We start from the raw sequence: 56,048 nt of genomic DNA on the forward strand, positions 1-56,048 counted from the left end.
AACACGTGGGGCGTGCCTTGCGGGTCGGTCGCCTGGAAATAGGCGATGTGGCCACTGGTGTGACCCGGCACATCGAGCACGCTCAATTCGAGCGCCGGCGCCGCAATCGACACGTGATCGCCATTTTTCAGACGGTGTGTGAGATGCTCGATCGCTTCACTGGCGGGGCCGTAGACCGGTACGGCCTGGCCGTTCAGCAGATCGGCCACCCCGCCGACGTGGTCTTGATGATGGTGCGTGAGTAAAATAGCGCTCAGCCGCCAACCCCGTTTCGCCAGATAGGCTTTTACGGGGGCGGCCTCACCCGGATCGACGACCGCCGCGTGGTGTCCGTCGGAAACGACCCAGATGTAATTGTCATCAAACGCCGGGACCGGTACGTACTCGAGCGCATTCATAGGCGACGCATTCTTTGATATGACTGACCGAGCGATTATAGACTGGCCCGCCTGGACCGACTCGCCACCTGGCCGATACGTACTCGAGTGGGAGCAAACCCAACTCGACCGCGTGGTGTCGGACGTGTTCGGTTACCATGCGCTGCAACTCGGCCTGCCGCAACTCGACGCCTTGCGCGAGAACCGCATGCCGTGCCGCGGGCTCGTGCTCGACGCGGCGAGCGGAGCGAGCGCGCCGTATGCGTATCCGCGCGGCGCCGGGCGTGCGGCCAATGGCAATCGCACCGGTCTGAACAACGGCGCCGCACAGAGCGGCCTCGCGGGCCTGCCGGCGCCGGCCGGACGCAGCGCCGTCTGGTGCGACCTGCTGGACCTGCCGTTCGAGGCGCAAAGCGTCGATCTGATCGTCATGCCGCACACGCTGGAATTCACGAGCGACCCGCACCGTCTGTTGCGCGAAGCCGAGCGCGTGTTGATGCCTGAAGGCCAGTTGATCATTCTCGGCTTCAATTCGCTGTCGCTGTGGGGCGCGCGGCAATCGGTCGGCAAGATGACCGGCCGGCCGTTCGTGCCGGCCGCCGTCGACCTGATCGCCTTCACGCGCCTGAAAGACTGGATCAAGCTGCTGGGCTTCGACCTTGAACGCGGGCGCTTCGGCTGCTATCGTCCGCCGCTTGGCAGCGAACAATGGCTCGCCCGTTACGGTTTCATGGAAGCCGCCGGCGACCGCTGGTGGCCGATTTTCGGCGCCACCTACATGATCAAGGCGATCAAGCGCGTGCGCGGCATGCGTCTCGTCGGCCCGCTGAAAGTGAAGAAACCCGTCCTCGCCGCGGGCCTCGCGCCCGCCGCCACACCGAATACACGCAACCACACTCAATGACTTCCGATCTCATCGACATCTATACCGACGGCGCCTGCAAGGGCAACCCCGGCCCCGGCGGCTGGGGCGCGCTGCTGCGCTTCGGCGACCAGGAAAAAGAACTGTTCGGCGGCGAAGCCAATACCACCAACAACCGCATGGAACTGATGGGCGTGATCGCCGCGCTCGAAGCGCTGAAGCGTCCCTGCAAAGCGGTCGTGCACACCGACTCGCAGTACGTGCAGAAAGGCATCAGCGAATGGATCCACGGCTGGAAGAAGAAAGGCTGGATCACCGCCGCCAAGCAGCCGGTCAAGAACGCCGACTTGTGGAAGCGGCTCGACGCGCTCGTCGCGCAACACGAAATCGAGTGGCGCTGGGTGCGCGGGCACAACGGCCACCCGGAAAACGAGCGCGCCGATCAGCTGGCCAATCGCGGCGTCGCGTCACTCGCGCAGATGTAAGTCCTGCTGCGACGACGCGCGCGATCCACTACGTGCGCACTCTTTTTTGCTGCAACTATCTTCAAGCAGGCTAATCCGACATGCGTCAACTCATCCTCGATACCGAAACCACCGGCCTGAATGCCCGCACCGGCGACCGGATCCTTGAACTCGGTTGCGTCGAAATGGTGAACCGCCGGCTGACGGGCAACAATCTGCACTTCTATATCAACCCGGAACGCGATAGCGATCCGGGCGCGCTGGCCGTGCACGGACTGACCACCGAGTTCCTGAGCGACAAGCCGAAGTTCGCCGAGATCGCCGATCAGTTTCGCGACTTCATCCAGGACGCGGAACTGATCATCCACAACGCGCCGTTCGATATCGGCTTTCTCGATGCCGAGTTCGCCTTGCTGGGTTTGCCGCCGGTGAAAACCTACTGCGGCGAAATCATCGACACGCTGGCGCGCGCCAAGCAGATGTTCCCCGGCAAGCGCAATTCGCTCGACGCGCTGTGCGACCGCTTCGGCATCAGCAACGCGCACCGTACGTTGCACGGTGCCCTGCTCGACTCGGAACTGCTCGCCGAAGTCTATCTGGCGATGACGCGCGGCCAGGAAAGCCTTGTCATCGACATGCTCGGCGAGTCGCACGTTGGCGGCGACGCGCATGCGCCGCGCGTCGCGCTCAGTTCGCTCGATCTGATCGTGATCACCGCCAGCGACGACGAGCTCGCCGCGCACCAGGCCGTACTCGACGGCCTCGACAAGGCGATCAAGGGCACGAGCGTGTGGCGCCTCGAACCGGCGCCGGCTGCGGATGAGCAAACCGCTTAAAAAGTACTGGACGAGGCCGGAAATCCCTGACATAATTCGGCTCTCTTCGGGTGGTTAGCTCAGCGGTAGAGCACTGCCTTCACACGGCAGGGGTCACTGGTTCGATCCCAGTACTACCCACCAGAATTTTGGTGTGTCGATCACCGAAGACTAAAGGGCTCACGTAGAAATGCGTGAGCCCTTTTTCATTTCGTGTTTGACTCATAGATCGGCCGGTGAAAACCGTACGGAATGCCAGGCAGATTCCGGCGCTCAACGTTCGGACTGGTCGTCAACTCCGGATCTTCGTACGTTTGCGGACGCCTGATACTGCTGATATAGTTGGCACTCGGGCATTCACCCCGTCCATTTCTCCACCTCATTCGACCATAGGGAGGCGCCACATGTTTGCAATGCGTATCGCCGTCCCCGGCATGGTCTCGCGAGCGTTTTCGCGATCTTAGTCTGTCCGATTAAGTCGCCGAGTTAAATCGCCGCATCGCCGTTCACGTGGTGTCGCCTGAAAGGCACTCCGCGCAATTCCCAGACAGTCCGCAGTTCAATCGCCTATGCATTCCGGCGCGGTTTGACTGTCTCGTCCTTTCGCTTCTGACTGGAACCTCGCTGCGCTCGTGCGCCACGGGGGCGTGACAAATGACCAGAAAAAACTCGACTTTCGCGGACAAGCCTTCAAGGATGTCCTCGGCTTTACCTTCCATCACTGGGCGCAGCAGCCCTGGCGCATCGTCGTCACTACAGCGCTGGTGCTGCTCTCGGCACTGGCCGACGTACTCACGCCAATGTTCGCCGGACGTCTCGTCGACGCCATCGCGTCCGGCGCGGCGAGCAACGCCGTCGCCTGGCATGCCGCGATCACGGCCTTCTGCGTGCTGGGTGCGCTCGGTCTCGGCGCCACCTTGCTGCGGCAAGGCGTGTACTTCAACATCATCCGGCTCACGCTCAAGATGATGAGTGAGATCGCGGCCAACGCGTTTCATCGCGTGCAACGCTTTTCGACCGATTGGCACGCCAACAGCTTCGCCGGCTCCACAGTGCGCAAAATCACGCGCGGCATGTGGGCGCTCGACCTGCTCAACGACACGCTGCTCATCGCGCTGTTGCCGTCGCTCGTCATGCTGGTCGGCGCGACTGTCCTGCTCGGTTGGCGCTGGCCGATGATGGGCGCGGTCGTCGGCATCGGCTCGCTCGTCTATATCGCGGTGACGGTGGCCATGTCGCTCGGTTTCGTCGCGCCGGCCGCGCGTCTCGCGAATGCGTGGGACACGCGCATGGGCGGTGCGCTCGCCGACGCGGTCAGCTGTAACGGCGTGGTCAAGGCGTTCGGCGCGGAAGAGCGCGAAGAAGCGCTGCTCGCGCGCGTGATCGGCAAGTGGCGGCACCGCACGCGCCGCACATGGATGCGCGGCACGATCAACGGCGGCGTCCAGGGCGGCATGCTGGTAGCGATCCAGGCCGCGATTCTCGGCGCGGCGCTGCTGTTGTGGGCGCGCGGCGAGGCAAGCGTCGGCGACATCACGTTCGCGCTCACCATGTTCTTCATGCTGCAAGGCTATCTGCGCGACGTGGGCATGCACATCCGCAACCTGCAACGCTCGGTCAACGACATGGAGGAACTGGTGTCGCAGGAAAGCCAGCCGCTCGGTATCGAGGACCGCCCCGGCGCGGGTCCGATCACGATCGGCAAAGGCGAGATCCGTTTCGAGCACGTCACGTTCCACTACGGCACGAACGGCAAGCCGCTTTACGACAACTTCTCCGTGCGCATCGCGCCGGGCGAGCGCGTCGGATTGGTCGGGCATTCGGGGTCGGGGAAGACTACGTTCATCAAGCTGATCCAGCGGCTCTATGACATTTCGGAAGGCCGGATCACGATCGACGGTCAGGACATCGCCCAAGTGCGGCAAGCGTCGCTGCGCAGCCAGATCGCGATCGTTCAGCAGGAACCGGTGCTGTTTCACCGCTCGCTCGCCGAGAACATCGCTTATGCGCGGCCCGGTGCGAGCCGCGCCGAGATCGAGCGGGCCGCGAAGCTCGCGAGCGCGCACGGCTTCATCGCAGCGCTGCCCAATGGTTATGACACGCTGGTCGGTGAACGCGGCGTCAAGCTTTCGGGCGGCGAACGTCAGCGCGTCGCGATCGCGCGGGCGTTCCTCGCCGACGCGCCGATCCTGATTCTGGACGAAGCGACGTCGAGCCTCGACAGCGAAAGCGAGGTGCTGATCCAGCAGGCCATGGAGCGGCTCATGATGGGCCGCACCACGCTGGTGGTGGCGCACCGCCTTTCCACTGTGCGCTCGCTGGACCGGCTGCTGGTGCTGGACAAGGGCAAAGTGATCGAGGAAGGCAGCCACGACGCGCTGATCAGACTCGAGAACGGCCTGTACCGGCGGTTGTTCGAGCGGCAGGCGCTGGAGCTGATCAAGGGTCTGGGCGAGCCGGAATTCACGACTCGGACCGCGCGGCCGCACGCGAACCGGACGGACGATTCCAGCCTGCTGGTTGGGAAGTAGATTGAACTGGGCGTGTGGGACGTCGACTGAAAACCGCAGATAGGGCGGCGCTTTCGGATGACGTTCCACCGCCCGTTTATTTTGGGCGCGACTGAGCGTTAGTCGGGCACGCTCGCATGATCTGGAAATCGCCGCGCCGGTAGGCGGCGACGCTCCCCACTATCAACCTACCGCGTTTTTTTCGCAGGCGGAATAACGCCCGCGTAAGCGCCGCTCCGCTCGCACCGGCTACGTGAGCGCCCACACCGCCGTCACACCACACCCGCCGGCAATCCCACGCCACGCGCCATGCCCGTCGCGGCAAACACCATCAGCACCAGCAAGATCGTCTGGATCACACTGTAGCGGGCATAAGTGCGCGCCTTGCGCAAATCCGGCGCGACGCCTTTTCTGACCGCCGCGCGCCATCGCATCAACGCGAGCATCGACGGGACTTCGAGAATGAGAATGATGACGAGCAGCGTCATCTTGATGTGGAAGAGCGGCTCGTGGAGATAGTAGTCGGCGCCCTTTTCGTAACCGCCGAAAACGCGCATCAACCCGGTGACGAGCAGCACCAGCGCTGAAATGCCCCAGCGTGAATCGGCGCGGAAGAGCGAGCGCAGCGCGGCGGGTACGGTGGCACGGCGCAGCGCCCAGGTGCGCCGCAGAATCGACGCGAGCGCGAAGCCATAAGCAAGCAGATGGATAGCGGCAAGCAACCAGCGAACCAGCATGGCGACTCCTGCAAAGGACGCAATACGATCGTTGTAGGTCTCACTCGCCCGCGCTGAAGCGCCGGGCGCCATGACTTCATTATCGACTACGGCTCAATCTACAACGCCTGCTTCGGCCACGGGGTGTGGCCGACTGCACAAACCGGCAGATTCAGACCTGCTGCAAGGATGTGTCAAGCGCGCGGGCGGCGACGCGGTCGCCTTCGGTCGTCAGCGCGGTGCGGAATACGGTTTGCCGGTTGTGCCCCGCGGCGGCCGGCGAATCCCACAGTAATTCGATCTTCGGGCGACGGCCAAAGGCGCCGTGCGCCAGCGACGGCGCAGCCGCCGCCCCCAGCGACGCACCTGATCCACCCGGCTCTCCAACACCGCCGAACGCGACAGCGGGAGTGGGGGTCGGCGTCGGCGTAGTTCGTGCCTCCTGCCCCGCCGCCCAGCGCACGGACAATTCGCGCGCGTCGTACTGCCCCACCTTGCGGCGCTCGGCCCACACGATCACCGTCCGAGTGGCCGGATCGAGCGCGACCGCATAGCGGCCGATCGCGAAACGGCGCGCGGCAATATTGGTTCGCCACAGCGCGCGCGGCCGGCAGATCCACAGCACGGCCGCGTACAGCGCGGGCGCGGCCAGCAACCAGCCGTTGGAGGCCGCCACCGCATTGGCGGCACGCCGCCAGCCGGCGCTCGCGGCAAACGCGCCGACCGACCAGACCGCAAACAGGAACCCGAGAAAAGCGAACAGACGCAGCGCCTGCCGCAGCCATTGCGGCAGCGGATGAAACGGACGCTCGGCCACGGCGCGCGCGCCCGGCAGGAAGATCAGCAGGAACAGGAAGACGAGGTTGATGCACGCCCACGGCGACGACAGCATGGCCAGCAGCGACGCGCCCGCATCCAGGTCCGCCATCGAAAAAAGCCAGCGAGCGAGGATCACGAGACCGATGGCGCGCAACGCGAAAATCGTTCCGGCGCCGGGCGCCGCGTTCGCACGCGTCTCTTTCGTTCTCGCCAAGGCATCCTCCTGTCGTCGGCGGCGCCGCAGCCAAATTTGCGGCAGGGCCATTATAGGGATATTACGGAGCGTGGCTCATTCTTACGGGCCGGAAACCCGCACTTTCGTCCGTTGATTGGGGAAAACGCGGCGCGCCTGCAACAACGCCCCGTGGGCAAGTGCCTCACGGGGCGTTGCTGGCGGCCTTCGGAGCGCCTGACGCGCTCTTCGAGCCGGTGCGACATTCTTATCTGTCGCGCATTAGCTGGCGTTGACTTCGCGCAGCACCGTGCGGTGCTTCTGACGCAGCAGTTCTTCGTAAGTGGCGACGTAGTTCTTCGCCATGACCTTCGACGAGAAGCGCGACTCGAACGCCTTGCGCACACCGGCGCGCGACAGCGTGTGCAGACGCTTGACTGCAGCGACGGCGCTGATTTCGTCTTCGACGACGAAGCCCGACACGCCGTTTTCGATCACTTCCGGCACCGAACCGCGGTTGAACGCGATCGCCGGCGTACCGCACGCCATCGCTTCGATCATGACCAGACCGAAGGGCTCCGGCCAGTCGATCGGGAACACCAGTGCATGCGCGTTGCCGAGGAACTCACGCTTTTCGGCTTCGCCGATTTCGCCGATGTACTCGACATGCGGGAGCGCCATCAGCGGCTTGATCACTTCTTCGTAATAGGCGCGGTCGGCCTTGTCGATCTTGGCGGCGACCTTGAGCTTCATGCCTGCCTGGCCGGCGATACGGATCGCGCGGTCGAGGCCCTTCTCCGGCGACACACGGCCGAGGAAAGCGAGATAGCCCGGCTCGACGTTGGGGATCGGCGTGAGCACGTTTTCCGGCAGACCGTGATAAACGGTTTGCAGCCAGTTTGCCTGCGGCAGCGGAATGCGCTGGTTGTCCGAAATCGACACCACCGGCACGTCGCTGAACGTATTGAAGACCGGCTGCAGTTCCGGCAGATCGAGACGGCCGTGCAGCGTGGTCAGGAACGGCACCGGCTGACGGGCGAACAGCGAGAACGGATAGTAGTCGATGTGGAAATGCAGCACGTCGAATTCGTCCGCGCGGCGGCGCACTTCTTCGAGCAGCAGCATGTGCGGCGCCATCACGTCGCGAATCGTCGGGTCGAGGCGCAGCGCCTGCGGCCAGAAAGCTTCGAGTTTCGCCGAGGTTACCGAATCGCCGCTCGCGAAGAGCGTGACGTCGTGACCTTGCTCGACCAGAGCTTCGGTCAGATAGGACACCACGCGTTCCGTACCGCCATACAGCTTGGGAGGAACCGCCTCGTGCAACGGAGCGATTTGAGCGATTCGCATAATGGAAAACTCCTCGTAAAAAATCAGGCAAAGATACTGCGTTTGGTAAAAGCGACTCGCTTGCTCGCCAGGGCAGTCTGGCCGGATTTGCCGGCGCGGGCCTGATTCTTTCGAGAAATCCTGCGATGGATCGCTTAGGTAGTGAGCCCAGACCCGTGGTCAGTGTCTGCGCATGTGCCGGTAAACGCACACATGACACCTACGTTGACAAACTGTCAGAAAATTCGGTGGGCCTACAGAGCATGCATTATCAATGCCGGGATTCACGCTGCACCACAACATTTCAAAGTCTTTACGTTGTTACAAACGCGAAACACTTTGCAAACCCTTGTTTTCTAAGACAGTTCTACAGTGGCAACTGGCTTGCGGCAAGGACCGCCGAGGTGGTCCCGTAAGCACTTGCGTCAACTTTGCCGGCAAGCGTTGAAGAAATGCCGCACCGCGGTTGAATGCAATTTGTAATTATATCCCGAAATTTTTCGCGGTCCCGCGCGAACCCTGACCACATAGGCGGGTCGGGTAGCGCTGGGTCGCGAACATCTATCGCGAAATCAATCGCGCCAAGGCCCGGATACACAGGGCGCAATCGCTTTTGCATGTTTACAATGCGAAGCATCGGCTTCGCGGCGAACCTTTTCCATGTGGCCCACGCTTTGCATGCACAACCCGAATCACATCAACCTCACGATCAATTGGAACATTTAACCATCGCCCAGCGTAATGCCGAGAACGCAAAGCTCGCGAGCTATGCGCACCGGCCGCTTGCGTTCCTTTTCCGCTTCATCCGCCGCCATCCGCTCGCGCATGCGGTCGTGCTGTGCAGCGTGTTCGCGGCCGTGGGCTGTGCGCTCGCTTCGCAGTACGCGATCAAACATCTGATCGACGTGCTCGGCGAAGGCCGGCACCATCCCGGCCCGCTGTGGGGCGCGTTCGCCATCCTGGTCGGCCTGATCGCCGCCGACAACCTGCTGTGGCGGGTCGGCGGCTGGGTCGCCGCGCATACGTTCGTCGCCGTGACCGGCGACCTGCGGCGCGACCTGTTCCAGTATCTGAGCGGACACTCGCCCACCTACTACTCCGAAAAGCAGCCGGGCATGCTCGCCAGCCGGATCACGGCGACCTCGAACGCGGTCTACACGGCTGAGAACACTACTGCGTGGAACGTGCTGCCGCCGTGTATCGCGGTGCTCGGCGCGATCGTCATGATCATCGCGGTGAATCCGTTGATGGCCTGTGGTCTGATGCTGTGCTCGGCCATTCTGTCGGTCGTGCTGTATAAGCTGGCCGGGCGGGGCTCCGCGCGCCATCACCATTTCGCCACCAAGGCGGCGTCGGTGGACGGCGAGCTGGTCGACGTGATCAGCAACATGGGCCTCGTGCGCGCTTTCGGCATGACGTTTCGCGAACAGCAGCGCTTCGGCGCAACGGTCAAGGCCGAGATGGACGCGCGCCAGCAGAGCTTGCTGTATCTGGAAAAGCTGCGTCTGCTGCATGCGGTGATCACCGCGCTGCTGTCGGCGGGCTTGCTGGGATGGGCGCTGTGGCTGTGGGATCAAGGCAAGGCGACTTCGGGCGACATCGTGCTCGTCAGCTCGCTCGGCTTCACGATTCTGCACGGCACGCGCGATCTGGCCGTGGCGCTCGTCGACGTCACGCAGCACGTGGCGCGTCTTGCTGAAGCCGTACGCACGCTGCTCGAGCCGCACGGCATGCCGGACCGCGACGGCGCGACCGAACTCGTTCCGCAAGGCGGCCGCGTCGATTTCGAAGGTGTGACGTTCGCCTATCCGCGCCGCCGTCCGATCCTCGACCACTTCGATCTGCATATCGAACCCGGCCAGCGCGTCGGTCTGATCGGCAAGTCGGGCGCGGGCAAGTCCACTGTTCTGGCGCTGCTGCAGCGTTTCTATGAAACGCAGGGCGGCGCGATCAAGATCGACGGCCAGGACATTGCCACGATCACGCAAGACAGCCTGCGCCATGCAATCGCGCTGGTGCCGCAGGACATCTCGCTGTTCCACCGCACGGTGTACGAGAACATCGCCTACGGGCGCCCGGAGGCGAGCCGTGACGAAGTGCTCGCGGCTGCGCGCGAGGCGCGCTGCTCGGACTTCATCGAGGCGATGCCGGAAGGCTACGACACGATCGTCGGCGACCGCGGCGTAAAGCTGTCGGGCGGCCAGCGTCAGCGGATCGCGATTGCTCGCGCGATCCTCAAGAACGCGCCGATCCTGCTGCTCGACGAAGCCACTTCGGCGCTCGACAGCGCGTCGGAAGAAGCGATCCAGAAAGCGCTCGACCGGCTGATGGTCGGCCGCACCGTGGTCGCGATCGCGCACCGTCTGTCGACGCTGAACAACTTCGACCGGATCATCGTGATGAGCGCCGGTAAGGTTATCGACGACGGCAGTCCGGAAGAACTGCGCCAACGTCCGGGCCTGTACCGCGACCTGCTGACCAAGCAGTATGGCAAGGGCCACACGCTGCACATAGGCGGCAAGAAGGTCGACGAACAGCACGTGGTTTAAGCCCGCGAGCGCGGCATGATTCGAGCCGCGAGCCGTCATCGCCAAAAGAAAAGCCGCTCGAGAGCGGCTTTTCTTTTACACGCGTTGCAACGGGCAGAGCCGACCTCGGCCTACCCCGCATCAGTCTCGCGCGCTGCCTTTTTCCCCGACACCGCGCGCGCCTTCCCACTTCGGCTGCTCTTTGCACCAGCGACGCCCTGCAAATCGCGCATGAAGTTGTCGCGCCACACCGACACATTGTTCTCGCGCAGCTGCACCATCATGTCGCGATGACGCGCCTGGCGCTCCGCCAGCGGCATGTCGAGCGCCCGCGCGAGCGCCTCGGCCATGCCGTCGATATCGACCGGATTGACGATCAGCGCGCCGTCCAGTTCCTGCGCGGCGCCGGCAAAGCGCGACAGCACGAGCACGCCGGGATTGTTCGGATCCTGCGCCGACACATATTCCTTGGCGACGAGGTTCATGCCGTCGCGCAACGGCGTCACATAGCCGACGTGCGCGGTGCGGAATAGCGCGGCCAGCACCGAGCGCTCGTACTGCTTGTGGATGTAGAGAATCGGCGTCCAGTCCAGTTCGGCGAAGCGCCCGTTGATGCGCCCCGACTCGCCTTCCAGCTGCAAGCGGATGTCCTGATACGCGTGCATGTCGGCGCGCGTTGGCGGCGCGATCTGCAGGAACGACACCTTGTTGCGTTGCGCGGTCGCGTGTTCGAGCAGACGCTCGAAGGCGCGAAACCGCTCGACCAGTCCCTTCGAATAATCGAGCCGGTCGACGCTCATGATCAGCTTGCGCGAATGCAGCGTCGCCTTCATGGTGCGCACCGGTTTGCCGCGCTCGCCGGCTTTCGCGAGTTCGGCGATCTCGTCCGGATAGACGCCGATCGGGTACGCCGCCGCGCGCAGCGTGCGGCCGAACGCGTGGATCGTCAGCGGGCCTTCCGCCGATGCGTCGACCGAGCCGTCCGCCTCGTTGACGACGTAGTCGCAAAACGCGCGCAGATCCGGCGCTGTCTGGAAGCCGAGCAGATCGAACGAACACAGCGCTTCGACGAGCTCGCGATGCGGCGGCACCGCCAGCAACACCTGCGAAGCCGGAAACGGAATATGCAGGAAAAAACCGATGCGGTTCTTCACGCCCGCCGCGCGCAGCGCCTGCGCAAACGGAATCAGATGATAGTCGTGGACCCAGATCACGTCGTCTTCGCGCAGCAGCGGCACGAGCTGTTGCGCGAGCCACGCATTGACGCGACAGTAGCCCTCGAAGTCGTGCCGGTCGTACTGCACCAGATCGGCGCGGTAGTGGAACGCGGGCCACAGCGTGGCGTTCGAGAAGCCACGATAGTACTGATCGTAATCGCGGCGCATCAGCGCGATGGTCGCGAAGGTCACCGGGCCGCGCTCCTCGACCTTGATCTGCGGCTGGCCCGAGCTGAGCACGTCGCCGCTCCAGCCGAACCACATGCCGCCGGTTTCCTTCAGCGCGTCGTACACCCCGACCGCCAGACCACCCGCCGCCGGGCCGCCCTCCGAGATCGGCGCAACCCGGTTCGATACGATGATCAGTCGGCTCATGAAGCGCGATTCCCGATGCAGTGCGTGGTTGGCTTTGGGCGATGCGGCGCGGCCATCATGCGGCGCGCGCCGCCGCGACGATCGATGCCAGCCAGTCGAGCAGACCCGACACCGAGTCGATACGCGTATGCGCCAGCGTCTCGCCCGGACCGACCTTGATCGACACGCCGCCGCGTTCGTTGACGACAGCGAAGCCTTTCTCGTCGGTCAGATCGTCGCCGGCGAAGACCGGCTTGCGGCCGACAAAAGGCGGCTCGTCGAGGAACGCGCGCAACGCGCGGCCTTTGTCGACATCTTTAGGTTTGATTTCGTAGACCATCTTGCCCGGCTGCAGCACGTAGGAGCCGGCATAATCGGCCACCAGCCGCTCGGTCGCCTCGCGCGCCACCGGCTCGCGGTCCGGTGCATTGCGGTAATGCAGCGCGACCGCCGCGCCCTTGATCTCGAGCAGCATGCCCGCGTTCTCGTTGACCACCTGCGCGAGCACCTGCTCCATGCGCAGCAGCCGCTCGTCGTGGAAGCCGATGCGCTGCGTGTCGCCGTTCGCGTCGCGCCGTTCGGCGCCGTGCAGGCCGGCGATCGGCAGATCGGGCATGTTGAGAAAACTGTCGATGCTGTCGATACCGCGGCCCGAGACGACCGCGACCGCACCGTTCGTCAAGCTGCGCAGTTCGCTCAGCAAATCGATCACGCGAGGTTGCACCAGCACGCCGTCCGGCGTGGGAGCCAGTTCGACGAGCGTGCCGTCGAAATCGAAGAAAAATGCCGTCTCGCTTGGAGACAGAACAGCCGGAAGTGCTTGCATCGGTTAGTTTTGCCTTTCAGCCTTCTGCGGCCGGAAAAGTGTGCGCATCTTACCGCGCATCCATCAATTTTTCGAGAAAGTAAGGCTCGGCACAAGCCCAGCCGGGCGCCGCAGGGGAGCCTCGGCGGCGATTGCGTTCAAAATGAGAACAATCCGACTTCAACCGGCTTTCAGCCGCCTGCGTCAAATTGCCTCGCAAACCGCGCGCCCGTGGGCGCTGCGCGACGTCTTCCGCGAATTTGCGCTAAAGTCGCAGCCACGCGAAACATCGCCGTTACGACCATATTTGCACACTATGATCGCGCAAGCGCAGCATGCGCATCGAGCGGCGCCGCAATTCAATCGAGTAACCGAACCCTGCTTTGTTCCCGATCTTCTCATCCCGGCACTCGCAACCGCACTTCGCAGTTTCGCGCAGGCCGCGGTCCGCGCGTCTGTTTGCACTGACGCTGATGCTGGGCGCACTGACGGCGCTCGCCGGCTGCACGCATCGCACGGATACCTGGCAGTTGACCAATGTAACCGGCCATCTGCCGGATCTCGACTTCAAGCTGACCGGCGACGACGGCAAACCCGTCACCGGCGATTCGTTCAAGGGCCGCGTCTCGCTCGTCTATTTCGGCTACACGCATTGCCCGGACGTCTGTCCTGAAACGATGGGCCGCCTGATGCAGGTGCTCGGCAAGCTCGGCCCCGACGCGCAGAAGGTGCGCATCCTGTTCATCACCGTCGATCCCGCGCGCGACACGGCCCAGGCCTTGCACGATTACGTCGGCGCCTTCGATTCGCAACATGCCGAAGGGCTGACCGGCACCGACTGGCAGATCGAGTCGCTCGCCAAGCGTTACCGCGTTGCCTATCAGATGGAAAAGCGCGACCCCAGCGGCAACTACGAAGTCACCCATAGTTCCGCCGTCTACGTGTTCGACAGCCAGGGCCACGCGCGCCTGCTGGCCACCGATCACGACACACCCGATGCGATCGCGCAGGACCTGCGCCGCATCATCGATGACCGTTCCTGACCTTTCCCGAGTTCAACCATGTCGATCAAGATCAAAACGTTCGCTGCACTGAGTTGTGCCCTCGCCCTTTCGTTCGGTGCCGCATCGACCGCGCAAGCGGCGGGCGCCAATGCGATCAGCGTCAAGGACGCGTGGGTTCGCTGGCTGCCCAACAACCTGCCCGCCGCCGGCTATGCGACCCTCGTCAACGCGAGCGACAAACCGGTCGATCTCGTCGATATCTCCAGCAATGACTACGGCGACGCGATGCTGCATCAGACCGTGTCGAACGGTTCGTCGCAGAAGATGGTGATGGTCGACAAGCTGACGGTGCCCGCGCACGGCCAGGTCGCGATCGCGCCCGGCGGCTATCACGTGATGCTGGAAGACGCGAAGCACAAGGTCGCGCCGGGCGACACCGTGCATCTCACGCTCAAATTCTCCGACGGCGAAACGCTCGACACGCCGTTCGCCGTCAAGTCGCCGGCGCAAACCAAGTAACCAGGCAACGTGCCGCGATGAATCTGCTCTACTGGCTCGATCCCTGGGAGTTTTCGCCGACGGTCGTGATTGCGCTGCTGGTGCCCGCGATCCTGTTCGTGCGTGGCGCGCGTAAAGCGAAGGTGTCGGTCGCGCGGCGCCTCTCCTTCTGGTTCGGGCTGGTGGCGTTATACGTCGCGCTGCATACGCGGCTCGATTATTTCTTCGAGCATGAGTTCTTCATGCATCGCGCGCAGCATCTGGTGCTGCATCACCTCGGGCCGTTCTTTATCGCGCTGTCGTATCCGGGCGCCGCGTTGCGCGCGGGTATTCCGTTCAGCTGGCGGCAGCGCTTCGTGCGGCCCGCGCTGGAAACGCAGGCGGTGCGCAAACTGCTCGACGTGGTGATGCATCCGGTGGTCGCGGTCACGTTGTTCGTCGGGCTGATCTACTTCTGGCTGATGTCACCGATTCATTTCGTGGCGATGCTCGACTGGCGGCTTTATCGCGTGATGAACTGGAGCATGGTGATCGACGGCCTGCTGTTCTGGTGGCTCGTACTCGATCCGCGTCCCGCGCCGCCCGCGCGTTTGTCGCCGGGCAAGCGCGTGCTGGTCGTGATCGCCGCGATTCCGCCGCAGATCATTCTCGGCGCGTTCATCTTCTTTACGCCGCACGAGCTGTATCCGATCTACTCGATCTGCGGCCGCGCGTTCACGTGGTTGAGCCCGATGCGCGATCAGCAGATCGGCGGGCTGTTACTGTGGATTCCGGGTTCGATGATGAGCGTGATTGGCGCGCTGCTCGCCTTGCGTCACTGGATGCGGCTGTCGGCGCGCGGACGTCTGCGTAGCGAACGGCGCGCGAAAGCCACGCAGACGCCAGCACCCGCGGCTTCGGCGCCGGCGCGCGGCCAGCGCTGAGCCTGCGATTCGATTGACAACCCGGGCGCGCCCGCGCCGGGCTCAGCTGGCTGTAGCCGCTTCAGGCCGACCGCATCCACACATGCGGAATGCCGTCTTCTTCGTGAATCTCCGAAACCGGCGCGAAGCCAAACGCACCATAGAAACCTTGCAGATGCGCCTGCGCATGCAAGCGAATCGGCGTACCGGGCCACTGCGCGCGAATATGCGTCAGCGACCGCTCGAGCATCGCGTTGCCCAGACCGATGCCGCGGAATCCGGCGGTCGTGAGCACGCGGCCGATGCGGATATCGGGGTCGTCCGCATCGGGCAGCAGCACGCGCAGATAGCCCGCGAGCGCCGGGCGTCGTTCATCCGCTCCGTACGCCAGCAGATGCCATGCATCCATATCGAGCCCATCGATATCGCCGTACAGGCAGTTCTGCTCGACGACGAACACCGCGGCGCGTGCGCCCAGCATCGTATAGACCTCGACGCCCGTGAGATCGTGAAAGGATTTCCAGCGCCAGTCGAGTTGCGCCAGCCGTGTGGCGGCGGTTTGCTGCGGTTCAGTCATGACAACGTTCTAGAGAAAGAGTCGCGCCGCACTTCAAGCGGCAATGAGTGATTATGCCGCGCGTGACGGATTCGCCGCCGTGCCGCGCTCAGTTGCGATGCGCAGCGCGCGCCTTCGACGCCTGTTTGTGGCTGTACATCGCGGCGTCGGCGGCCGCCAGCAGTTCGGCAATCGATTGATGCCGGGCGCAATCGTATTGAATCTGCCCGACGCTATAGCGGATGTGATAGCCACGCTGCGCTTCGGCATTGCGCGCGTCGAGCATCTGCGTGAGACGCTGCGTCACTTCCTGCGTGGCGCCGCTGTCCGAATCGGTGAGCAGCACGACGAACTCGTCGCCGCCAAGCCGCCCGATCACGTCGCTTTCACGCAGCGCGGTACGCAAGACGTCGGCGAAGGTCTTCAGCGCGCGATCGCCTTCCGCGTGGCCGAGCGTATCGTTGATCTGCTTGAAATCGTTCAGGTCGAAGAACAGCAGCGACGCCGGTTTGTGCATCCGCTTGCAAACGTTCAGCGCATGTTGCGCGAGCGCCTCGAAACCGCGCCGGTTCGACAGCAGCGTCAGGTCGTCGAGCGTGGCCAACTGGACCGCCGCCAATTCCTGCTCGGCCATGCGCGCCAGATCGCGCAGGAGTTCGCGTTCTTCTTCGTCGAAGCCGCGCGGCTTGGTGTCGATCAGGCAGAGCGTGCCGAGCTTGCTGCCGTTGGGCACCGTCAACGGACAGCCGGCGTAGAAGCGGATACTCGGGTTGTCCGTGACGAGCGGATTGTCGTGAAAGCGCTCGTCCGCGAGTGTGTCGGGCACCATCAGGATTTCGTCGCCGAGGATCGCGTGCGCGCAGAACGATACGTCGCGCGAGCTCTCGCTCGCCTTCAGGCCGACGCACGACTTGAACCATTGACGGTCCGCGTCGACGAGACTCACGAGCGCGATGAGCACACCGAAGAGCCGCTTGGCGAGCCGGGTCAGACGATCGAAGCGCTCTTCGGGCAACGTATCGAGAATATGCAGCGCACGCAGGGTGCCGAGACGGGCGCTTTCGTTAGTGGGCGTCGGTGGGACATGCATGTGGTATTCCCTTGGGCGACCGGCTTGGCCGAAGTGGTGGGCGGGTAGTGTATAGCTGTGTGCTTTACCTTGGGGCAAAACCTCGGCGCGAGAATTCCCGCCGATTGCGTGCGCGTCGGATCCGCGCCCGATCCTCACTGATGCACGCCGCATCGGACTGCCACGCGCGCGCGGAGACGGCTTTGCTATGGGTTGGCAAAGACCGGTTCGACGGGCCGCGCGAGGCAGTCGATCAGATTACCGGGGCCACACAGATGCAGCGCGCCGACCACCACCAACGTGCGCTCCGGCCGCGTGAGCAACTCCGTCAAGCGCGCCGCCCATGCGCGATTGCGCGCGTCGAGAATCGCATGCCGGATGCCCGGCAGATTGAACATTGGCGACTCGATGGCGATCCGGTGCACGGCGGGCAGATCGCCATCCAGCCAGGCCGCGTGCATGCGCTCGAGCGTGCGCTGCGGTTCGTCAAGATCGGCCATCAGCAGGCCAAGCGCCGCGCCGACCGCCTCTAGCGGAATCGATTCGAGCGCCGCCGCTACCTCGTCCGCGGTCTCGAGATACCGATAGGGTTTGGCCTGCGTGATCGCGGAGCGCAGCATGCGCAGCTCGACACCTTCGACGACCTGCTGGAACAACGTCGGTGCGACGATCAGCGCAGCCCACGGACGCAGATCGGCGAGTGGCGCCAAAGGTCCATCGACGGGCCACGTTGACTGGAGTTGCCGCCACGCGTCGGCGGAGAGAAAGGGCTGCAGTTGCTGCGCGCTGTCTGGTTGATCGGCCTTGAGAAACGGCAGGATCGTCGGCGGATCGGACTCGAAGACGAGCGCTTCGGCCCAGTCATAGGCCTCGGCGATCCACGGCGGCGTTCTGCGGCTCGTCGCCGGAAACAGATGCATCGAACCGAGCAGGCGAACTTGAGTGCCGGTGAGTTGTAGGTACATGCAGCCTCGGTGTGGACGGGCAATGACGCAGGAATTAGACGCGCCGACAGTTGATCGACCGCGGGCAGAGTGAATTGTGCGCCGCATCTGCCACGGCACCTGCCACGATAGCGGCAACGCCGAGAATCAGCCCATATAAACATAAAGCCCCGGACGATGGGGCTTTACTTCCCAGAAAAATCGGCCGCTGCGTATTCAGATGCGATGCCTTCATTCCGCGCGAAGCATTCAACTTGTTCCGATGCAGTTCCGTGTAGTCGATATTCCAGGTTTGCCGGACGACAAGAGGAAAGCGAGCTGCCGGTTGACCACCACTTCCGCGCCATCACATTGCGCTCACGACTCCAGTCCGCGCCGACGATTTCACCGATGACAAGCAATGCTTACGAACGCGAGAATAGGTATTGCACACTCTACATTAATGACAATTGCTGAATGCACTCACTGCATCGTTCCGTGTGTTAAACGATTCGCTAGACACGTTTGAAAGACAATAAAACGAAAGTGAAAGTGCGCGCAAAGCAATTGGTAAATAAGCATTGATGCCGGCGTTCGAAGCTGTTGCACAGTCCCGTTCGCGCCCATTCGAAGCGCTGATGATCGCAAGTGCGCAATATACTCTGGCTACCCTGCGGCCCTGCAACGAAACCAGCAACCGCGCCACTGCCCCATCCGCTTCGCCGGCGAAACCGACGTCGAAAAAAGAAAAGCCCCGACGAGTCGGGGCTTTTCTTTACATCAACTACTGGAGGCGCGAGCCGGAGTCGAACCGGCCTAAACGGCTTTGCAGGCCGCTGCATAACCGCTTTGCTATCGCGCCGCAAGCGGACTGGAACCTAGCAACAGATTCGCAGATTTTGTTGGGCGGACAACCGGTAGAACCGGGCCACCAAACAAAAAGGGAAGCGCTGCTTCCCCTTATGTATGGAGCGGGAGACGAGGCTCGAACTCGCGACCTCAACCTTGGCAAGGTTGCGCTCTACCAACTGAGCTACTCCCGCATTGAACTGCTTCACAACGCACTGCATTTCTACTTGCCAAACAATGCGCCGCTTTAAAAATTTGGAGCGGGAGACGAGGCTCGAACTCGCGACCTCAACCTTGGCAAGGTTGCGCTCTACCAACTGAGCTACTCCCGCATTGTGCTGCTTTTGCCGTGCTATCTGCTGCCTTGTTACCGCAACTACTCTCTTACTGCCGCCGACGTTTCGAACTGCGCGCATCGGAGAAACGAGATTATGGAGAAACGACTGAAACGTGTCAACCCCTTTTGCGAATCTCTTTTACTGAATAGATTTCACTCACGCGACAGCAAAGTTCGGACACGCTCAAAGCGCCCTTCACCACGACGAAACCTCAGGCCACGCCGCCCCGTTCGCGGATCTGCGGCCACGCGAGCTTCATGTAGTAGAGCATTGACCAGATCGTCAGGAACGCGGCCAGATAGATGAGCCACAGGCCCCACACGCGCGTGTCGACCACCACGCCGCCGCCGAACTGCAGCGGGCCGTAGAACAGCAACATGGGAATCGCCACCATCTGGCAAACGGTCTTGAACTTGCCGAGCGAATTCACCGCAACGCTCTTCGACGCGCCGATCTGCGCCATCCATTCGCGCAACGCCGAGATCGCGATCTCGCGCCCGACGATCACGAGCGCAATCGCCGAATCGATTCGCGTGAGTTGCACCAGCACCAGCAACGCGGCGGTGACCATCAGCTTGTCGGCGACCGGATCGAGGAACGCGCCGAATGCCGAGGTCTGATTCCACTTGCGCGCCAGATAACCGTCGAACCAGTCGGTCAGCGCCGCCAGAATGAAGATGGTCGCGGCCGCCAGATTGCGGTGCGCGGGGCTCATCATCATGTCGGGCAAATAGAACACACCGACGACGAGCGGGATCAGGACGATCCGCAGCCAGGTCAGGAAAATCGGGAAATTAAACGGCATGGGCAGGCGCAGCGTCTGGCAAGGGAGATGCAATTGTGCCGTGTCATAAGGCCTGCCACAAGCAAAGCGGCGCGCAGGGCTTGCCGTGCGCGCCGCCGCGGCGCTGCTCGACAGCGGTTGAGCGGCCGGCCGCGGCCGCCGCAATCAGTGCAATTGCCGGTAAATCTGCTCCGCGAGCGCCTGTGAAATGCCTTCGACGCTCGCCAGATCCTCGACACTGGCCGCAACCACGCCACGCAGTCCGCCAAAGCGCGCGAGCAGCCGTTGACGCCGCTTCGCGCCCACGCCTTCGAGTTCTTCGAGCCGCGAGGTCTGGCGCGTCTTGGCGCGCTTCGCGCGCATGCCGGTGATGGCGAAGCGGTGCGCTTCGTCGCGGATCTGCGCGACCAGCATGAGCGCGGCGCTTTCCTTGCCGAGTTCGAGTGGCGCGCGGCCGTCGGCGAAAATCAGGGTTTCGAGGCCGACTTTGCGCCCTTCGCCCTTCGCGACACCGACCAGCATGCCGGTATCGAGACCCAGTTCCGTGAACACCTGACGCGCGATCTCGACCTGGCCCTTGCCGCCGTCGATCAGCACGATGGTGGGCAGGATGCCGCCGGCCGCGACCGGCTCCGCGGCGTCCGGCGTGAGCGACGGATCGGCGGCCGCATCGCTTTGCAACTCGGCGGCTTCGTCGGCGGCATTCGCGGCGGCTTGCTCGACCATCTTCTCGTAACGGCGCGTGAGCACCTGGCGCATCGCGGCGTAGTCGTCGCCGGGCGTGATGCCGGTGATGTTGTAGCGGCGGTATTCCGACGACTGCATCTTGTGATGGTGATACACCACGCACGACGCCTGGGTCGCCTCGCCCATCGTGTGGCTGATGTCGAAGCATTCGATACGTAAATGCGCGAGATCGTCGCACTCCATGCCGAGCGTGTCGGTGAGCGCGCGCGTGCGGGCTTGCTGCGAGCCCTGCTCCGAAAGCAGGCGCGCGAGCGCGAGCCGCGCGTTCTGTTCGGCCATCGCGAGCCAGGCGCGCCGTTGTCCTTGCGGCTGACGCAGCACCGTGACCTTGTGGCCGGCTTGTTCGATCAGCACGTCGACCAGTTCGCGGTTGGCGGGTGCGTGGCTGACCACCAGCACCGGCGGCACGCGGTTGCCCAGGTAATGCTGGGCGATGAATGCTTCGAGTACTTCGGCTTCGATTCCGCCGGTTGCAGCACGGCCTTTGCGCGGCTTTGCGGGCTCGGAGCCGGCTTCTTCGGCTATGTCGACTTCTTCAGCGGCGTCGTCCTGTTCGTTCTCTTCGTCCTCCGATGGCATCTCTTGCGCGATCGCGAGAGCGTCGGCGGCTTCGGCCAACGCTGCCGTTTCATCGTCGATGACATCGTCTTGCGCGAGCAGGTTCGACTCGAGCGCGACATCGGCCAACGCCGTGTCGTCTTCTTGCAGTCCGCCCTCGTCTGCGGTCAACGCGCTTTCAACATGCGCCGGGAAATACGCCTTGTCGCCCAGATGCCGGCCACCGCGCACCATCGCCAGATTCACGCACACGCGGCCGCCTAGCGCGACCACCGCAAGAATATCCACGTCGCTATCGCTGCCGACTTCAATCGCCTGCTGATGCAGCACCGTCGACAGCGAACTCATCTGGTTGCGCACCGCCGCGGCCTGCTCGAACTTCAGCTCGCCCGCGAACGCGTGCATCTTCTGCTCGAGCTCCTTCATCACCTCGCCTTGCCGGCCGAGCAGAAAGCGCGAGGCGTTGGCGACGTCGCGCGCGTAATCTTCTTCATTGATCGCCGCGACGCACGGCGCCGTGCAACGGCCAATCTGATGCAGCAGACAAGGCCGCGTGCGGTTGTTGAACACCGAGTCTTCGCAGGTGCGCAACTGGAATACGCGCTGCAGGATCTGGATGCTCTCGCGCACTGCCCACGCGCTCGGAAACGGACCGAAGTACTGATTCTTGCGATCCACCGCGCCACGGTAATACGCCATGCGCGGAAACTTGTGGCCGGTCAGTTTGAGATAGGGATACGACTTGTCGTCGCGAAACAGAATGTTGTAGCGCGGCGCGAGCGCCTTGATCAGATTGTTTTCGAGCAGCAGCGCTTCGGCCTCGGAGCGCGTGACAGTCGTTTCGATGCGCGCAATGCGCGTCACCATCATCGCGATGCGTGGCGACAGCAGCGTCTTGGTGAAGTAGCTCGAGACGCGCTTCTTCAGATCGCGCGCCTTGCCCACGTAAAGCACCGCGCCGTGAGTATCGTAATAGCGATAGACGCCGGGCAGATGCGGCAGTTGGGCGAGCACTTTTTTCGGCTCGAAAGCGTCGGTTGCTTCGGGTTCGGTCATGCAGAATCGGTCGGGTGGGACTGTCTCGCGAAGCGTTGCTCCGTTGCCGCGCGCCGTGGCGAACCGCAGGACGCCATGCGCGCGCAATCGTGAACGAGTGCTTTAGAATCGCCAGTTTAGAACATTCCGCGAGCGTCCGAGCCTTGTTGGCTTGAATCGGCTCACGCTTCGGCAGCAGCTTCGTCATGCCGCGGCGAAGTGCGACGCCGTCGGATCGCTCGCACTGCCCCGCTCCTTCCATCCGTCCGAATCCGCGACCCAGGCCATCATGTCTTCCGCTACGTCCCAATCCGAGCAAGCCGCCGGAACACCCACGGCAATTGCCTGCGATATCTTCTGCGCGGTGATCGACAATTTCGGCGACATCGGCGTGTGCTGGCGCCTCGCGCGTCAACTCGCGAGTGAACACGGCTGGCAGGTGCGCGTGTTCGTCGACGATCTGCACGCGTTCCAGAAGCTGTGCCCGCCGCTGACGCCGGAGCGCGCTCGTCAGACGGTGGGTGGCATCGTCGTCGAACATTGGCACGAGCCGGCCCATGCGGGCGACACGCTCGAAGTCGCCGACGTCGTGATCGAGGCGTTCGGCTGCGAACTGCCGCCCATCTATGTCGCCGCAATGGCGGCGCGCGAGCGCACGCCGGTGTGGTTCAACCTCGAATACCTGAGCGCCGAGGATTGGGTGGCGGATTTTCATCTGCGGCCGTCGCCTCATCCGCGCTATCCGTTGACCAAGACGTTCTTTTTCCCCGGACTCGGCCCCGGCACCGGCGGCGTGCTGAAGGAACGGCATCTCGACGGCGCGCGCGCGGATTTCGAAGCATCGCCCAGCGCGCGCGCAGCATGGTGGCGGCAAGCCACCGGCCACGCGCCGCCGCCCGCCGCCGCCACCGTCGTTTCGCTGTTCGCCTACGAAAACCCCGCCGTCGACAGCCTGCTCGAACAATGGCGCGACAGCGCGGAGCCGGTCGTCCTGCTGGTGCCCGAAGGCCGCATTTCAGGCGCGGTAGCACGCTTTTTCGACCTCCCGGCGTTCGGCGCCGGCTCGCATGGCGTGCGCGGCAATCTCAGCGCGCACGCCCTCGCCTTCACCGACCAACCAGGCTACGACGCGCTGCTGTGGGCGAGCGACATCAATTTCGTGCGCGGCGAGGATTCGTTTGTGCGCGCGCAGTGGGCCGCCAAACCCTTCGTCTGGCACATCTACCCGCAAGCCGACGACGCCCATCTGCCGAAGCTCGACGCCGCGCTCGCGCACTACGCGCGCACCCTGCCCGCCGACGCCCGCGACGCGCTCGCGCGCTTCTGGCACGCCTGGAACGGCACCGGCCGGCCGGACTGGGCGCAATTCCAGCGTTACTTGCCGGCATTCAGGCAACGCGCAGCGGCGTGGGCCGGCGAACTGGCTCAAGTGGGCGACCTCGCCGGAAATCTGGCCTTGTTCGCAAAAACTCAGTTAAAATAAGCGGTTATCCAACGGCCGACGACGCAAGCGCGGCCCGATCGCAGCGGCGCAATCCAAAACAACTCGCTTTTGGCAGCGCGCCAACCTTGGCCTCGAAAGAGGCGAGATATTTCCTAAGTCAAAGCTTGATGCCGGAAATATCAAAAAGGGACGTATGTTGCGAATCGGCGCCACTCGTGTACACGCCCGCACAGGGTAAAAAAGCAGGTAACGGATTGCTGGGAGTGGCTGAGACCGCGCGTTTGCGGCACTCCCGCCGCGCCCCGCGGCAAGCCGGCCACGCTTGACCCGCTCGCGACCCGCCGAGCCGCTTCGGCGGTGCGGCGCGCGGCGGGCAAAGCGCCGAAGCCGCTTGCGCCGTATGCCGTTGAGCACAAGTTGAAGCTACTTAATTCGTACAGGACAGTTTTATGAAGACCGCACAGGAACTCCGCACCGGCAACGTCGTGATGATCGGCGCAGACGCAATGGTTGTGCAAAAGGCCGAATACAACAAATCGGGCCGCAACTCCGCCGTTGTCAAGATGAAGTTCAAGAACCTGCTGACCGGCGCAGGCATGGAAAGCGTGTACAAGGCCGACGACAAGTTCGACGTCGTCGTGCTGGAACGCAAGGAAGTCACGTACTCGTACTTCGCTGACCCGATGTACGTGTTCATGGACGCCGACTACAACCAGTTCGAAGTCGAAGGCGAAATGATGGGCGACGCCCTTCACTACCTCGAAGACGGCATGGCTTGCGAAGTCGTGTTCTACAACGAGAAAGCCATCTCGGTCGAACTGCCGACTACGCTGGTCCGCGAAATCATCTACACGGAACCGGCTGTCAAGGGCGATACGTCGTCGGGCAAGGTGTTGAAGAACGCCAAGCTGAACACGGGTTTCGAGCTGCAAGTGCCGCTCTTCTGCAACATCGGCGACAAGATCGAAATCGACACGCGTACGCACGAGTACCGCAGCCGCGCGTAAGCGCCCTGCTCGCCTGAATCCAGCGCTCCAACGGGGGCGCTGCGAAAAAAATGGCAAAAAAAGCGCCCAATTTGGGCGCTTTTTCTTTTTTGCGCCACCGTGTATGGTTAAGGAAAACTTTACCGGCAATCTTCGCCAAATTGCCACACCTTGGCCTCAAATTTCCCGTATGCCGTCCAACAAACCATTGATAAGTTTATATAAATTGTCGTGGCACGGTCCATGCTTACCTCTGGATACAGGCCAGTACGGCTTTATTTCTTCAACTCCGGAGATGCGGCATGAACAACGACATCGCTGAAGGCAAGTGGAAGCAAATGGTTGGCAAGGCCAAGACAGCATGGGGTGAACTGACGGATGACGAGTTGACCAAGGCCGAAGGCCGCGCTGACAAGCTCGCCGGTTTGATCCAGGAACGTTATGGCAAGACGCGCGAAGAAGCGGAACGCGAAGTGCGGCGCTTCTTCGACAGCAATCGGGATTTCTGACAGCCCGAGTGAAGGAAATACAGGCGCCCGGTCCTCGCTTACAAACGTAATGACCGATTGCCGGGTAATAACACAAAGGACCGAACCGCTTGAGTCGAATCGCCGCCTTTCTGCCGGTGCCGCGCCTGGCGCGCGCACCGGACGAGCTACCTACGTCAGCCGGCCGCGCCTTTACCGCGACCGCGTACGCCGTGGTTGCGCACGCGGCACCGGATCCGACTCGGCATCCGACCGACAGTACCGGCCAGCATCGCGCCCGTGCCGCGCGCCAACGTATCGGCGCAGCGCATCGGGTATTCCATCCATCTAAAAATTGCGCTCGCCATGCCACACGCCCTGATTGTTGAAGACGATCCCAATAGCCTGTCAGGCCTGTCCGCCATCCTGGCAGCCGACGGTTTCTCCGTCGATACCGCGACGACGATCGCGGAGGCCCGGGCCGCGTTGACGCGCTTCATTCCCGACGTCGTGCTGGTCGACCTGAATCTGCCGGACGGCAGCGGGCTCGACCTGCTGCAACACTTGCCCGCCCATCCGCCCGGTGGCGCCCTGCCCGTGATCGTGATGACCGGCAATGCGACGGTGGAAAGCGCGATCGAAGGTTTGCGCCACGGCATCTGGGACTACCTGCTCAAGCCGGTCAACATTCCCCGTTTGCGCAGCCTGCTCGCGCGCATCCCGCGGCCGTACGAACTGACCGAGGAAGTGCAGACGCTGCGCGCGTCGCTGCGTCAACTAGGTCGTTTCGGCTCGATGCTCGGCCGCAGCGGCGCGATCCAGCACGTCTACGACACGATCGAACATATCGCGCCGACTGAAGCCGCCGTGCTGATTTCCGGCGAAACCGGCACCGGCAAGCAGATCGCGGCGCGCACGATGCACGACATGAGCCGGCGCCGCAAAGGTCCGTTCATCACGTTCGACTGCCGGAGCGCGAATAGCGCGGGCGCGCAACGCTCGCTCGACAGCCTGCTGTTCGGTCACGAACGCGGCGCGTTCAACGGCGCCGAGCAGCGCGAACCGGGCCTGTTCGAACAGGCGAGCGGCGGCACGCTGTTCATCGAGGAAATCGCCGAGTTGCCGCGCGCCCAGCAGGAAGCGTTGCTGCGCGCGCTCGATTCGCAGACCTTCATGCGGGTCGGCGGCACGAATCAGGTGGTGACGGACTTCCGGCTGATCGCGTCGACGCGCAAAGCGCCGCGTGCGGCGGTAGCCGACGGCAGCCTGCACGAAGACCTGGCGCTACGCCTCGAAGCCGCGGCCGTCACGCTGCCGCCGCTGCGTGAGCGCGGCGAAGATCCGGCGCTGATCGCCCAGGCGGTCGTCGACGAGTTGAATCACGAAGGCCTGACGCGCGGCACCACGGAGACCGCCAAGCAGGTTGCGCCGAATTTCCTGCGCGAATGTCTCGCGTACGAATGGCCAGGCAATGTGCGTGAATTGCAGGACCGCGTGCGGCGCGCGTATCACGCGTCCGGCGACGTGCTGGAGTCGTTGCGCGCCGACGAAGCCGGTTCGGCGAACGGCCGCGATCTGAACGGCAGCCGCGTGCAGGTCACAGTGGGCACGCCGCTCGCTGACGTCGAGGAAATGCTGATTCGCGCGACGCTCGACGCGGTCGGCGGCACGCGTCACCGGGCGGCGTCGCTGCTGGGCATCAGTCCCAAGACGCTATACAACAAGCTGCAACGTATGCGCTTGAACTGACAGCCGCGGCGATCTTTTGCAGTTCGCCTCGCGCGAAAAAACGGCGCCTTCAGATTTGAAGGCGCCGTTTTTCTTGCGATGCTTGGCCGGTGTTCGGTTCGCCTATGCAAACGCGCTGCGCAACAGCGCCTGCGCTTGCAGATATTGCGGATCGGCGACCAGCTTGCTCCACTTCAACGCTTTGCCGCGCGGCCGCATGCGTTGCAAGCGCCGTTGCGATTCCTTCGACGGCGTGAAGCGCAGCGCATCCAGCACCTTCTCCGCTTCGTCCGGCTGATTGCAGATCAGCACCATGTCGCAGCCGGCCTGCAGCGCGGCGCTCGCGCCTTCGGTCAGCGTGCCGCCCTGGCGCGCGGCTTCCATCGACAGATCGTCGCTGAAAATCGCACCTTCGAAGCGCAGCTTGTTGCGCAGAATGTCCTGCAGCCAGACACGCGAGAAACCCGCTGGCTTCGAGTCGACCTGCGGATAGATCACATGCGCCGGAATCACCGACCCTAACGACAGGCCGAGCCAGTCGTACGGCGCCACGTCGTCGCGCAGAATCTCTTCGAGCGAGCGGTCGTCGACCGGCATGGCGACATGCGAATCCGCGTGGGCGAAACCGTGTCCTGGGAAATGCTTGCCGCAATTGCTCATGCCGGCCAAGGCGAGTCCGTGGTTCAGGCTCTTGGCGAGCAACGCCACCACGCGCGGATCGCGGTGGAACGAGCGGTCGCCGATTACCTGCGATTGTCCGTAGTTCAGATCGAGCACCGGCGTAAAGCTCATGTCGATGCCGCATGCCCGCAGTTCCGTCGCAAGGATATAGCCGACGGCCGTCGTCACCTTGGTGGCGTGCAGCACATCGCTGTCCCACAGCGTGCCGAGCTTGCCCATTGCGGGCAGCACCGTGAAGCCGTCGGTGCGAAAGCGTTGCACGCGGCCGCCTTCGTGATCGACGGCGATCAGCAGATCGTCGCGAATGTCGCGGATCGAATCGGTCAGCGCGATCAGTTGCGCGCGGCTCTCGTAGTGGCGCGCGAACAGGATCACGCCGCCGGTCATCGGGTGGGCAAGGCGGCGCTTGTCGTCGTCGTTCAGCGTTTTGCCGACCACGTCGAGCATCACCGGTCCGGGAATGGTTTTCATTGATTTCCGCTGGAAAAAGCCTGGAGCAAGGAGAAACGCGGCCGGCCTGCGCCGCGTTCAAAGTATGTTATTCGGCGACTTCGGGCGTGCCCGTTTGCGCCGTTTCGGCAATCACGAACGAGACCGCGTAGTCGCGCTCGTCGCTGATCGTCACGCGCGCAGTGATGCCGCGCGCGTCGAGCCACTCGGCCAGTTCACCGGACGCGACCACCATCGGCTCGCCGCTCGGTTTGTTGAGCGTTTGCAGCGCGCGCCAGGTCATCGGCCAGTGCATGCCGAGGCCGATCGCTTTCGAAAACGCTTCTTTCGCCGAGAACCGCGTGGCGAGAAACGCGAGACCGCGCGCCGCCGAACGCGTGTGGCGCGCGTGATAGACGCGCAGTTCGTCCGGACCGAGCACTTTCTCGGCGAAGCGGCCGTTGGTGCGCGTCATGACCGCGGCCACGCGGCTGACCTGAACGATGTCCGTGCCGATGCCGTAGATCGCCATACGCGAGCCGCCGCGTTACGAACGCGCGCCGAGACGCGCGGCGACCATAATCGCCTTCATCTCGCGCACCGCGTTGTCCCAGCCGGCGAAGATCGCGTGCGCGACGATCGCGTGGCCGATATTCAGCTCGTCGATGCCCTCGATCGCCGCGATCTGCTGGACATTCGTATAGTGCAGGCCGTGGCCCGCATTGACCTTGATGCCGAGCGTCCTGCCGAATTCGACGGCGCGCACGACGCGCTCGAATTCGCGCTGCTGTTCGGCGGGATCGTGGGCCTCGGCGTAACGTCCGGTGTGCAGTTCGATCACCGGCGCGCCGGCTTCGTGCGCGGCGCGAATCTGCGTTTCATCCGGATCGATGAAGAGCGACACGCGCGAGTTCGCGTCGGCGAGTTGCTTGCACGCGGCGCGTACGGCTTCGAACTGGCCGGCGACGTCGAGTCCCCCCTCCGTCGTCAGCTCCTGACGCTTTTCCGGCACGAGGCACACGTCGTGCGGCTGCACTTCGCTGGCGATGTCGAGCATTTCCTGCGTGACCGCGCATTCGAGATTCATGCGCGTTTTCAGAAGCGGGCGCAGCTTGCGCACGTCGGCGTCGACGATATGCCGGCGGTCTTCACGCAGATGCAGGGTGATGACGTCCGCGCCGGCCTCTTCGGCCATCAGCGCGGCGCGGATCGGATCGGGATAGGACGTGCCGCGCGCGTTGCGCAGCGTGGCGACGTGATCGATGTTCACGCCCAGGTCAATCACATTCGGCGACGTAAGAAAGAAGCTCATAAGTTCTGCAAGTCGATCAGGATCTGGCGCGTCGCGAGCGGCGTGCCGCCAAGGTAAGTGTTGAGCAGAAAGCGCATCAGCGTTTTGCTTTGCGCCACCGTCTGCGCTCGATGGTAATCGTCCTGCTCCATGTCGAGCAAGGTTTGACCCGCGATCACCGGCCAAAGCGCGGGCAGATCGTCCGAGGCTTCGCGCACGCCGCGCTCCGGGTCGAACACATAACGGCCATCGGCCAGCACCGCTTTGCGCGCGACCGTGCGATCCAGCGCCATTGCGTAACCGGTTTCGCGCAGCAGCACGCGCTCGAACGAACGGAGCACCTGCACGGGCGGCTCGTCGTGCGCGAGACGCGTCATCGTGACGACGTAGTGATGGAATAGTTGCGGATGCGGGTCTTCGCGCGCGCAGAACTTGACCAGCAGTTCGTTGACGTAGAAGCCGCATAGCAGCGCGTCGCCGGCCAGCGGCAACATGCCGCCGACCCACTCGGCGCCGGTCAGCGTGCGCACTTCGGATTTGCCCGACCACGACAGCGCGAGCGGCTGGAACGTCTGCAGCACGCCGCGCAGCGCGGAGTGCGGACGCTTCGCGCCCTTCGCGACGAGCGCGAGACGGCCATGATCGCGCGACAGCACGTCGATGATCAGACTGGTCTCGCGATACGGATAGCTATGGAGAACGAAGGCGGGTTGCTCCGCGATCCGGTAGTCGGACGCGGAGGTGCGCGGCGCGCGGCGAGTGGGCGTTTTCCGTGGCTCGCCTTCGGCGCCTTGAGCACTTTTGGCCGATGAAGATTTTCTGGTACTACGCGCCAGTTTGGACGCGGGTTTGGACAAATCGCGTGCCGGCGCGGCCGGCTCCGAATCGTCCGGGTCGGTGTCGGAATTCAGCGTCATCCACGCGTCATTCGTACCCATACGCACGAAGTCCGGCTTCGTTGTCGGCCCAGCCGCTCTTCACCTTGATGAAGGTTTCCAGATACACCGGACCGTCGAACAGTTTTTCCATATCAAGGCGCGCTTCGGTGCTGATCTGTTTCAGCTTGGCGCCCTTCTGCCCGATGATCATCGCCTTATGCGTGTCGCGGTCGACCATGATGGTCGCGAAAATGCGGCGCAGACGCCCTTCGGTTTCGAACTTGTCGATCAGCACGGTGCTCGTGTACGGCAACTCGTCGCCGGTCCAGCGGAACACTTTCTCGCGCAGGATTTCCGCGGCGAGGAAGCGCTCGCTGCGATCGGTCAGGTCGTCTTCGCCGTAGATCGGCGCGCCTTCCGGCAGGAACGGCTTGACGGTCGCCATCAAACGTTTGATGTCGTCCAGATTTTTCGCCGACAGCGGCACGATCTCGGCGAACTTGTGCAGCGCGCTCACCTGCTGCATGAACGGGAACAGCGAATCCTTATCCGACACGCGATCGAGCTTGTTCGCGATCAGCAGCGTGGGCACCGACGGCGGAATCAGGTCGAGCACCTTCTGATCGTCCGGGCCGAAACGGCCGGCTTCGATCACGAACAGGATCGCGTCGACCGAAGTCAGCGTGGACGTGACCGCGCGATTGAGCGACCGGTTCAGCGCGCCGCTGTGCTTGGTCTGAAAACCCGGCGTGTCGACGAAAATGTATTGCGCGTCGTCGAGCGTATGAATGCCCGTGATGCGATGGCGCGTGGTCTGCGCCTTGCGCGACGTGATACTGACTTTCTGGCCGACCAGCGCGTTCATCAGCGTGGATTTGCCGACGTTGGGGCGGCCGACGATCGCGACCATGCCGCAACGAAAACCAGTGGGAGTGGGAGTGTTCATATTCGGGCTACGGCAAGTTCGGATCGACGCGCGGGAATGGCGCGCCGATGGCAATCAATGGCCCGCGTCGGCGACGCGCGTTTGCACCGCGTCGGCTACGCCGGGTTCGTGTTCGGTGGGCGCCGCTGCCGCGCTCGGCACGGGCGCGGCGGGACCGGACGTGGCCTCGCGGCTGCGGTGTTTGTCGACGCTGCGGACTGCGGCGGTTTCTGGCTTCGCTTCCGGTTTGGCTTCAGCGGGTCTGGCATCAGCGGCTTTCGTATCCGCGGCCTTGGTGTCGAGCTTTTCGGGGGCTTTTTCCGCTGCGACTTTGTCAGCGGACTTGTCGCTCGCGTGAGCGGCCGCCTTGTCTGCTTTCTCGGCGCGCTCGGTTTTGTCCGGTCCGCTGTACTCCACGTGCGCGGCCCGAATCACCGCCAAGGGCGCGGCTGCCGCGGTCAACGTCGGACGTTCGGTTGCGGGCTCCGCAGCCGCGCGCGATTCACCGCGCCCCGCTCCGCGCTCGCTCTTGCGATCCGGACTGCGCAAATCCAGCGCAGCTTGCACGCCCGTTACACCGGGCACGATCTCCGGCTCGGCATGCTTCGCCGCGCGAGCGCCTTTCGAGCGCTTGGGCTTGGCGACCACGGCGGGCGCCGCGGCCATGACTTCATCGAGTGCTTTCTTGGCCGCCGCCTGCTCCGCCGCGCGACGGCTCGCACCGGAACCGGACACTTTCACGTCCAGCTTCGGCACCGTGCATTCGACTTCGAATTGTTGATTGTGCGCCGCACCATGCGTAGCGACCACCGTATAAGTGGGCAGCGCGATCTTATGACCTTGCAAATACTCTTGCAGCAGGGTCTTGGCATCCTTGCCGAGTGTGCGCGGATCGATGTGGTCCAGAATCGGCACGTAAAGACGCTTGATGACCGTCTGGGCGGCGTCGAAGCCGCCGTCGAGGAACACTGCGCCTAGCACTGCTTCGAGCGTGTCAGCGAGGATGGAGGGTCGGCGGAAGCCGCCGCTGCGCAACTCGCCTTCGCCCAGCCGCAAACCTTCGGAAATATTCAGGGCCTGAGCGATTTCGTAAAGTGACTGCTGTTTGACCAGATTGGCGCGGACGCGCGAGAGATCGCCTTCGTCCAATTTGCCGAAACGTTGGAACAAAAGCGCGGCCACCGCGCAATTTAGGACGGAGTCGCCAAGAAACTCGAGCCGTTCGTTATGCGTGGAACTGTGACTGCGGTGCGTTAAAGCCTGGCGCAACAATTCCGCATTGCGAAATTCGTAGCGCAGACGGCTTTCCAACGGAGATAGGGGCATGGGCAGAGTATAACGCGGGCGCCAGACCCGGCGAAAACGCGGGGCGGCCAGCGGAAAAAGCGTGGTGAAGCGACGTTACCGCAGGATCTTAAAGTAGCGTGAGAACACGCCGCGGCTCGTGTGACCTGGTGAAGGCCAACTGCGAGCCAAGCGCGCGGCGTGTCGTGCAATCAACGCAAACGAACTCAGTTGAATGAGCCGATGCGCTTCAGATTGCTGAAGTTCATCCAGATGAAAAACGCGCGGCCGACGATATTCTTGTCCGGCGCGAAACCCCAGTAACGGCTGTCCGCGCTGTTATCGCGGTTGTCGCCCATCATGAAGTAATTGCCCGGCGGCACCTTGCAGATCACGCCGCGTGCGTTGTACGTGCAGTTGTCGCGATACGGATAATCTTCGGCGCCGACGATAAACGGCGGCACGGCGGGATTGTTCAGAATCGCGTTCTTGCGGCCGCCGAGATCTTCTTCGAACTGTTTCGCGTAACCCATGCGTTCGTCGTCGAGATAATCGGGCAGCGGCGTTTCCGGTACGGGCTTGCCGTTGATGGTGAGCTGCTTGTCCTGATACGCGACGGTGTCGCCCGGCAAGCCGATCACGCGCTTGATGTAGTCGACCGATTCGTCTTTCGGGTAACGGAACACCACCACGTCGCCGCGTTGCAGCGGACGGCCTTCGGTGATTTTCGTGTTGGTGATCGGCAGACGGATGCCGTAGTCGAATTTATTGACGAGGATGAAGTCGCCCACCAGCAGCGTCGGCACCATTGACCCCGACGGAATCTTGAACGGCTCGACCACGAACGAGCGCACCACGAACACCACCAGAATCACCGGGAAAAAGCTCGCCGAATACTCGAGCCACCACGGCTGACGCAGCTTGTCGTCACGCAGACGCGCGCGCGTTTGCGCCGCGTTTTCATCGGCGAAACGCTCGCCGATGCGTGCCTGCTGGCGGTCGAACTCGGCGACCGCGGCTTCCGCCGCGCGGCGCCGTTGCGGCATGAAAACCAGTTTGTCTGCGACCCATGCGACGCCCGTCAAAATGACGAGCACAAAAAGAATCAGCGCAAAATTCATAGGGTTCCGTTGTTCGTCTTATTTGTCTTCGACACGCAAAATCGCGAGGAAAGCCTCCTGCGGAATCTCGACCGATCCCACCTGCTTCATTCGCTTCTTGCCTGCCTTTTGCTTTTCCAGCAGCTTCTTCTTACGCGAGATATCGCCGCCGTAGCATTTTGCCAGCACGTTCTTACGCAATGCTTTAATGTTTTCGCGCGCAATAATGTTCGCGCCGATGGTGGCCTGAATCGCGACGTCGTACATTTGACGCGGAATCAGTTCGCGCATTTTCGACGCCACTTCGCGGCCGCGATACTGGCTTTGCGAACGGTGCACGATGACCGACAGCGCGTCGACCTTGTCGCCGTTGATCAGCATGTCGACCTTCACGACGTCTGCCGCGCGGTATTCCTTGAACTCGTAGTCCATCGACGCATAGCCGCGCGAAATCGACTTCAGACGGTCGAAGAAATCGAGCACGACTTCGCCCATCGGGATTTCGTAGGTCAGTTGCACCTGACGGCCGTGATACTGCATGTTGATCTGCGTGCCGCGCTTTTGCGTGCACAGCGTGATCACCGAGCCGACGTAGTCTTGCGGCATGTACAGGTTCACGGTGACGATCGGCTCGCGCACTTCTTCGATCTTCGACGGCTCCGGCATCTTGGCCGGATTCTCGACCATGATGGTCGTACCGTCGCGCTGCAGGACTTCGTACACCACGGTCGGCGCCGTGGTGATCAGGTCCATGTCGAACTCGCGCTCCAGCCGTTCCTGCACGATTTCCATGTGCAGCAGACCGAGGAACCCGCAACGGAAACCGAAACCGAGCGCTTGCGACACTTCCGGCTCGTACATCAACGAGGCGTCGTTCAGCTTCAGCTTTTCGAGCGAATCGCGCAGCGCGTCGTACTGGTTTGCCTCGACCGGATAGAGACCGGCGAACACCTGCGGCTTCACTTCCTTGAAACCCGGCAGCGGCTCGGGCGCTGGACGGTTCACCAGCGTGACGGTGTCGCCCACCTTCGCCGCAGCCAGTTCCTTGATGCCGGCGATGATGAAACCCACTTGCCCGGCCGACAGCGATTCGAGATTCTTCGACTTCGGCGTGAACACGCCGACATGCTCGACCGGATACTGCGCGCCGGTCGCCATCATGCGGATCTTGTCCTTGGGACGCAGCGTGCCGTTGACGATACGCACCAGCATCACGACGCCGACGTAGTTGTCGAACCACGAGTCGATGATCAGCGCCTGCAGCGGCGCTTCCGGATCGCCTTGGGGCGGCGGCACTTTGGCGATCAGCGCTTCGAGTACGTCTTCGACGCCGAGGCCAGTCTTGGCGCTGCAATGCGTGGCGTCGGTTGCGTCGATGCCGATCACGTCTTCGATTTCGGCAATCGCGTTTTCTGGGTTCGCCGCCGGCAGATCGATCTTGTTGAGCACCGGAATCACGTCGACGCCGAGTTCGATCGCCGTGTAGCAGTTGGCGACGGTTTGCGCTTCCACGCCCTGGCTCGCGTCCACGACCAGCAGCGCGCCTTCGCATGCGGACAGCGAGCGGCTGACTTCGTACGAGAAGTCGACGTGGCCCGGCGTGTCGATCATGTTCAGGTTGTAGACTTGCCCGTTACGGGCTTTGTACGTCAATGCGGCGGTTTGTGCCTTGATGGTGATGCCGCGCTCGCGTTCGAGATCCATCGAATCGAGCACTTGAGATTCCATCTCGCGGTCGGACAAGCCACCGCAAATCTGGATGATGCGATCGGCGAGCGTCGACTTGCCATGGTCGATGTGCGCAATGATCGAGAAGTTACGAATATGATCCATTCAGTGCCGATCAAGCAAAAAAGGCGCGCTCGGACAATAGCGGAGCACGCCTTGTAAGTAGGTGAAAAACCTATCTATTTTAGCCGAAAAGGCTATCGCCCGGCGCATCTTGCGAAGCTCGGGCGGAAAAGACGGCTCAGGAGAGGCGTGAGACTCGATGTGAACGGCGCGGCGTCGGCGCTATGTTCGAACCCTTGGTCAAGCTCAAGGCATGGCTGCAACCCGTGCGGCGAGCGCGGCACGAACCCGCGCTTCGTCGAGGTGATAGTGACACAACTCGACGCCGTCGCAGACCAGAACCGGCACCAGTTCGTTATAACGGGCTTCCAACACGGGATCGGTGTCGACGTCGATCACCTCGACCTGCGCGCCGAATTCGACCAGCAAGGGCTCGAGCGCGGTACGCAGGTCGTCGCAAAGGTGGCACCACGCGCGCCCGTAGAGCGTGAGCGGCGCCGCCTTGGTCATTTCTGCACGCTGCGCGGACGGACCGGCACAAACTGCGTGTTCTCGCCGCGGCGAACCAGCAGCGCGACCATCTTCTGCGGATCGAGGTGCGAACTCACCTCGTCGAACTGCTTCGCGCTGGTGATGTCCGTGTCGCCCACCCGCAGGATGATGTCGCCCTTTTGCAAGCCGACGCGCGCTGCGGGACCGTCCGCGGCATCGATCTGCACGCCGTTGCGCAATTTCAGCGCCTTCAGTTGGTCGGCAGGGATATCGCTGACGGCCACACCGAGCGCGTTGGTGGCGCGCTGCTTCGGCGGCTGCGGTTTCTTCTGATCCGCCTTGGCCGATTTATCCGGCTGCATTTCGGCGATCGTCACCGGCAGATCGCGCGTCTGGCCCTTGCGCCAGATCGTGATCGTCGACTTGGTGCCCGGCTTCGTGTCGCCGACCATGCGCGGCAGGTCCGTTGCCGTATCGACCGAATGGCCGTTGAACTTCAGGATGATGTCGCCCGGTTGCACGCCGGCCTTATCCGCCGGGCCGCCCGGTTCGACACTGCTAACCAGCGCACCCTGCGCCTTCGGCAGGCCGAGCGAGTCGGCCACGTCTTTGGTCACTTCGCCGATCGCTACCGCGATCCGGCCGCGCACGACCTTACCCGACGCCTTCAATTGATCGGCCACGCGCATGGCCTCGTCGATCGGAATCGCGAACGAGATGCCCATGAAACCGCCCGTGCGGCTGTAGATCTGCGAGTTGATGCCGATCACCTCGCCTTGCATATTGATCAGCGGACCGCCTGAATTGCCCGGATTGACGGCCACGTCGGTCTGGATGAACGGCAGATAGTCGCCCGTATCGCGCCCCTTGGCGCTGACGATGCCGGCTGTCACCGTGTTCTCGAGACCGAACGGCGAGCCGATCGCCACGACCCACTCGCCCACGCGCACCTTGTTCGAGTCGCCGATCGTGATGGTCGGCAGATTGGCGGCGCTGATCTTCACGACGGCAACGTCGGTCCGATCGTCCACGCCGATCAGCTTCGCCTTGAATTCGCGCTTGTCGGTGAGCGTGACGTAAATGGTGTCCGCGTCGTCGATGACGTGCGCGTTGGTCATCACGTAGCCGTCCGCCGACAGAATGAAGCCCGAGCCGACGCCGCTGTTCTGCTCGGCATCGCTGTTATCCGGCAAGTCCTGACTGCCACCACTGCCGCCGTTGTCGCCGCCGCGTGGCGAACCCGGCGAGCCGGGCGATTGCGGCGATTGCGGCAACGGAATGCCGAAGAAGCGCCGGAAAAACTCCGACATGTCGCCGTCGTCCATGCCAGGCGGCAAACCGCCGCGAGCACCGCTGTTCGACACGCGTGTAGTCGTGCGAATGTTGACGACCGCCGGGCCGACCTTGTCGACCAGATCAGTGAAGTCGGGCAGGTTGGCGGCAGGAGCCGCCGACGCCGTATGCGGCACGAGCGGCAAACAAGCCGCCACCACCGCGGCCGCGAGGAATTTGCGCACCGAGAAAGTCGTCATATCGTAGCAAGCCGAGGGATTCAGGATTCGGAGGATTACTTCGGAGCTTTGTATTCTATGGCAGACGCAAATTGCTGCAATGTGGTCTGGGGCACTTCACCAAGCAGAGTAATCCAGAAGTCGCCGCGACGCTTGACGAGCACGTGCGTGGCGCCGCTGCTTCCCGCGCCTTCCTTGCGCGTGTTGTTTTCAACCGGTTCGACGAACACCGAAATGGCCGCGAGGCCGTCAGAGAAAACCGCCTGGTCCACCGGAATGGTCGGCTGCCCCGGATCGCGTGCGGCCATGGGGCGGCGCAGTTCACGAATCTTGCGGAAGCCCGGCACCGTCGGCGTGATCTGCCAGCCTTGCGCGGCCATGTCGACCGGCTCGACCGGCGGACGCACCACGGTCCAACCCGCCGTATTACGAATACCGTTGACGATGCCGGCCTTGTCAACCGGCACGCCGATGCGAATTTGGGAAAACGAAAGTTGCTCGAGCACCTGGCCATTTGTATCGAGCGTCTGGGCGCGCAGCAGGAGGCCAGTTTTCTTGTCGGCCCACAGCTTGTACGCAAAGCGATAGGCGTCTTTCGGATCGAGTTCGATCACCTGGCTGTCGACGCCCGCGACGCGGTCGTCGCCGAGCAGCTTGGGCTCGTAAACCGACAGCACCTGCTCGCCGCTCACGGCCAGCAGCGCAGGGAACGAATCTTTGTTCTGACGTTTTTCGACGACGCACAAATGCCGCTCCGGCACGAACGTGTAGAGCTCGTCGTTATGACGCAGCATCTTGCGCGGCTTGCCGTCGAGGCTTTCGAGCTGCTCGAATTCGCCGTCCGCACGGGTCGCGTAGTGCGCGATCCGCGACGTTTGAACGAAATTGCCGCGCTGGTAGACGAATGCGCCCTCGTAATTCTGCTGTTGCGCGGCCTGATGGATGCGATCCAGCAGATCCGCGGCCGTGCGACGGGCAACGATCGGATCGTCGGTTTGTGCAAAGACCCGCGGTGTAGCGGACAACAATACGGCTGCGCAGAACAGGAATGCCGGCAGCCGCCCCCAGATAGTCGTTTTATTCAACCGCGGAGTCTGCATCAAACTATTGGCCTTGCGTAGAAACAGCGGCAGCGCGAATCAGCGGCATCGAGCCCGGCATGACCGGTTGTTGCGCGAATTGCTGATGAGCTTCCAGATACTGGTCGAGACTGGCGTCACGAATGATGTTGGCGTCTTGCGCGACCGGCTGCACCGCAGCTGTCGGCGCGGGCGCCATGGCCACGCGTTGCAGTGCGTCGCCATGTTGAACCGAGGCCAGCTGAGCCGCGCCCGGACCGCCCGGCACACCTTGCAGTTGCGGCACGACGATCCACGTCAGCGTGGCGGCCGCCGCAGCAACGGCAAACGCCGGTACGACGCGGCGGCGCAGCGCCAGCAAACGACGCGCAACCGGCATGGCGGCGGGCGCCAGCACGTGCGGCTCGTTGTCGAGGCGCGCGGCAAAACCGCTCAGAAACGCGCTGCTCGCCGCCGGGCTGACCGCCAGATCGTCAGAACGCAATGCGTCGCCGATCAGGTGATAGCTCGACCAGGCGGCGCGATCCTCGCCATTCAGCCCGGAAATAAACGTGTCCAGATTCAGATGCTCTTCGCCGAACAGCTCACCGTCGACAAAAGCGGACAGACGCTCGCCACGCGAGCTGGCTTGCGATTGCATCGAGACCGACCCCATGATGCTCCCCATCTTACAAATACCCCGTAGTGACACCACTAATCCAGATATTGCACCCGCGCCCCGTCCGACCGGCTGGTGGATTACCAGCGCTTGCCTTCAGGTGTGTCAAGCAACGGACGCAATTTTGCCGCAATGGCTTCGCGAGCGCGGAAAATTCGTGATCTGACTGTGCCAATTGGGCAACCCATCATCTCAGCGATTTCCTCGTAGCTCAAACCTTCAATTTCACGAAGAGTAATGGCGGTGCGCAACTCTTCCGGTAAAACCGCCATCGCAGCATTGACCGTCTCAGCGATCTGCTTGCTCATCAACATCGACTCAGGCGTGTTGATATCCCTTAGTTGGTCCGCGTCCGAGAAAGTTTCAGCTTCTTCAGCATCTGCTTCGGTCGAGGTCGGCGCGCGCCGCCCTTGGGTCGCAAGGTAGTTCTTTGCCGTGTTGACGGCAATCCGGTACAACCACGTATAAAAGGCCGATTCCCCGCGAAACTGCGGCAACGCCCGGTACGCCTTGATAAAGGCGTCCTGTGCGACGTCTTCTACCTCGGCGGGGTCCCGCACGAGGCGCGAGATCAGCCGGAGAATCTTGCGGTGGTATTTGGAGACCAGTAGCTCGAACGCGGCCTTGTCGCCCTTCTGGACGCGCTCGACCAGCACCTGATCAATTTCTTTTTCGCTCACCTGATAAATCCGTTAACTATAGGGCGCATGGCGGGGCACCATTGTAGCGTCCCCATCATCCGGGTACGTTACGCCGGTAACAGCGGTTACAGTCTTTACAGTCAGGCGCCGGCGCCACGCCGGCCCAGCACGGCCAGTTCCCGGAAGATGGGCGCCGGAAGTGCGTCGGCGGCAAATAGCAGAGTGCGTAAGCGGCCCTGCTCCGGCATCAGCGCCAGGATCAGCAGACGGCCGCTCCATTGCGAACAACCGGCAATGCGGCCTTGCGCCAGCAGCGCGCCAGTCCGGTCCCAGACAAACAATCCGTCCGGCCCGATTTTCAACGCGGCAGGTTGGGAGCGCTGATAGCGGAGCGAGCAAAGCGCAAGCCACGCCCACACGGCGAGCGTCAACGGAACGGCTTGCCGCGCGCCCAGATGCAATGCGAGGCAAGCATAGACGGCCGATGTCGCCGTCAGAACGAAGACCCCTAACGCAGCCCAGACGGCGACGGAGCGTCGCAGCAAAATCCGCTGCGACGCTCCGTCGTGCTCGGCCGATTCGGGGGAAGGCGCCGGCACCGCCGGCGCCGTCGACTGGCGCGTCACCAACTATCAGGCGTTTCAGGCGCGCTTGAAGACCAGCGTGCCGTTCGTGCCGCCGAACCCGAACGAGTTCTTCAGCGCGACGTCGATCTTCATCTCCCGCGCGGTGTTGGCGCAGTAGTCCAGGTCGCAGGCCGGATCCTGATTGAAGATGTTGATGGTCGGCGGCGACACCTGATGATGCACGGCCAGCACGGTGAACACCGACTCCAGACCGCCGGCTCCGCCCAGCAGGTGACCCGTCATCGACTTGGTCGAGTTCACGACCATGTCTTTGGCGTGGTCGCCAAAAGCGCGCTTGATGCCGATAGTTTCAGCCAGGTCGCCGAGCGGCGTGGACGTGCCGTGCGCGTTCAGGTAATTCACCTGATCCGTGTTGACGCCCGCGTTCTTCAACGCGGCCAGCATGCAGCGGCGAGCGCCGTCGCCGTCTTCCAGCGGCGCGGTCATGTGATAGGCGTCGCCGCTCATCCCATAGCCACTGACTTCGGCGTAAATCTTCGCGCCGCGTGCCTTCGCGTGTTCGTACTCTTCCAGCACCATCACGCCGGCCCCCTCGCCCAGCACGAAACCGTCGCGGTCCTTGTCCCACGGACGGCTCGCGGTTGCCGGATCGTCATTGCGTTGCGACAGCGCGCGCGCCGCCGCAAAGCCGCCGATACCCAGCGGCGACACGGTCGATTCCGCGCCGCCCGCAATCATCACGTCGGCGTCGCCGTATTCGATCAGGCGCGATGCCTCGCCGATACAGTGCAGGCCGGTGGTGCAGGCGGTGACGATCGCCAGATTCGGACCCTTGATGCCGAACTTGATGGACAGATGGCCGGAGATCATGTTGATGATCGATGCGGGCACGAAGAACGGCGAAATACGGCGCGGGCCGCGATTGAGCAGTTCGGTTTGCGTCACTTCGATCATCGGCAAACCGCCGATGCCCGAACCGACCACCACGCCGATACGCTCCGAATTCTCGTCGGTGACTTCGAGGCCGCTGTCCTGCATCGCCTGGATGCCGGCAGCCACGCCGTAATGGATGAACGTATCCATATGGCGCGCTTCCTTACCGGGGATGTAGTCCTCGATATTGAAGCCCTTCACCTCGCCGGCGAAACGAGTCGAAAAGTTCGACGCATCGAACTTCGTGATGTTGGCAATACCCGACTTGCCGGCGACCAGATTGGCCCAGCCGTCGGCAACATTATTGCCAACAGGCGAAATCAGCCCCAGGCCTGTAACAACAACACGACGGCGGCTCACGGTAACCCCTTTTTCATAGATGACAAAAGCAAAAGCCACAGCGGCCACAGGAACCTGCCCTGTATGCCCTGTGGCTGTTTAACTCGGCAATCGCGCGAAACTTTGCGCTGTCGACATTGCTGGCTCCTGCTTGGCAAAACGCGCGGCAAAAAGCACCAACCCTGCTGGCGTCGGCAACCGACACGGCAGGGCGTCATACGCCGCCAACGCAGAAACGCGGGCGCGAATGACCTTAGGCCTTGACGTTCGCGCGAGCGTAGTCGATCGCTTGCTGAACGGTGGTGATCTTCTCGGCTTCTTCATCCGGAATTTCCATGCCGAATTCGTCTTCGAGGGCCATCACGAGTTCAACGGTGTCGAGCGAGTCGGCGCCGAGGTCGTTCACAAACGAAGCTTCGTTCTTGATCTCAGCTTCTGCAACGCCCAGTTGTTCTGCGACGATCTTCTTGACGCGCTGTTCGATATTGTCCATTACCCCTCCAAGGGAAAAGAAGTTCAAAAATACAGGTGCGCGCATTTTATCAGGTTTGACCCGGCAAAAAAGCGGCGCATCGGGTTGCTGTCAAGGCATGCGCCTTTATGCATTTACAAACGCATCAAGGCGCGGATAGTAACCGAATTTGGTTACGACATGTACATCCCGCCGTTCACATGCAGCGTCGTGCCGGTGATATAGCCGGCTTGCGGCGATGCCAGAAACGCCACGGCGTGCGCGATATCTTCCGGGCTGCCGAGGCGGCCCAGCGGAATCTGCGTCTTCAACGCCGTTTGCTGCTCTTCCGGCAGGGTTTTGGTCATGTCGGTATCGATGAAGCCCGGCGCCACGCAATTCACCGTGATATTGCGGCTGCCGATCTCGCGCGCGAGCGCGCGCGTCATGCCCGCCACGCCCGCTTTTGCGGCGGCGTAATTGACCTGCCCGGGATTGCCGGCCGAGCCGACCACCGACGTGATGTTGATGATGCGGCCGCCCTTCGCCTTCATCATGGGACGCAACACCGCGCGCGACAGCCGGAACACCGACTTGAGGTTGGTGTCGACCACCGCGTCCCAATCGTCGTCCTTCATGCGCATGGCGAGTTGATCCTGCGTGATGCCGGCGTTGTTCACCAGCACGTGCAGCGCGCCGAATTCCTTTACCGTGCCGTCGATCAGCGCTTCTGCCGCGGCTGCGTCGTTGACGTTGAGTACCGCACCGCGACCGTTCACGCCGGCTGCGTTAAACGCTTCGCTGATGGCGGCCGCGCCGCTTTCGCTGGTCGCCGTGCCAATCACCGTCGCGCCCTGGCGCGCCAGTTCCATGGCGATCGCACGGCCGATGCCGCGCGAAGCGCCAGTGACGATTGCGATCTGCTTGTCGAGAGTCTTTTCCATCTGTCAGTCCGGATGCCCTTCGGAGGGCTGATTGATTCTTGATGCTTGCGTCTGATGCTGCTCGTGCAGCGCCTGCTGCCAGGCGCTCACGAGACTATGCGTTCAGCCTGCCGCTACCAGCTTGAGCGTTTCTTCGAGTGAAGCAGGATCGAAGATCGAAGCGCCAACAAGGTTGCCGTCGATACGTTTGGTCAGGCCCGCAAGGACCTTGCCCGGACCGCATTCGATCACGTGCGTGACGCCTTGAGCCGACATGGCCTGAACGCTTTCGACCCAGCGCACCGCACCGGCTGCCTGGCGCACCAGCGCGTCCTTGATCTTGACCGGCTCGTTGACCACGGCGACGTCGACGTTGTTGATGACCGGAATCGCCGGCACCTGCACCTCGACGCTCGCCAGATATTCGCGCAACTGGTCCGACGCCGGCTTGAGCAGCGACGAGTGGAACGGTGCCGAGACCGGCAGCGGCAACGCGCGTTTGGCGCCCTTCGCTTTAGCGACTTCGCAGGCCTTTTCAACCGCCGCCTTGTTTCCTGCGATCACCACCTGCGCCGGCGCATTGAAATTCACCGCTTCGACGACACCCGCGACCGACGCTTCGGCGCACACCGCGCGCACTGTGTCGTCGTCGAGACCGAGAATCGCGGCCATGCCGCCTTCACCAACCGGCACCGCCGTCTGCATGGCCTGCGCGCGAAAACGCACGAGCGGCACAGCGTCGCGAAACGCGATCGCGCCCGCCGCGACCAGCGCGGTGTACTCGCCGAGGCTATGACCCGCAACGATCGCCGGCTTCGGGCCGCCGGCCTGCAGCCACGCGCGATACATGGCGTAAGCAGCAGTCAGCATGACCGGCTGGGTGTTGGTGGTGAGGTTCAGATCTTCGACGGGGCCTTCGGCGATCAGCTTGCCGAGATCCTGATTGAGCGCATCGGAGGCTTCCTGAACCGTCTCACGCACGACGGCGTGATCGGCGAATGCGTTGAGCATGCCGACCGACTGCGAACCTTGCCCAGGAAAAACGAACGCAAATTTCATATCGTCCCCAAAATCGATTTAGTCAGATGTGGGTGGCGCGCCCCTGATGGCGAGCGCGCTCAAGCGTAGCCGAGCGCCGTGAAGAGCGCTCGCCATAACGTCGCCGCTATCAGTAGCGGATAACCGACGCGCCCCACGTGAAGCCGCCGCCGACACCTTCGATCAGCACGTTCTGGCCGCGCTTGATGCGGCCGTCGCGTACCGCGACGTCGAATGCGAGCGGAATGGACGCAGCCGACGTATTGCCGTGCTCGCCCACCGTGACGACCATGCGTTCCTGCGGCAAACCGAGCTTGCGGCAGGTGCTTTGCATGATGCGGATATTCGCCTGATGCGGAATCAGCCAGTCGATCTGTTCAGCCGCCAAATTGGCCTTCTCGAGCGCTTCGACCGCGACCTTTTCGAGCACGTTCACGGCGAGCTTGAACACGGCCTGCCCATCCATATGCAGGAACGCGCTGCCCGCGACTACGCCGCCGTTCACGTTGCCCGGCGTGCAGAGAATATTCGAATGGCTGCCGTCGGCGTGCAATGCGCTGGCCAGCACGCCCGGTTGTTCGGAGGCCTGCAGGATCACCGCGCCCGCGCCGTCGCCGAACAGCACGCAGGTAGTGCGGTCGTTGAAGTCGAGAATGCGCGAAAAGGTTTCCGCACCGATCACGAGCGCCGTGCGATGCTGGCCGCTGCGGATGAAACTGTCCGCCGTGGCCACTGCGTAGGCAAATCCGGAACAGACGGCCTGCACGTCGAATGCCGCGCCGTGATTCTTGATGCCGAGCTTGTTCTGCAACAGGCACGCCGTACTCGGAAACACGAAGTCGGGCGTGGACGTGGCGACGATGATCAGGTCGATGGACTGCGGGTCGATATCTGCTGCTTCGATCGCGCGTTGCGAAGCGATGAGCGCGAGATCGCTGGTCGTGACATCAGGGTCCGCGAAATGGCGCGCATGAATGCCTGTGCGGGCCACGATCCATTCGTCGCTGGTCTCGACACCTTGCTTGCCAAGACGCTCGGCCAGATCCTGATTGGTGACGCGGTTGGGCGGCAGATAGCTGCCGGTGCCCAGCACGCGGGAATAAATTGTCGATTGAGCCATTATGCCTTCGAGGATTGCGCAGCGTAGGGCTCGGCTGGCTGGCCTGCGATGGGGCTTGCTTGACCCGCACCGCTCGCGTCGCGCGCCGCCTGTTCGAGAGAACCCGCATTCTCTTCCATCGCTCGCGCAAGGCGTTCCAGCACGCCGTTTTTGACGGCATCATACCCGCGTTTGATAGCCCACTCAAACCCGTAAGCATCCGCCGAACCGTGGCTTTTGATCACCAGCCCACGCAGGCCGAGCAACGCGGCGCCATTGTATTGCCGATGATCGACGCGTTTCTTGAAGCGCATCAATACCGGCAAGGCGAGCACCGCCATCACCTTGGTGAGCCAGGAACGGCCGAACTCTTCCTTGATGATGTTGGACAGCATCTGCGCGAGGCCTTCCGACGTCTTCAGCGCGACATTGCCGACAAAACCGTCGCAGACGATGACGTCGACCGTGCCTTTGAAGATATCGTTGCCTTCAACGTTACCGTGAAAGTTAAGTGTACTCGCGCGCAGCAGTTCGCCGGCACGTTTGATGGTGTCGTTACCCTTAATGACTTCTTCGCCGATGTTGAGCAGCCCGATAGTAGGCCGATCTTTGCCCTCGAGCGCGGACACGAGCGCGTGCCCCATCTCCGCGAACTGCAGCAGATGCTGCGGCTCGCAGTCGACGTTGGCGCCCAGGTCGAGCATCATCGTGTAGCCATTGGGATTGGGCAGTGCCGACGCGATGGCCGGGCGTTCGATGCCCGACAGCGTTTTCAGCACGTAGCGCGAGACCGCCATCAGCGCGCCGGTGTTGCCCGCGGAAACACAGGCTTGCGCCTCGCCTTCCTTGACGCGGTTTAGCGCCACGCGCATGGAGGAATCTTTTTTCTTGCGCAGCGCGACTTCGACCGGATCGTCCATGGCGACGATCTCGGAAGCGGGTACGACGGTCAGCGCCGGCAGGTCCTGAGCCTTCAACTTTTTCAGCTGCGCACGAATCGCGCTTTCGATGCCGACGAGCAGCAGCTCAGCATCGGGATGCGATCGAACGAAGTTGACGGCAGCGGGAACGGTCACGGACGGGCCGTGGTCGCCTCCCATGCAATCTATCGTGAGCTTTACTGTCATGGAGTGCGACGAATTTCAGACGCCCTGCATGGAATCATAGTAAGCGCTGAGGCGCCAACTGCGATCGACACAAAAAAGCGGCAGTTGAATGCCGCCTTCTTGCCGAGCCGGGAAAATGTCAAGCGAGCCGATCGCCACGCGAAACGCCACAAGGCGACACGCAGTGAAACGCGCAATGAAACGATTAATCGTTCTTCGTCTTGACGACTTTCTTGCCGCGATAGTAGCCGTTCGGGCTAACGTGGTGACGCAGATGCACTTCGCCCGTGCTCGGTTCCACGGCCAGCGGCGCTGCCGTCAGGAAATCGTGCGAACGGTGCATGCCGCGCTTCGACGGCGACTTCTTATTTTGTTGAACTGCCATGACTAACTCCTAAAAATTTTCCGAATTCTAACACAGCCCGATCCGGTCTCCGCCATTGGCCGAATGGCCAACGCGCCCGCATCGCGCTCCCTGCAACTGTTCAATGCTTCTTGTCGCCCGGCTCACCGCGCTTGAGACTCTGGAGCGCCGCAAACGGATTAGGCCGTTCGGGCTCGCCACCCTCACCCGCTTCATCCAGTGCGCCCTCGTCGCCCTCGCCTTCAGTACCGGCCACACCCGAGACAAGGCTCTCGTGCACTTCGGGACAGACCTCGTGCTTGGGCACGAGCGGCAAGGAAAGCAGCAACTCTTCTTCGATCAAGTCGATGAGATCGAAATGGTTCGAACCCACGATCACTTCGACTTCATCCTCGTCGAGCGGAAACTCTTCGGCTTCCGCCTCAGTGTTGACGATCCGATAAGTTGCATCGACGTTGAATGCCTGCAAGTACGGTGTCATGCACCGCTGACATTCGAGCCAGGCAGCGCCGTGAATCGCCATCCTCAAATAAGGCTGGGGACCCTCGGTACCGTCGTCCTGCAATTCCGGCTGCGTCGCCCCTTCGGCTTGCCAGGTGAACGCGGCATCGCGGTCTGGCGCTTCTGCCGGGACTTCGTTTAACATGCGCGGCAGTTGCGAGACGCGCACGACACCCGCGGCCTGACGCCCACTCCGCGCGAATTCGAACAGATCGATATCATGCGGGTCGGACAGACCTGCAGGGTTGCCAGGATGTTGAGTCATGTGCGCTCCTGCGTCGGCAAGAATTTCGCCGGATATAACCGCGAGGTATAACCGATTTGCGAGACAGCCCGTGAGACTCATGTGTTTGCCGACAGTAATCACTGCCCTTGACACGCACCGAGACTCGCCTAGCGCAAGCATACCGATGAAAAGCCCGAAATCATATCCGTTTTGTCTTTTCGAGTCAAACACTTAAGCCCGTACGCGCGCGAGCTTCGCGCAACCCCGTACGCCCCGCCTCCCTAGCCGTCGATTACCCATGCCAGATTCTCCCAATCGCCCGCCACGCCTGATTCTGGCGTCGAGTTCGCCTTATCGTCGCGAACTGCTCGAACGCCTGCGCGTGCCGTTCGATGTCGTCGTGCCCGCAATCGACGAAACACCGCTCGCCGGCGAAACGCCCGAAGTCACCGCGCTGCGGCTCGCGCAAGCCAAAGCTCGCGCGGTGGCCGGCGGACTCGGCGCCGGTGAAGCGGCGCTTGTGATCGGCTCCGACCAAGTCGCCACCTACGACGGCCTGCAGATCGGCAAGCCAGGCACGCACGACAAGGCGCTTGCCCAGTTGCAGGCAATGCGCGGCCGCGAAGTGCTGTTTCATAGTGCGCTGTGTCTGCTCGACAGTCGGTCGGGAAACGTCCAAGCCGTCGACGTCATCACCCGCGTGCATTTCCGAAATCTGCCGGATGCCACGCTGGAGGCCTACCTGCTGGCCGAAACGCCGTACGACGTCGCGGGTAGCGCCAAGTCCGAAGGGCTCGGCATCGCCTTGCTCGAGGCCATCCATTCCGACGACCCGACCGCGCTTGTCGGCCTGCCGTTGATCGCACTGTCGCGCATGCTGCTCGCAGTGGGTTATCCACTATTGGAGGCTCAATGAGCGGCACACTCTATCTGATTCCAAACACGCTGGGCGAAGGCGATACCGAGGCGCTCGACGCCGTCCTGCCCTCACCGGTGCGTGCCCGTGCGGCATCGCTTCACTATTACATCGGCGAAAACGCGAAAACCACGCGTGCCTTCCTAAAGAAAGTCGGCACGGAACGGCCGATCCAGGAAATCGAAATTCGCGAACTGAATGTAAATACGCCGACCGGCGAGATCGACAAGCTGCTCGCGCCGCTTCTTGCCGGCACGGACGCCGGCCTCGTTTCCGAGGCGGGCTGTCCGGCGGTCGCCGACCCCGGCGCCCTGCTGGTGCGCCGCGCGCATGAACGCGGCGTGAAAGTCGTGCCGTTCGTAGGCCCGAGTTCGATTCTGCTGGCTTTGATGGCGTCAGGGCTCAACGGGCAGAGCTTTGCCTTCCACGGCTACCTGCCGGTCGATGCCACGGAGCGGGCCAAGCGCCTGCGAGACCTGGAGCAGCAGTCGCGCAAAGGCAAGCAAACGCAGATCTTTATCGAGACGCCCTACCGGAATCGCGCGTTGCTGGATACGCTGCTGGCGACGTGTGCGCCTTCCACGCTCGTCTGCGTGGCAGTGGATCTGACGTTGGAAACGGAGACAATCGCCAGCCGCACCGTGGCCGACTGGAAGAAGAAGCCGGCGATCGATCTGCACAAGCGGCCGGCTATTTTTCTGATCCTGGCCGTTTGATTAGGTCTGACTGCAAGTTGTGAGACTAAAAGAAAGCGCCGCGCGATCATCAAACGACGACCGGGCGGCGCTTCTTGAAGCGTCACCTGTAAATCAGCGCAGACTCATCTTCCCACCAAGCGCCATGGCATGAACCGCGCCACTACCGACAGCCGCGCCGAACTTGCGCGCAACACGGTCCGTAATGCTCTCTTTTACCGTGTAGTCGACGATATCCGGCGCCTTGAACAGGTCGCGGGCCACATAATCGGCGTCGCCCAAACCGTCGGCGAGCCCGAGTTCGACGCTCTTCTGGCCAGTCCAGAAGAGGCCCGAGAACATGTCCGGCGTTTCATGCAGGCGCTTGCCACGCCCTTGACGCACCGCGTCGATGAACTGCGCGTGGATCTGATCGAGCATATCTTGAGCATGTTCGTCCATCTTCGGCGTTTCCGGCGAGAATGGGTCGAAAAAGCCCTTGTTCTCACCAGATGTATGCAAACGCCGCTGAATCCCCAGCTTATCCATCAGGCCGGTGAAGCCGAAGCTGTCCATCAGCACGCCGATCGAACCGACGATGCTCGCCTTATCGACATAAATCTTGTCAGCCGCCGCGGCCGCATAGTAACCGCCCGACGCGCACATGTCGCCCACGACTACATACAGCGGAATTGACGGGTATTTAGCGCGCAATCGACGAATTTCGTTGTAAATGATGCCCGCCTGCACCGGGCTGCCGCCCGGACTATTGCAGCGCAGGATCACGCCTGCCGTGCCGGCGTCGTCAAAGGCGCTCTGCAACGCCGTGTTGATATCTTCAGCGTTCGCGTTCGTATCTGCGGATATCTCGCCGTCCAATGTCACCATAGCCGTGTGCCGACCGGTGGCGGCAACCTTGTCGCCGGAGAAGTCGATAGCCGCCCAGATCGCCAGCAGCACTACCACCAGAAAAACAAACCGGAAAAAAATCTTCCAGCGCCGCGCCGCGCGCTGTTCGTTGATCGCCGCGAGCGCGATACGTTCGAGCGCGGCGCGTTCCCAGCCCGGCTCATCAGCAGGCATGCTGGGGCGGCCATTCAGAGACGGTTCCTTCGGCTCGGGAGTCAAATTGTCGGACATGCGGTGCAGTGGAAAGGTCAGAGAAGAGAAAAATCAGGATGTGGCCGGGCGCAATTCGCCGTCTGGCAGCCAGAAAACGGCTCGGCCTTCCGGCGTATCGCGCTCGTCCACCTGGACCGGCCGCAATTTGCCGCCGCGGCACGGACCGCCGACGCATTTGCCCGTATCCGGCGCGTAAATCGCACCATGTGTGGCGCACATCAAGTATAAACCGGACGATTCGAAGAACTGCCCTTCGGCCCAGTCCAGCTCCATCGGCACGTGGGCGCAACGGTTCAGGTAGCCGTAGGCGTGGCCATCGTAGCGGACAAAGAATACGACGACGTCGTCGCCACCGAGCTTCGCCGCGTGGCGCACGCCCGCGCCGCCGTCGACCAGCTCATCCGACGCGCAGACGCGAACCGCCTCCGTTTGCGCTTGAGAGGCAACGGTGTTCATGCGTTCTCCCGCAGCCAGCCGGACAGCACGCTGACGCTCGACGCAACGAATTTCGGCGACAACGCGCTCAACGAATCCGCAGGATGCGCGCCATATGTGACGCCAATACCCGCGACGCCCGCGTTGATCGCCATTTGGAGATCGTGCGTCGTATCGCCGACCATCACCGTGCGAGCGTTATCCTGCCCCAGTTCGCGCGTCAATTCGTGCAGCATCGCCGGATGCGGCTTGGAGAACGTTTCGTCGGCGCAGCGCGTACCGTCGAACAGGCTCGTCAGGCGCGACTGATCCAACGCGCGATTCAGCCCGACGCGGCTCTTGCCGGTGGCCACGGCCAACAAATAGCCCTGATCGCGCAGCTCCTGCAACATCTCGCGCACACCGACGAACAGTTCCGTGGTCTGATCCTTCACCAGATAATGGAAGCGGTAACGCTCGGCCAGCCGCGGATAGTCCGAAGGATCGAGCGTGGGCGCGGCAATCTGCAGTGCGTCGCGCAAACCAAGGCCGATGACATAGCTGGCCGCCTCGTCGGCGGGAACCGGCAGGCCAAGATCGCGGCACGCCGACTGGATGCTGCGCGTGATGTGCGCGGTCGAATCCATCAAGGTCCCGTCCCAGTCGAAGACGATCAGATCAAATTGCTCTCTAGCCATGCGGTGCCGTCTCCGGGTGTGACCCATTTCGTAGTTCGTTGAGTTGTGCGATGAAGCTGCGGCATTCGGCCGGCAGCGGCGCCTCGAACTGCAGCGGCGCGCCGGTTGCCGGGTGCGTGAGCTTCAGCCGGTAAGCGTGCAGGAACATGCGCTTCAGGCCAGGCTTGGCGTTGGCGCGCGCCAGTGCCTTGTTCAGCGCGAAATCGCCGTATTTGGCGTCGCCGACGATCGGCAGCTCCAGATGCTGCAAGTGGACCCGGATCTGATGCGTGCGTCCGGTCTTCAGTTCCGCCTCGAGCAACGCATATTCCGGCCAGCGGTCGATCAGATTGAACACCGTGTGCGACGCGAGACCGTCCGGCTGTACGCGCACGCGGCGCTCGCCGTCGGCGGTCAAATACTTGTGCAGCGGCTCCTTGACCGCGCGGCGGCGGCCCCAGTCGCTCGCCCAGTCGCCGTGAACGCAAGCAAAGTAGCGCTTGTCCATCTTGTTCTCGCGAATCTGCTCATGCAGATTGACAAGCGCCGAGCGCTTCTTGGCGAGCATGAGAATGCCGGACGTCTCACGATCCAGCCGATGCACCAGTTCGAGAAATTTCGCCTGCGGACGCGCCTCGCGCATCTGCTCGATCACGCCGAACGCGACGCCGCTGCCGCCGTGGACCGCCACACCGGCCGGTTTATCGATCACAAGCAAGTGCTCGTCTTCGAAAATAATTTTGAAATGGGCGGTCGGGACCGGAGCCTGGGCGGCCGTTTCGCTCGGCTGAGCGACGCGAATGGGCGGCACGCGCACCAGATCGCCCAGTTCAAGACGATATTGTGCGTCTATCCGGCCCTTATTCACCCGCACTTCCCCGCTGCGCAGGATGCGGTAAATATGGCTTTTTGGCACGCCTTTACATACGCGCAACAAGAAGTTGTCGATGCGCTGTCCGGCCGCGCTGTCGTCGATCTCGATCATCGAGACCTGGTCGCTTGCGACCGATTTCTGGGATATTTTGCCTAACTCTTTCATTCTGAATATAATTTGCCCAGCAGTCTGCGGCGGCCGGCGCAGTGTCCGGAATTCGGGCGGATTGCGCAGGTGCAAGCGATAAACCGTTATTTTACTTGCGCCGGGGTCTGGTTGCTCACCCTGAAAATGAGATGCAACAAGTTGCACGCACGAAGTCAGTGCCCGGCAGGGACGGCGCCCACAGGCGCGTTCGGTCAAGGTCGGCTTCGACGGTAACGGAATTTTGGTAAAAAAGAATTTAACTTTCAGCTTCGGTATCGGGCGGTCTGACGCCCTGTTCCACGAAGCTGCAGGTTGCGAAAATACGGCGTGCGCCCAAGGCGTCTTGTAGAAAATACAAGACATGGCGACGTCAAAATGAGGCGAGACACCCCCAGCAGGAAAAGACGCGCCGACTGCGCGAACTTCCCGCTGCGGCACGACCGCAGCCTTCGACCCTCCGGTCACGCGCCCAGTTGGCGCACCGGCGCGAGTGGACGAAGGCTTATGAAGGTCGGCCGGCAGAACCCGCGGCGTGTCGGGTCGTTATTTGAAGCCGTGTTCGCATGTGCCCTGCGGCACCGTGCCCGTTTTTATGGGCCGTGCCCTCTCAGGCAATTCTCCCACCAGCTTTCCCGCTCCAGCGTGCTTGTGAAAACACAATAAGGCGCGGCATGCCGCTGCCCGCTTCGCCCTCGCGACTGACAACCGCGCGGCGGAGCGGCAGGCTAAGCCGCTCTGGAGCCGTTCAATGAAACGAATGTTGTTCAACGCGACGCAGCAGGAAGAACTGCGCGTCGCCATCGTCGATGGGCAAAAACTCATCGATATCGACATCGAAACCGCCGGGCGCGAACAGCGCAAAGGCAACATTTACAAGGGCATCATTACTCGCATCGAGCCGTCGCTCGAAGCCTGTTTCGTCAACTACGGCGAAGACCGCCACGGCTTCCTGCCGTTCAAGGAAGTCGCCCGCCAGTATTTCCGCGACGGCGTCGATATGCGCTCCGCGCGCATCCAGGACGCGCTGCGTGAAGGCCAGGAACTGATCGTCCAGGTCGAAAAAGAAGAACGCGGCAACAAGGGCGCGGCCCTCACCACGTTCATCTCGCTCGCCGGCCGTTATCTGGTCCTGATGCCGAACAACCCGCGCGGCGGCGGCGTGTCGCGCCGGATCGAAGGCGACGACCGTCAGGAACTGCGCGAAACCATGGCGCAGCTGCAACTGCCGGAAGGCATGAGCATCATCGCGCGCACGGCCGGCATTGGCCGCAGCGCCGAAGAACTGCAGTGGGACCTGAACTACCTGATGCAACTGTGGCGCGCGATCGAGGCCGCGTCGCAAAGCGGTTCGAGCGGTCAGCCGATGCTGATCTATCTCGAATCGAGCCTCGTGATCCGCGCGATCCGCGACTACTTCCAGCCGGACATCGGCGAAATTCTGATCGACACCACTGAAATCCATGACCAGGCCCGCGCCTTCATGGATATCGTGATGCCGGATAATGTCAGCAAGGTGAAGCGGTATCACGACGATGTACCGCTCTTCTCGCGCTTCCAGATCGAACATCAGATCGAAACGGCGTACTCGCGCACGGTGCCGCTGCCCTCGGGCGGCGCGATCGTGATCGATCACACCGAAGCGCTGGTCGCGATCGACGTGAACTCGGCACGCGCCACCAAGGGCGCCGACATCGAGGAAACGGCCGCGCGCACCAACCTCGAAGCCGCCGACGAAGTGGCCCGCCAGCTGCGTCTGCGCGATCTGGGCGGCCTGATCGTGATCGACTTCATCGACATGGAATCGGCCAAGAGCCAGCGCGAAGTCGAGCAACGCCTGAAAGACGCGCTCAAGCACGACCGCGCGCGCGTCCAGATGGGCAAGATCTCGCGTTTCGGCCTGATGGAACTGTCGCGTCAGCGTCTGCGTCCGGCCCTCTCGGAAGGCAGCCACGTGACCTGCCCGCGCTGTAACGGCACGGGCCACATCCGCGATACCGAATCGTCCGCCCTGCAAGTGCTGCGGATCATTCAGGAAGAAGCGATGAAGGAAAACACCGCGGCAATCCATTGCCAGGTGCCGGTCGAAGTGACCGCCTTCCTGCTGAACGAAAAGCGCGCCGAAATCAACAAGATCGAGTCGCGTTTCAAGGTCAACGTCGTTCTGATCCCGAACAAACACCTCGATACGCCGCATTACAAGCTCGAGCGCCTTCGTCATGACGACGCGCGTCTCGACGATCCGCGCGCTTCGTGGAAAATGGCCGAAGAAGCGGCTCGCGAACTGGAATCGGAAACCGGTTACAGCAAGCGTACCGAAGAAGTGAAGCCGAAGCAGGAAGCGGCGGTCAAGGGCATCACGCCTGAAAAGCCGGCGCCGAGCGCGCCGGTTCGCCCGGTCGCGGCCCCGGCTCCAGTCGCGGTCACGCCGGCGAGCGGTGGCTTTATCGGCTGGTTGAAGAATCTGTTCGGCGTGCAGCCGGCCGCTCCGGCGCCCGTCGCGCCGGCACCGACTGAAAAGCAGGCGCGTCCGCAACGCGGCGAACGCACGGAGCGCGGTGAGCGCACCGGCGAACGAGGCGGCGATCGCAACCGCAATCGCCGCACCGGCACGGGTACTCGCGATGCAGCGGGCCGTGGCGAAGGTACGACCGGCGCTCGTCAAGCCCAAGGTCAGCAGCCGTCGCAACGCCGCGAAGAACGCGAGCCGCGTGAAGGCCGTGAGGCGCGTGAAACACGCGAAGGCCGCGAGCCGCGCGAAGCACGTGAAGCGCGCGAACCGCGTGGCAATCGTGAGCCGCGCGAAGGCCGCGAACCGCGCGAGGTCCGTGAGCCGCGCGAGGGTCGAGAAAACCGTGACCGCGACAATCGCGGTACCGAGCGCGCGGAAACGGCGGAAGCCGCACCGCGCGGCGAACGTCAGGAACGCGGCGAGCGCCGTGAACGTGGCGAGCGCGCGGAGCGTGGCGAACGCCGCAAGCCGCAAACAGAAACCGCGGACGCATTGACGCAAAGCGAAGCGCAAACGGCGGAAGAACTGGTGCAAAACCAGACCGCCTTGGGCGAAAACGGCGCGCCGATCGATCAGGAAGCAGTGGCGCGTGAAGGCGAAGAGCGTCGTCGTCGCCGTCGCGGCCGTCGCGGTGGCCGTCGTGAGCGTGAAGAGGACGTGAACGGCAATCTGGCAGCGGACGTCGCGGAAGCTGAAGGCGACAATGCGAGCGCAAGCGACGAAGCGCCGGTGCGCGCGGCGCATCAGCCGGTCGAGCGCAAACCGGAAGCCGCCGAGGCGAAGGACGTCACGCCGGTGGAAGTAGTGGTCGCCGCTGTCGCGACGGAAACCGCCGTGGTGACCGAACTGCACGCCGCAACCGAAACGCCGGCTCTGGCCGTCGAAAAGGCTGCGAAGACGGAAACGGTAGTCCCGGTCGCGCAAGCGCCGGTTGCGCCGGCAGTCGCCGAAACGCCGGTGGCGCAAGCCGCTGCGGAACCGGTCGAAGCAGCGCAAGCTGCGCCGGCCGCTGGCGAAACGGTTTCGCTGATTGAACCGGTCGCACGCGTCGAAGCCCCGGCTCATGCGCAGGTCGAAGCGCCGGCGGTTGCGCCGGTTGTCGAAGCACAAGCCGCTACCCCGGCTCCGGTCGAAACCGCGGCTCCGGCTGTGGCGATCGAAGCGCCTGTTGTTCAACCCGCCCAGCAGGCCGAGATCGTCGAACCGCAGCCGGTCGTGGCAGCGGTCGCACCGGCACCCGAACCGGCAGCGATCGAGCCGGCGCCCGTCGCCGTCGCACCGCAAGCTGCGCAGCAAGCGCCGCGTCAAGCCGCCGTGTCGGCGGAAGCCCTGAAGCCGGTGCTGGAACAAGCCGGCCTCGTCTGGGTGAACACCGACGCCGACAAGCTGCGCGCGGCTCAGGAAGTGGCTGCGCAGACCGTCAAGCCGGCTCGCGTGGCTCGCGAACGTAAGCCGCTGCCGCCGCTCGACAGCGCGCCGATGCAGCAGGTGGAAACAGGCCAGCACCCGCAGTAAGCTGCCCTGCCGCACTCGAA

General features: G+C 62.9%; 52 protein-coding genes and 4 tRNA genes (1 of these 56 cut by a window edge). 16 read left to right on the forward strand and 40 right to left on the reverse strand.

Annotated features, from left to right (window positions below; all coding sequences use genetic code 11):
• On the reverse strand, positions 1–398 hold the 5' portion of the coding sequence (gene gloB, locus ACFSNN_RS24105) for a hydroxyacylglutathione hydrolase (RefSeq protein WP_134458286.1). Its footprint begins 394 nt before the window's first position; 398 of the gene's 792 nt are visible here — the first part of the coding sequence; it begins with the start codon at positions 396–398; its stop codon lies off the left edge, out of view.
• A gap of 19 nt (positions 399–417) precedes the next feature.
• Between gloB and ACFSNN_RS24110 the strand changes: the two genes are divergently transcribed.
• The 5 genes from ACFSNN_RS24110 (at position 418) to ACFSNN_RS24130 (ending at position 5,049) form a co-directional block, all read left to right on the forward strand.
• Positions 418–1,281: a class I SAM-dependent methyltransferase gene (locus ACFSNN_RS24110; protein ID WP_134458284.1), complete on the forward strand. Its 864-nt coding sequence runs from the start codon at positions 418–420 to the stop codon at positions 1,279–1,281.
• A complete protein-coding gene (gene rnhA / locus ACFSNN_RS24115; protein WP_106283734.1) occupies positions 1,278–1,724 on the forward strand; it encodes a ribonuclease HI in 447 nt (148 codons plus the stop codon). The genes ACFSNN_RS24110 and rnhA overlap by 4 nt, the downstream gene beginning before the upstream one ends.
• A gap of 80 nt (positions 1,725–1,804) precedes the next feature.
• On the forward strand, positions 1,805–2,539 hold the full coding sequence (gene dnaQ / locus ACFSNN_RS24120) for a DNA polymerase III subunit epsilon (protein ID WP_134458282.1): 735 nt from the start codon (positions 1,805–1,807) through the stop codon (positions 2,537–2,539).
• 48 nt (positions 2,540–2,587) lie between these two features.
• Positions 2,588–2,662 (forward strand) — tRNA-Val (locus tag ACFSNN_RS24125).
• A gap of 503 nt (positions 2,663–3,165) precedes the next feature.
• Positions 3,166–5,049, forward strand: a complete 1,884-nt coding sequence (locus ACFSNN_RS24130) for an ABC transporter ATP-binding protein (protein ID WP_134458280.1) — start codon at positions 3,166–3,168, stop codon at positions 5,047–5,049.
• A gap of 251 nt (positions 5,050–5,300) precedes the next feature.
• Here ACFSNN_RS24130 and ACFSNN_RS24135 read toward each other — a convergent pair whose 3' ends face one another.
• The 3 genes from ACFSNN_RS24135 to ACFSNN_RS24145 all read right to left on the reverse strand — a co-directional run bounded on the left by ACFSNN_RS24135 (position 5,301) and on the right by ACFSNN_RS24145 (position 8,082).
• The gene (locus tag ACFSNN_RS24135; RefSeq protein WP_134458278.1) at positions 5,301–5,765 is read right to left on the reverse strand and encodes a DUF2214 family protein; all 465 of its coding nucleotides are present in this window, start codon (positions 5,763–5,765) and stop codon (positions 5,301–5,303) included.
• Between the two features lie 151 nt (positions 5,766–5,916).
• Positions 5,917–6,777 (reverse strand): hypothetical protein, encoded by an 861-nt coding sequence (locus ACFSNN_RS24140; protein WP_134458276.1) that lies wholly within the window; start codon positions 6,775–6,777, stop codon positions 5,917–5,919.
• A gap of 240 nt (positions 6,778–7,017) precedes the next feature.
• Positions 7,018–8,082 carry a glycosyltransferase family 4 protein gene (locus tag ACFSNN_RS24145; protein WP_134458274.1) on the reverse strand — a complete coding sequence of 355 codons (1,065 nt, stop codon included), beginning with the start codon at positions 8,080–8,082 and terminating at the stop codon, positions 7,018–7,020.
• 692 nt (positions 8,083–8,774) lie between these two features.
• Here ACFSNN_RS24145 and ACFSNN_RS24150 point away from each other — a divergent pair.
• Entirely contained in the window at positions 8,775–10,610 is a 1,836-nt protein-coding gene (locus tag ACFSNN_RS24150) for an ABC transporter ATP-binding protein (protein ID WP_134458272.1), read from the forward strand.
• Positions 10,611–10,720: 110 nt separating this feature from the next.
• Here the strand turns inward: ACFSNN_RS24150 and otsA are convergent, their stop codons facing one another.
• Together otsA and otsB are read right to left on the reverse strand one after the other, a co-directional pair.
• Positions 10,721–12,181, reverse strand: coding sequence for an alpha,alpha-trehalose-phosphate synthase (UDP-forming) (gene otsA, locus ACFSNN_RS24155; RefSeq protein WP_134458270.1), 1,461 nt, complete (start codon positions 12,179–12,181; stop codon positions 10,721–10,723).
• Between the two features lie 55 nt (positions 12,182–12,236).
• Positions 12,237–12,986 carry a trehalose-phosphatase gene (gene otsB / locus ACFSNN_RS24160; RefSeq protein WP_012433860.1) on the reverse strand — a complete coding sequence of 250 codons (750 nt, stop codon included), beginning with the start codon at positions 12,984–12,986 and terminating at the stop codon, positions 12,237–12,239.
• A 452-nt stretch (positions 12,987–13,438) separates the two neighbouring features.
• On the opposite strand from otsB, the gene ACFSNN_RS24165 reads away from it, so the two are divergent.
• The 3 genes from ACFSNN_RS24165 to ACFSNN_RS24175 are packed head-to-tail and all read left to right on the forward strand — an operon-like array spanning position 13,439 to position 15,390.
• The gene (locus ACFSNN_RS24165) at positions 13,439–14,008 is read left to right on the forward strand and encodes an SCO family protein (RefSeq protein WP_134458268.1); all 570 of its coding nucleotides are present in this window, start codon (positions 13,439–13,441) and stop codon (positions 14,006–14,008) included.
• An 18-nt stretch (positions 14,009–14,026) separates the two neighbouring features.
• Complete coding sequence (locus ACFSNN_RS24170) at positions 14,027–14,488, forward strand: copper chaperone PCu(A)C (protein ID WP_012433862.1); 462 nt, start codon at positions 14,027–14,029, stop codon at positions 14,486–14,488.
• 17 nt (positions 14,489–14,505) lie between these two features.
• The gene (locus ACFSNN_RS24175; RefSeq protein WP_134458266.1) at positions 14,506–15,390 is read left to right on the forward strand and encodes a cytochrome c oxidase assembly protein; all 885 of its coding nucleotides are present in this window, start codon (positions 14,506–14,508) and stop codon (positions 15,388–15,390) included.
• Positions 15,391–15,451: 61 nt separating this feature from the next.
• On the opposite strand, the gene ACFSNN_RS24180 is transcribed toward ACFSNN_RS24175, so the two are convergent.
• The 8 genes from ACFSNN_RS24180 to uvrC all read right to left on the reverse strand — a co-directional run bounded on the left by ACFSNN_RS24180 (position 15,452) and on the right by uvrC (position 22,249).
• Positions 15,452–15,946 carry a GNAT family N-acetyltransferase gene (locus ACFSNN_RS24180; protein WP_134458264.1) on the reverse strand — a complete coding sequence of 165 codons (495 nt, stop codon included), beginning with the start codon at positions 15,944–15,946 and terminating at the stop codon, positions 15,452–15,454.
• 88 nt (positions 15,947–16,034) lie between these two features.
• Positions 16,035–17,015: a sensor domain-containing diguanylate cyclase gene (locus tag ACFSNN_RS24185; RefSeq protein WP_134458262.1), complete on the reverse strand. Its 981-nt coding sequence runs from the start codon at positions 17,013–17,015 to the stop codon at positions 16,035–16,037.
• A gap of 185 nt (positions 17,016–17,200) precedes the next feature.
• Positions 17,201–17,959, reverse strand: a complete 759-nt coding sequence (locus tag ACFSNN_RS24190; RefSeq protein WP_134458261.1) for a TraB/GumN family protein — start codon at positions 17,957–17,959, stop codon at positions 17,201–17,203.
• A gap of 746 nt (positions 17,960–18,705) precedes the next feature.
• Positions 18,706–18,779: transfer RNA gene (locus ACFSNN_RS24195), tRNA-Cys, on the reverse strand.
• Between the two features lie 105 nt (positions 18,780–18,884).
• Positions 18,885–18,960: transfer RNA gene (locus ACFSNN_RS24200), tRNA-Gly, on the reverse strand.
• 62 nt (positions 18,961–19,022) lie between these two features.
• Positions 19,023–19,098 (reverse strand) — tRNA-Gly (locus ACFSNN_RS24205).
• A gap of 217 nt (positions 19,099–19,315) precedes the next feature.
• On the reverse strand, positions 19,316–19,909 hold the full coding sequence (pgsA, locus tag ACFSNN_RS24210) for a CDP-diacylglycerol--glycerol-3-phosphate 3-phosphatidyltransferase (RefSeq protein ID WP_134458259.1): 594 nt from the start codon (positions 19,907–19,909) through the stop codon (positions 19,316–19,318).
• A gap of 144 nt (positions 19,910–20,053) precedes the next feature.
• Entirely contained in the window at positions 20,054–22,249 is a 2,196-nt protein-coding gene (gene uvrC, locus ACFSNN_RS24215; RefSeq protein ID WP_134458257.1) for an excinuclease ABC subunit UvrC, read from the reverse strand.
• A 268-nt stretch (positions 22,250–22,517) separates the two neighbouring features.
• On the opposite strand from uvrC, the gene earP reads away from it, so the two are divergent.
• The 4 genes from earP (at position 22,518) to ACFSNN_RS24235 (ending at position 26,874) form a co-directional block, all read left to right on the forward strand.
• On the forward strand, positions 22,518–23,711 hold the full coding sequence (earP, locus tag ACFSNN_RS24220) for an elongation factor P maturation arginine rhamnosyltransferase EarP (RefSeq protein ID WP_134458255.1): 1,194 nt from the start codon (positions 22,518–22,520) through the stop codon (positions 23,709–23,711).
• Positions 23,712–24,121: 410 nt separating this feature from the next.
• A complete protein-coding gene (gene efp, locus ACFSNN_RS24225) occupies positions 24,122–24,679 on the forward strand; it encodes an elongation factor P (protein WP_012433870.1) in 558 nt (185 codons plus the stop codon).
• 281 nt (positions 24,680–24,960) lie between these two features.
• Positions 24,961–25,167, forward strand: coding sequence for a CsbD family protein (locus tag ACFSNN_RS24230; protein ID WP_012433871.1), 207 nt, complete (start codon positions 24,961–24,963; stop codon positions 25,165–25,167).
• A gap of 324 nt (positions 25,168–25,491) precedes the next feature.
• Positions 25,492–26,874 (forward strand): sigma-54-dependent transcriptional regulator, encoded by a 1,383-nt coding sequence (locus ACFSNN_RS24235; RefSeq protein WP_134458253.1) that lies wholly within the window; start codon positions 25,492–25,494, stop codon positions 26,872–26,874.
• Positions 26,875–26,976: 102 nt separating this feature from the next.
• Here the strand turns inward: ACFSNN_RS24235 and nagZ are convergent, their stop codons facing one another.
• From nagZ to ACFSNN_RS24345, 22 genes are all read right to left on the reverse strand, one after another.
• Positions 26,977–28,005, reverse strand: a complete 1,029-nt coding sequence (gene nagZ, locus ACFSNN_RS24240) for a beta-N-acetylhexosaminidase (RefSeq protein WP_134458251.1) — start codon at positions 28,003–28,005, stop codon at positions 26,977–26,979.
• Between the two features lie 67 nt (positions 28,006–28,072).
• Positions 28,073–28,495 (reverse strand): holo-ACP synthase, encoded by a 423-nt coding sequence (gene acpS / locus ACFSNN_RS24245; protein WP_134458249.1) that lies wholly within the window; start codon positions 28,493–28,495, stop codon positions 28,073–28,075.
• A 15-nt stretch (positions 28,496–28,510) separates the two neighbouring features.
• Positions 28,511–29,275 carry a pyridoxine 5'-phosphate synthase gene (gene pdxJ, locus ACFSNN_RS24250; protein ID WP_134458247.1) on the reverse strand — a complete coding sequence of 255 codons (765 nt, stop codon included), beginning with the start codon at positions 29,273–29,275 and terminating at the stop codon, positions 28,511–28,513.
• The gene (gene recO, locus ACFSNN_RS24255) at positions 29,272–30,192 is read right to left on the reverse strand and encodes a DNA repair protein RecO (protein WP_134458245.1); all 921 of its coding nucleotides are present in this window, start codon (positions 30,190–30,192) and stop codon (positions 29,272–29,274) included. The genes pdxJ and recO overlap by 4 nt, the downstream gene beginning before the upstream one ends.
• Positions 30,179–31,078: a GTPase Era gene (era, locus tag ACFSNN_RS24260; RefSeq protein ID WP_134458243.1), complete on the reverse strand. Its 900-nt coding sequence runs from the start codon at positions 31,076–31,078 to the stop codon at positions 30,179–30,181. Before era ends, recO begins: the two co-directional genes overlap by 14 nt.
• Before the next feature lie 54 nt (positions 31,079–31,132).
• Complete coding sequence (rnc, locus tag ACFSNN_RS24265; RefSeq protein WP_134458241.1) at positions 31,133–32,383, reverse strand: ribonuclease III; 1,251 nt, start codon at positions 32,381–32,383, stop codon at positions 31,133–31,135.
• A gap of 185 nt (positions 32,384–32,568) precedes the next feature.
• Positions 32,569–33,462: a signal peptidase I gene (gene lepB, locus ACFSNN_RS24270; RefSeq protein ID WP_134458239.1), complete on the reverse strand. Its 894-nt coding sequence runs from the start codon at positions 33,460–33,462 to the stop codon at positions 32,569–32,571.
• A gap of 18 nt (positions 33,463–33,480) precedes the next feature.
• Positions 33,481–35,274 (reverse strand): translation elongation factor 4, encoded by a 1,794-nt coding sequence (gene lepA, locus ACFSNN_RS24275; protein ID WP_134458237.1) that lies wholly within the window; start codon positions 35,272–35,274, stop codon positions 33,481–33,483.
• Positions 35,275–35,478: 204 nt separating this feature from the next.
• Positions 35,479–35,742 carry a glutaredoxin family protein gene (locus tag ACFSNN_RS24280; RefSeq protein ID WP_134458235.1) on the reverse strand — a complete coding sequence of 88 codons (264 nt, stop codon included), beginning with the start codon at positions 35,740–35,742 and terminating at the stop codon, positions 35,479–35,481.
• A complete protein-coding gene (locus tag ACFSNN_RS24285) occupies positions 35,739–37,256 on the reverse strand; it encodes a DegQ family serine endoprotease (protein WP_134458233.1) in 1,518 nt (505 codons plus the stop codon). Before ACFSNN_RS24285 ends, ACFSNN_RS24280 begins: the two co-directional genes overlap by 4 nt.
• Positions 37,257–37,291: 35 nt before the next feature.
• The gene (locus ACFSNN_RS24290) at positions 37,292–38,335 is read right to left on the reverse strand and encodes a MucB/RseB C-terminal domain-containing protein (RefSeq protein WP_134459128.1); all 1,044 of its coding nucleotides are present in this window, start codon (positions 38,333–38,335) and stop codon (positions 37,292–37,294) included.
• Between the two features lie 4 nt (positions 38,336–38,339).
• Positions 38,340–38,969, reverse strand: coding sequence for a sigma-E factor negative regulatory protein (locus ACFSNN_RS24295; RefSeq protein WP_012433884.1), 630 nt, complete (start codon positions 38,967–38,969; stop codon positions 38,340–38,342).
• 83 nt (positions 38,970–39,052) lie between these two features.
• A complete protein-coding gene (rpoE, locus tag ACFSNN_RS24300; RefSeq protein ID WP_006051939.1) occupies positions 39,053–39,652 on the reverse strand; it encodes an RNA polymerase sigma factor RpoE in 600 nt (199 codons plus the stop codon).
• A gap of 101 nt (positions 39,653–39,753) precedes the next feature.
• Positions 39,754–40,155 carry a hypothetical protein gene (locus tag ACFSNN_RS24305; protein ID WP_134459126.1) on the reverse strand — a complete coding sequence of 134 codons (402 nt, stop codon included), beginning with the start codon at positions 40,153–40,155 and terminating at the stop codon, positions 39,754–39,756.
• A 99-nt stretch (positions 40,156–40,254) separates the two neighbouring features.
• Positions 40,255–41,493 (reverse strand): beta-ketoacyl-ACP synthase II, encoded by a 1,239-nt coding sequence (gene fabF / locus ACFSNN_RS24310; RefSeq protein ID WP_134458231.1) that lies wholly within the window; start codon positions 41,491–41,493, stop codon positions 40,255–40,257.
• Positions 41,494–41,725: 232 nt separating this feature from the next.
• Entirely contained in the window at positions 41,726–41,965 is a 240-nt protein-coding gene (acpP, locus tag ACFSNN_RS24315) for an acyl carrier protein (protein ID WP_004197638.1), read from the reverse strand.
• A 152-nt stretch (positions 41,966–42,117) separates the two neighbouring features.
• The gene (gene fabG / locus ACFSNN_RS24320; protein WP_134458229.1) at positions 42,118–42,867 is read right to left on the reverse strand and encodes a 3-oxoacyl-ACP reductase FabG; all 750 of its coding nucleotides are present in this window, start codon (positions 42,865–42,867) and stop codon (positions 42,118–42,120) included.
• A 102-nt stretch (positions 42,868–42,969) separates the two neighbouring features.
• Positions 42,970–43,905, reverse strand: a complete 936-nt coding sequence (fabD, locus tag ACFSNN_RS24325; protein ID WP_134458227.1) for an ACP S-malonyltransferase — start codon at positions 43,903–43,905, stop codon at positions 42,970–42,972.
• Between the two features lie 109 nt (positions 43,906–44,014).
• Positions 44,015–45,004: a beta-ketoacyl-ACP synthase III gene (locus ACFSNN_RS24330; RefSeq protein WP_134458225.1), complete on the reverse strand. Its 990-nt coding sequence runs from the start codon at positions 45,002–45,004 to the stop codon at positions 44,015–44,017.
• A complete protein-coding gene (plsX, locus tag ACFSNN_RS24335; RefSeq protein WP_012433890.1) occupies positions 45,004–46,110 on the reverse strand; it encodes a phosphate acyltransferase PlsX in 1,107 nt (368 codons plus the stop codon). Before plsX ends, ACFSNN_RS24330 begins: the two co-directional genes overlap by 1 nt.
• A 184-nt stretch (positions 46,111–46,294) precedes the next feature.
• Positions 46,295–46,474 (reverse strand): 50S ribosomal protein L32, encoded by a 180-nt coding sequence (gene rpmF, locus ACFSNN_RS24340; RefSeq protein ID WP_006051932.1) that lies wholly within the window; start codon positions 46,472–46,474, stop codon positions 46,295–46,297.
• A 100-nt stretch (positions 46,475–46,574) separates the two neighbouring features.
• Positions 46,575–47,219 carry a DUF177 domain-containing protein gene (locus ACFSNN_RS24345; protein ID WP_134458221.1) on the reverse strand — a complete coding sequence of 215 codons (645 nt, stop codon included), beginning with the start codon at positions 47,217–47,219 and terminating at the stop codon, positions 46,575–46,577.
• Between the two features lie 259 nt (positions 47,220–47,478).
• Here ACFSNN_RS24345 and ACFSNN_RS24350 point away from each other — a divergent pair, with 259 nt between their 5' ends.
• A complete protein-coding gene (locus ACFSNN_RS24350) occupies positions 47,479–48,096 on the forward strand; it encodes a Maf-like protein (RefSeq protein WP_134458219.1) in 618 nt (205 codons plus the stop codon).
• The gene (locus ACFSNN_RS24355) at positions 48,093–48,812 is read left to right on the forward strand and encodes an SAM-dependent methyltransferase (protein WP_134458217.1); all 720 of its coding nucleotides are present in this window, start codon (positions 48,093–48,095) and stop codon (positions 48,810–48,812) included. Before ACFSNN_RS24350 ends, ACFSNN_RS24355 begins: the two co-directional genes overlap by 4 nt.
• Positions 48,813–48,905: 93 nt before the next feature.
• On the opposite strand, the gene ACFSNN_RS24360 is transcribed toward ACFSNN_RS24355, so the two are convergent.
• The 4 genes from ACFSNN_RS24360 to ACFSNN_RS24375 are packed head-to-tail and all read right to left on the reverse strand — an operon-like array spanning position 48,906 to position 52,022.
• A complete protein-coding gene (locus ACFSNN_RS24360) occupies positions 48,906–49,910 on the reverse strand; it encodes a S49 family peptidase (protein ID WP_134458215.1) in 1,005 nt (334 codons plus the stop codon).
• A 33-nt stretch (positions 49,911–49,943) separates the two neighbouring features.
• On the reverse strand, positions 49,944–50,348 hold the full coding sequence (locus ACFSNN_RS24365; protein ID WP_134458213.1) for a Rieske (2Fe-2S) protein: 405 nt from the start codon (positions 50,346–50,348) through the stop codon (positions 49,944–49,946).
• On the reverse strand, positions 50,345–51,004 hold the full coding sequence (locus ACFSNN_RS24370) for an HAD-IA family hydrolase (protein WP_106309894.1): 660 nt from the start codon (positions 51,002–51,004) through the stop codon (positions 50,345–50,347). The genes ACFSNN_RS24365 and ACFSNN_RS24370 overlap by 4 nt, the downstream gene beginning before the upstream one ends.
• Complete coding sequence (locus ACFSNN_RS24375) at positions 50,997–52,022, reverse strand: RluA family pseudouridine synthase (protein ID WP_134459124.1); 1,026 nt, start codon at positions 52,020–52,022, stop codon at positions 50,997–50,999. The genes ACFSNN_RS24370 and ACFSNN_RS24375 overlap by 8 nt, the downstream gene beginning before the upstream one ends.
• 730 nt (positions 52,023–52,752) lie before the next feature.
• Between ACFSNN_RS24375 and ACFSNN_RS24380 the strand changes: the two genes are divergently transcribed.
• Positions 52,753–56,028, forward strand: coding sequence for an Rne/Rng family ribonuclease (locus tag ACFSNN_RS24380; RefSeq protein WP_134458211.1), 3,276 nt, complete (start codon positions 52,753–52,755; stop codon positions 56,026–56,028).
• Positions 56,029–56,048 lie beyond the last annotated feature (20 nt).

Origin of the sequence: Paraburkholderia dipogonis (assembly GCF_042680985.1) — a bacterium.
Taxonomy (GTDB): Bacteria; Pseudomonadota; Gammaproteobacteria; order Burkholderiales; family Burkholderiaceae; genus Paraburkholderia; species Paraburkholderia phytofirmans.

What these genes read in the sequence shown, in the direction of transcription:
- ACFSNN_RS24165 (WP_134458268.1), top strand. Translation starts at nt 13,439, where the DNA reads ATGCTGGGCGCACTGACGGCGCTCGCCGGCTGCACGCATCGCACGGAT.
- ACFSNN_RS24185 (WP_134458262.1), bottom strand. Translation starts at nt 17,015, where the DNA reads ATGCATGTCCCACCGACGCCCACTAACGAAAGCGCCCGTCTCGGCACC.
- ACFSNN_RS24375 (WP_134459124.1), bottom strand. Translation starts at nt 52,022, where the DNA reads ATGAAAGAGTTAGGCAAAATATCCCAGAAATCGGTCGCAAGCGACCAG.
- otsA (WP_134458270.1), bottom strand. Translation starts at nt 12,181, where the DNA reads ATGAGCCGACTGATCATCGTATCGAACCGGGTTGCGCCGATCTCGGAG.
- ACFSNN_RS24190 (WP_134458261.1), bottom strand. Translation starts at nt 17,959, where the DNA reads ATGTACCTACAACTCACCGGCACTCAAGTTCGCCTGCTCGGTTCGATG.
- otsB (WP_012433860.1), bottom strand. Translation starts at nt 12,986, where the DNA reads ATGCAAGCACTTCCGGCTGTTCTGTCTCCAAGCGAGACGGCATTTTTC.
- pdxJ (WP_134458247.1), bottom strand. Translation starts at nt 29,275, where the DNA reads ATGAGCTTCTTTCTTACGTCGCCGAATGTGATTGACCTGGGCGTGAAC.
- ACFSNN_RS24175 (WP_134458266.1), top strand. Translation starts at nt 14,506, where the DNA reads ATGAATCTGCTCTACTGGCTCGATCCCTGGGAGTTTTCGCCGACGGTC.
- ACFSNN_RS24345 (WP_134458221.1), bottom strand. Translation starts at nt 47,219, where the DNA reads ATGACTCAACATCCTGGCAACCCTGCAGGTCTGTCCGACCCGCATGAT.
- plsX (WP_012433890.1), bottom strand. Translation starts at nt 46,110, where the DNA reads ATGACAGTAAAGCTCACGATAGATTGCATGGGAGGCGACCACGGCCCG.
- acpS (WP_134458249.1), bottom strand. Translation starts at nt 28,495, where the DNA reads ATGGCGATCTACGGCATCGGCACGGACATCGTTCAGGTCAGCCGCGTG.
- ACFSNN_RS24365 (WP_134458213.1), bottom strand. Translation starts at nt 50,348, where the DNA reads ATGAACACCGTTGCCTCTCAAGCGCAAACGGAGGCGGTTCGCGTCTGC.
- ACFSNN_RS24370 (WP_106309894.1), bottom strand. Translation starts at nt 51,004, where the DNA reads ATGGCTAGAGAGCAATTTGATCTGATCGTCTTCGACTGGGACGGGACC.
- lepA (WP_134458237.1), bottom strand. Translation starts at nt 35,274, where the DNA reads ATGGATCATATTCGTAACTTCTCGATCATTGCGCACATCGACCATGGC.
- ACFSNN_RS24330 (WP_134458225.1), bottom strand. Translation starts at nt 45,004, where the DNA reads ATGGCTCAATCGACAATTTATTCCCGCGTGCTGGGCACCGGCAGCTAT.
- ACFSNN_RS24145 (WP_134458274.1), bottom strand. Translation starts at nt 8,082, where the DNA reads ATGCGAATCGCTCAAATCGCTCCGTTGCACGAGGCGGTTCCTCCCAAG.
- ACFSNN_RS24180 (WP_134458264.1), bottom strand. Translation starts at nt 15,946, where the DNA reads ATGACTGAACCGCAGCAAACCGCCGCCACACGGCTGGCGCAACTCGAC.
- ACFSNN_RS24280 (WP_134458235.1), bottom strand. Translation starts at nt 35,742, where the DNA reads ATGACCAAGGCGGCGCCGCTCACGCTCTACGGGCGCGCGTGGTGCCAC.
- ACFSNN_RS24235 (WP_134458253.1), top strand. Translation starts at nt 25,492, where the DNA reads ATGCCACACGCCCTGATTGTTGAAGACGATCCCAATAGCCTGTCAGGC.
- ACFSNN_RS24285 (WP_134458233.1), bottom strand. Translation starts at nt 37,256, where the DNA reads ATGACGACTTTCTCGGTGCGCAAATTCCTCGCGGCCGCGGTGGTGGCG.
- dnaQ (WP_134458282.1), top strand. Translation starts at nt 1,805, where the DNA reads ATGCGTCAACTCATCCTCGATACCGAAACCACCGGCCTGAATGCCCGC.
- acpP (WP_004197638.1), bottom strand. Translation starts at nt 41,965, where the DNA reads ATGGACAATATCGAACAGCGCGTCAAGAAGATCGTCGCAGAACAACTG.
- rpmF (WP_006051932.1), bottom strand. Translation starts at nt 46,474, where the DNA reads ATGGCAGTTCAACAAAATAAGAAGTCGCCGTCGAAGCGCGGCATGCAC.
- era (WP_134458243.1), bottom strand. Translation starts at nt 31,078, where the DNA reads ATGAACACTCCCACTCCCACTGGTTTTCGTTGCGGCATGGTCGCGATC.
- fabG (WP_134458229.1), bottom strand. Translation starts at nt 42,867, where the DNA reads ATGGAAAAGACTCTCGACAAGCAGATCGCAATCGTCACTGGCGCTTCG.
- pgsA (WP_134458259.1), bottom strand. Translation starts at nt 19,909, where the DNA reads ATGCCGTTTAATTTCCCGATTTTCCTGACCTGGCTGCGGATCGTCCTG.
- nagZ (WP_134458251.1), bottom strand. Translation starts at nt 28,005, where the DNA reads ATGAAAACCATTCCCGGACCGGTGATGCTCGACGTGGTCGGCAAAACG.
- ACFSNN_RS24110 (WP_134458284.1), top strand. Translation starts at nt 418, where the DNA reads ATGACTGACCGAGCGATTATAGACTGGCCCGCCTGGACCGACTCGCCA.
- rnhA (WP_106283734.1), top strand. Translation starts at nt 1,278, where the DNA reads ATGACTTCCGATCTCATCGACATCTATACCGACGGCGCCTGCAAGGGC.
- ACFSNN_RS24295 (WP_012433884.1), bottom strand. Translation starts at nt 38,969, where the DNA reads ATGGGGTCGGTCTCGATGCAATCGCAAGCCAGCTCGCGTGGCGAGCGT.
- earP (WP_134458255.1), top strand. Translation starts at nt 22,518, where the DNA reads ATGTCTTCCGCTACGTCCCAATCCGAGCAAGCCGCCGGAACACCCACG.
- ACFSNN_RS24355 (WP_134458217.1), top strand. Translation starts at nt 48,093, where the DNA reads ATGAGCGGCACACTCTATCTGATTCCAAACACGCTGGGCGAAGGCGAT.
- ACFSNN_RS24290 (WP_134459128.1), bottom strand. Translation starts at nt 38,335, where the DNA reads ATGCAGACTCCGCGGTTGAATAAAACGACTATCTGGGGGCGGCTGCCG.
- lepB (WP_134458239.1), bottom strand. Translation starts at nt 33,462, where the DNA reads ATGAATTTTGCGCTGATTCTTTTTGTGCTCGTCATTTTGACGGGCGTC.
- efp (WP_012433870.1), top strand. Translation starts at nt 24,122, where the DNA reads ATGAAGACCGCACAGGAACTCCGCACCGGCAACGTCGTGATGATCGGC.
- ACFSNN_RS24135 (WP_134458278.1), bottom strand. Translation starts at nt 5,765, where the DNA reads ATGCTGGTTCGCTGGTTGCTTGCCGCTATCCATCTGCTTGCTTATGGC.
- ACFSNN_RS24170 (WP_012433862.1), top strand. Translation starts at nt 14,027, where the DNA reads ATGTCGATCAAGATCAAAACGTTCGCTGCACTGAGTTGTGCCCTCGCC.
- fabD (WP_134458227.1), bottom strand. Translation starts at nt 43,905, where the DNA reads ATGAAATTTGCGTTCGTTTTTCCTGGGCAAGGTTCGCAGTCGGTCGGC.
- ACFSNN_RS24230 (WP_012433871.1), top strand. Translation starts at nt 24,961, where the DNA reads ATGAACAACGACATCGCTGAAGGCAAGTGGAAGCAAATGGTTGGCAAG.
- ACFSNN_RS24350 (WP_134458219.1), top strand. Translation starts at nt 47,479, where the DNA reads ATGCCAGATTCTCCCAATCGCCCGCCACGCCTGATTCTGGCGTCGAGT.
- recO (WP_134458245.1), bottom strand. Translation starts at nt 30,192, where the DNA reads ATGGGTACGAATGACGCGTGGATGACGCTGAATTCCGACACCGACCCG.
- ACFSNN_RS24360 (WP_134458215.1), bottom strand. Translation starts at nt 49,910, where the DNA reads ATGTCCGACAATTTGACTCCCGAGCCGAAGGAACCGTCTCTGAATGGC.
- uvrC (WP_134458257.1), bottom strand. Translation starts at nt 22,249, where the DNA reads ATGACCGAACCCGAAGCAACCGACGCTTTCGAGCCGAAAAAAGTGCTC.
- rnc (WP_134458241.1), bottom strand. Translation starts at nt 32,383, where the DNA reads ATGCCCCTATCTCCGTTGGAAAGCCGTCTGCGCTACGAATTTCGCAAT.
- ACFSNN_RS24380 (WP_134458211.1), top strand. Translation starts at nt 52,753, where the DNA reads ATGAAACGAATGTTGTTCAACGCGACGCAGCAGGAAGAACTGCGCGTC.